This is a genomic window from Pseudomonas paraveronii (assembly GCF_963681955.1).
GTDB classification, from domain to species: Bacteria; Pseudomonadota; Gammaproteobacteria; order Pseudomonadales; family Pseudomonadaceae; genus Aquipseudomonas; species Aquipseudomonas paraveronii.
In genome coordinates this window covers 1878792-1936280 of sequence record NZ_OY817130.1, presented here as the reverse complement: position 1 = coordinate 1936280, position 57489 = coordinate 1878792, and the positions used below count along the sequence as shown (strand labels likewise).

The 57489-nt window shown below is 58.1% G+C and carries 54 protein-coding genes (1 of these 54 cut by a window edge); 25 read left to right on the top strand and 29 right to left on the bottom strand.

The window, feature by feature from the left end:
• Positions 1-309 precede the first annotated feature (309 nt).
• The 10 genes from wecB (at position 310) to U5A08_RS08785 (ending at position 12889) form a co-directional block, all read left to right on the top strand.
• Positions 310-1443, top strand: a complete 1134-nt coding sequence (wecB, locus tag U5A08_RS08830; protein ID WP_321851216.1) for a non-hydrolyzing UDP-N-acetylglucosamine 2-epimerase — start codon at positions 310-312, stop codon at positions 1441-1443.
• 3 nt (positions 1444-1446) lie between these two features.
• A complete protein-coding gene (gene wecC, locus U5A08_RS08825) occupies positions 1447-2712 on the top strand; it encodes a UDP-N-acetyl-D-mannosamine dehydrogenase (protein WP_321851214.1) in 1266 nt (421 codons plus the stop codon).
• Positions 2713-2844: 132 nt separating this feature from the next.
• Positions 2845-4089 carry a hypothetical protein gene (locus tag U5A08_RS08820; RefSeq protein ID WP_321851212.1) on the top strand — a complete coding sequence of 415 codons (1245 nt, stop codon included), beginning with the start codon at positions 2845-2847 and terminating at the stop codon, positions 4087-4089.
• Positions 4090-4091: 2 nt separating this feature from the next.
• Positions 4092-4553, top strand: a complete 462-nt coding sequence (locus U5A08_RS08815) for a serine O-acetyltransferase (RefSeq protein WP_158683860.1) — start codon at positions 4092-4094, stop codon at positions 4551-4553.
• A 21-nt stretch (positions 4554-4574) separates the two neighbouring features.
• Positions 4575-6194: an O-antigen ligase family protein gene (locus U5A08_RS08810; protein WP_321851209.1), complete on the top strand. Its 1620-nt coding sequence runs from the start codon at positions 4575-4577 to the stop codon at positions 6192-6194.
• On the top strand, positions 6194-8032 hold the full coding sequence (gene asnB / locus U5A08_RS08805; protein ID WP_321851207.1) for an asparagine synthase (glutamine-hydrolyzing): 1839 nt from the start codon (positions 6194-6196) through the stop codon (positions 8030-8032). Before U5A08_RS08810 ends, asnB begins: the two co-directional genes overlap by 1 nt.
• 49 nt (positions 8033-8081) lie before the next feature.
• Entirely contained in the window at positions 8082-9728 is a 1647-nt protein-coding gene (locus tag U5A08_RS08800; RefSeq protein WP_321851206.1) for a heparinase II/III family protein, read from the top strand.
• 7 nt (positions 9729-9735) lie between these two features.
• On the top strand, positions 9736-10914 hold the full coding sequence (locus U5A08_RS08795) for a glycosyltransferase family 4 protein (protein ID WP_321851205.1): 1179 nt from the start codon (positions 9736-9738) through the stop codon (positions 10912-10914).
• Between the two features lie 2 nt (positions 10915-10916).
• Complete coding sequence (locus U5A08_RS08790) at positions 10917-11876, top strand: UDP-glucose 4-epimerase family protein (RefSeq protein ID WP_321851203.1); 960 nt, start codon at positions 10917-10919, stop codon at positions 11874-11876.
• Entirely contained in the window at positions 11873-12889 is a 1017-nt protein-coding gene (locus tag U5A08_RS08785; RefSeq protein ID WP_321851202.1) for an MraY family glycosyltransferase, read from the top strand. The genes U5A08_RS08790 and U5A08_RS08785 overlap by 4 nt, the downstream gene beginning before the upstream one ends.
• Before the next feature lie 64 nt (positions 12890-12953).
• On the opposite strand, the gene U5A08_RS08780 is transcribed toward U5A08_RS08785, so the two are convergent.
• The 11 genes from U5A08_RS08780 to mtnA form a co-directional block, all read right to left on the bottom strand.
• Positions 12954-13196, bottom strand: coding sequence for a LapA family protein (locus U5A08_RS08780; RefSeq protein WP_201022037.1), 243 nt, complete (start codon positions 13194-13196; stop codon positions 12954-12956).
• Positions 13197-13217: 21 nt separating this feature from the next.
• Complete coding sequence (gene ihfB / locus U5A08_RS08775) at positions 13218-13511, bottom strand: integration host factor subunit beta (protein WP_104903666.1); 294 nt, start codon at positions 13509-13511, stop codon at positions 13218-13220.
• 131 nt (positions 13512-13642) lie between these two features.
• Positions 13643-13927, bottom strand: coding sequence for a hypothetical protein (locus U5A08_RS08770; protein ID WP_104903667.1), 285 nt, complete (start codon positions 13925-13927; stop codon positions 13643-13645).
• Between the two features lie 162 nt (positions 13928-14089).
• Complete coding sequence (gene rpsA, locus U5A08_RS08765) at positions 14090-15784, bottom strand: 30S ribosomal protein S1 (protein ID WP_253394215.1); 1695 nt, start codon at positions 15782-15784, stop codon at positions 14090-14092.
• A 119-nt stretch (positions 15785-15903) separates the two neighbouring features.
• Entirely contained in the window at positions 15904-16593 is a 690-nt protein-coding gene (gene cmk / locus U5A08_RS08760; RefSeq protein WP_253394214.1) for a (d)CMP kinase, read from the bottom strand.
• Complete coding sequence (locus tag U5A08_RS08755) at positions 16590-18800, bottom strand: bifunctional prephenate dehydrogenase/3-phosphoshikimate 1-carboxyvinyltransferase (RefSeq protein WP_321852195.1); 2211 nt, start codon at positions 18798-18800, stop codon at positions 16590-16592. Before U5A08_RS08755 ends, cmk begins: the two co-directional genes overlap by 4 nt.
• A 28-nt stretch (positions 18801-18828) precedes the next feature.
• Positions 18829-19941 (bottom strand): histidinol-phosphate transaminase, encoded by a 1113-nt coding sequence (gene hisC / locus U5A08_RS08750; protein ID WP_321851201.1) that lies wholly within the window; start codon positions 19939-19941, stop codon positions 18829-18831.
• 9 nt (positions 19942-19950) lie between these two features.
• Positions 19951-21045 (bottom strand): prephenate dehydratase, encoded by a 1095-nt coding sequence (pheA, locus tag U5A08_RS08745; RefSeq protein WP_253394211.1) that lies wholly within the window; start codon positions 21043-21045, stop codon positions 19951-19953.
• A complete protein-coding gene (gene serC, locus U5A08_RS08740) occupies positions 21045-22130 on the bottom strand; it encodes a 3-phosphoserine/phosphohydroxythreonine transaminase (protein ID WP_321851200.1) in 1086 nt (361 codons plus the stop codon). Before serC ends, pheA begins: the two co-directional genes overlap by 1 nt.
• Before the next feature lie 238 nt (positions 22131-22368).
• Positions 22369-25023, bottom strand: a complete 2655-nt coding sequence (gene gyrA, locus U5A08_RS08735; RefSeq protein ID WP_321851199.1) for a DNA gyrase subunit A — start codon at positions 25021-25023, stop codon at positions 22369-22371.
• Between the two features lie 424 nt (positions 25024-25447).
• Positions 25448-26524, bottom strand: a complete 1077-nt coding sequence (gene mtnA / locus U5A08_RS08730) for an S-methyl-5-thioribose-1-phosphate isomerase (RefSeq protein WP_321851198.1) — start codon at positions 26522-26524, stop codon at positions 25448-25450.
• A 109-nt stretch (positions 26525-26633) separates the two neighbouring features.
• Between mtnA and U5A08_RS08725 the strand changes: the two genes are divergently transcribed.
• The 4 genes from U5A08_RS08725 (at position 26634) to U5A08_RS08710 (ending at position 30330) form a co-directional block, all read left to right on the top strand.
• Positions 26634-27965: a TRZ/ATZ family hydrolase gene (locus U5A08_RS08725; protein ID WP_321851197.1), complete on the top strand. Its 1332-nt coding sequence runs from the start codon at positions 26634-26636 to the stop codon at positions 27963-27965.
• A gap of 62 nt (positions 27966-28027) precedes the next feature.
• Positions 28028-28726, top strand: coding sequence for a bifunctional 2-polyprenyl-6-hydroxyphenol methylase/3-demethylubiquinol 3-O-methyltransferase UbiG (gene ubiG, locus U5A08_RS08720; protein WP_321851196.1), 699 nt, complete (start codon positions 28028-28030; stop codon positions 28724-28726).
• 4 nt (positions 28727-28730) lie between these two features.
• Complete coding sequence (gene mupP, locus U5A08_RS08715) at positions 28731-29402, top strand: N-acetylmuramic acid 6-phosphate phosphatase MupP (RefSeq protein WP_253394199.1); 672 nt, start codon at positions 28731-28733, stop codon at positions 29400-29402.
• Between the two features lie 187 nt (positions 29403-29589).
• Positions 29590-30330, top strand: coding sequence for a YciK family oxidoreductase (locus U5A08_RS08710; RefSeq protein WP_247405686.1), 741 nt, complete (start codon positions 29590-29592; stop codon positions 30328-30330).
• A gap of 130 nt (positions 30331-30460) precedes the next feature.
• Here U5A08_RS08710 and U5A08_RS08705 read toward each other — a convergent pair whose 3' ends face one another.
• Genes U5A08_RS08705 through U5A08_RS08680 form a run of 6 tightly spaced genes read right to left on the bottom strand, consistent with a single transcriptional unit; the run spans position 30461 to position 36640 of the window.
• The gene (locus U5A08_RS08705; protein WP_321851194.1) at positions 30461-31975 is read right to left on the bottom strand and encodes an ABC transporter substrate-binding protein; all 1515 of its coding nucleotides are present in this window, start codon (positions 31973-31975) and stop codon (positions 30461-30463) included.
• 15 nt (positions 31976-31990) lie between these two features.
• The gene (locus U5A08_RS08700; RefSeq protein ID WP_321851193.1) at positions 31991-32998 is read right to left on the bottom strand and encodes an ABC transporter ATP-binding protein; all 1008 of its coding nucleotides are present in this window, start codon (positions 32996-32998) and stop codon (positions 31991-31993) included.
• Entirely contained in the window at positions 32995-33951 is a 957-nt protein-coding gene (locus U5A08_RS08695) for an ABC transporter ATP-binding protein (protein WP_253394193.1), read from the bottom strand. The genes U5A08_RS08700 and U5A08_RS08695 overlap by 4 nt, the downstream gene beginning before the upstream one ends.
• Positions 33948-34805, bottom strand: a complete 858-nt coding sequence (locus tag U5A08_RS08690; RefSeq protein ID WP_321851192.1) for an ABC transporter permease — start codon at positions 34803-34805, stop codon at positions 33948-33950. Before U5A08_RS08690 ends, U5A08_RS08695 begins: the two co-directional genes overlap by 4 nt.
• Positions 34802-35749 carry an ABC transporter permease gene (locus U5A08_RS08685; RefSeq protein WP_321851191.1) on the bottom strand — a complete coding sequence of 316 codons (948 nt, stop codon included), beginning with the start codon at positions 35747-35749 and terminating at the stop codon, positions 34802-34804. The genes U5A08_RS08690 and U5A08_RS08685 overlap by 4 nt, the downstream gene beginning before the upstream one ends.
• Before the next feature lie 3 nt (positions 35750-35752).
• A complete protein-coding gene (locus U5A08_RS08680) occupies positions 35753-36640 on the bottom strand; it encodes a proline iminopeptidase-family hydrolase (protein WP_321851190.1) in 888 nt (295 codons plus the stop codon).
• A gap of 184 nt (positions 36641-36824) precedes the next feature.
• On the opposite strand from U5A08_RS08680, the gene U5A08_RS08675 reads away from it, so the two are divergent.
• The gene (locus U5A08_RS08675) at positions 36825-37589 is read left to right on the top strand and encodes a LuxR family transcriptional regulator (RefSeq protein ID WP_253394185.1); all 765 of its coding nucleotides are present in this window, start codon (positions 36825-36827) and stop codon (positions 37587-37589) included.
• Between the two features lie 92 nt (positions 37590-37681).
• Complete coding sequence (locus U5A08_RS08670) at positions 37682-38614, top strand: proline iminopeptidase-family hydrolase (RefSeq protein WP_253394183.1); 933 nt, start codon at positions 37682-37684, stop codon at positions 38612-38614.
• A gap of 38 nt (positions 38615-38652) precedes the next feature.
• Here U5A08_RS08670 and U5A08_RS08665 read toward each other — a convergent pair whose 3' ends face one another.
• The 3 genes from U5A08_RS08665 to punC form a co-directional block, all read right to left on the bottom strand.
• Positions 38653-40155, bottom strand: coding sequence for a nucleobase:cation symporter-2 family protein (locus U5A08_RS08665; RefSeq protein ID WP_253394181.1), 1503 nt, complete (start codon positions 40153-40155; stop codon positions 38653-38655).
• Positions 40156-40261: 106 nt separating this feature from the next.
• The gene (locus U5A08_RS08660; RefSeq protein ID WP_321851187.1) at positions 40262-40393 is read right to left on the bottom strand and encodes a hypothetical protein; all 132 of its coding nucleotides are present in this window, start codon (positions 40391-40393) and stop codon (positions 40262-40264) included.
• A 65-nt stretch (positions 40394-40458) separates the two neighbouring features.
• Entirely contained in the window at positions 40459-41643 is a 1185-nt protein-coding gene (punC, locus tag U5A08_RS08655; protein WP_253394177.1) for a purine nucleoside transporter PunC, read from the bottom strand.
• A gap of 122 nt (positions 41644-41765) precedes the next feature.
• Between punC and punR the strand changes: the two genes are divergently transcribed.
• Positions 41766-42680, top strand: a complete 915-nt coding sequence (punR, locus tag U5A08_RS08650) for a DNA-binding transcriptional activator PunR (protein WP_247395832.1) — start codon at positions 41766-41768, stop codon at positions 42678-42680.
• A gap of 118 nt (positions 42681-42798) precedes the next feature.
• Here the strand turns inward: punR and U5A08_RS08645 are convergent, their stop codons facing one another.
• Positions 42799-43968, bottom strand: coding sequence for an aspartate aminotransferase family protein (locus U5A08_RS08645; RefSeq protein WP_321851185.1), 1170 nt, complete (start codon positions 43966-43968; stop codon positions 42799-42801).
• Between the two features lie 103 nt (positions 43969-44071).
• On the opposite strand from U5A08_RS08645, the gene U5A08_RS08640 reads away from it, so the two are divergent.
• Entirely contained in the window at positions 44072-44977 is a 906-nt protein-coding gene (locus tag U5A08_RS08640) for a LysR family transcriptional regulator (RefSeq protein ID WP_253394173.1), read from the top strand.
• On the opposite strand, the gene U5A08_RS08635 is transcribed toward U5A08_RS08640, so the two are convergent.
• Together U5A08_RS08635 and fabV are read right to left on the bottom strand one after the other, a co-directional pair.
• Positions 44974-45597 carry an HAD family hydrolase gene (locus U5A08_RS08635; RefSeq protein WP_321851183.1) on the bottom strand — a complete coding sequence of 208 codons (624 nt, stop codon included), beginning with the start codon at positions 45595-45597 and terminating at the stop codon, positions 44974-44976. The two genes, U5A08_RS08640 and U5A08_RS08635, sit on opposite strands and share 4 nt — an antisense overlap.
• A gap of 176 nt (positions 45598-45773) precedes the next feature.
• Positions 45774-46967: an enoyl-ACP reductase FabV gene (gene fabV / locus U5A08_RS08630; RefSeq protein WP_046384297.1), complete on the bottom strand. Its 1194-nt coding sequence runs from the start codon at positions 46965-46967 to the stop codon at positions 45774-45776.
• A 320-nt stretch (positions 46968-47287) separates the two neighbouring features.
• Here fabV and U5A08_RS08625 point away from each other — a divergent pair, with 320 nt between their 5' ends.
• The 4 genes from U5A08_RS08625 to U5A08_RS08610 all read left to right on the top strand — a co-directional run bounded on the left by U5A08_RS08625 (position 47288) and on the right by U5A08_RS08610 (position 50453).
• Entirely contained in the window at positions 47288-48112 is an 825-nt protein-coding gene (locus U5A08_RS08625) for an aspartyl/asparaginyl beta-hydroxylase domain-containing protein (RefSeq protein ID WP_253394170.1), read from the top strand.
• Positions 48113-48260: 148 nt separating this feature from the next.
• Positions 48261-49634 (top strand): nucleotide 5'-monophosphate nucleosidase PpnN, encoded by a 1374-nt coding sequence (ppnN, locus tag U5A08_RS08620; RefSeq protein WP_253394168.1) that lies wholly within the window; start codon positions 48261-48263, stop codon positions 49632-49634.
• A 112-nt stretch (positions 49635-49746) separates the two neighbouring features.
• Positions 49747-50061, top strand: coding sequence for an AbrB/MazE/SpoVT family DNA-binding domain-containing protein (locus U5A08_RS08615; protein WP_321851182.1), 315 nt, complete (start codon positions 49747-49749; stop codon positions 50059-50061).
• Complete coding sequence (locus U5A08_RS08610) at positions 50058-50453, top strand: type II toxin-antitoxin system VapC family toxin (protein WP_253394166.1); 396 nt, start codon at positions 50058-50060, stop codon at positions 50451-50453. The genes U5A08_RS08615 and U5A08_RS08610 overlap by 4 nt, the downstream gene beginning before the upstream one ends.
• A gap of 7 nt (positions 50454-50460) precedes the next feature.
• Here the strand turns inward: U5A08_RS08610 and U5A08_RS08605 are convergent, their stop codons facing one another.
• Positions 50461-50790: a hypothetical protein gene (locus tag U5A08_RS08605; protein ID WP_253394164.1), complete on the bottom strand. Its 330-nt coding sequence runs from the start codon at positions 50788-50790 to the stop codon at positions 50461-50463.
• Between the two features lie 176 nt (positions 50791-50966).
• The gene (locus U5A08_RS08600; RefSeq protein WP_253394162.1) at positions 50967-51863 is read right to left on the bottom strand and encodes a LysR family transcriptional regulator; all 897 of its coding nucleotides are present in this window, start codon (positions 51861-51863) and stop codon (positions 50967-50969) included.
• A gap of 99 nt (positions 51864-51962) precedes the next feature.
• Here U5A08_RS08600 and U5A08_RS08595 point away from each other — a divergent pair, with 99 nt between their 5' ends.
• Positions 51963-52634 carry an NADPH-dependent F420 reductase gene (locus U5A08_RS08595; protein WP_321851179.1) on the top strand — a complete coding sequence of 224 codons (672 nt, stop codon included), beginning with the start codon at positions 51963-51965 and terminating at the stop codon, positions 52632-52634.
• Between the two features lie 84 nt (positions 52635-52718).
• Here the strand turns inward: U5A08_RS08595 and mqo are convergent, their stop codons facing one another.
• The 4 genes from mqo to U5A08_RS08575 form a co-directional block, all read right to left on the bottom strand.
• Entirely contained in the window at positions 52719-54365 is a 1647-nt protein-coding gene (gene mqo, locus U5A08_RS08590; protein ID WP_321851178.1) for a malate dehydrogenase (quinone), read from the bottom strand.
• Between the two features lie 505 nt (positions 54366-54870).
• Positions 54871-55092, bottom strand: coding sequence for a hypothetical protein (locus U5A08_RS08585; protein WP_321851176.1), 222 nt, complete (start codon positions 55090-55092; stop codon positions 54871-54873).
• A gap of 139 nt (positions 55093-55231) precedes the next feature.
• A complete protein-coding gene (locus U5A08_RS08580; protein ID WP_321851175.1) occupies positions 55232-55597 on the bottom strand; it encodes a DUF6124 family protein in 366 nt (121 codons plus the stop codon).
• Positions 55566-55799 carry a hypothetical protein gene (locus U5A08_RS08575; RefSeq protein ID WP_128192164.1) on the bottom strand — a complete coding sequence of 78 codons (234 nt, stop codon included), beginning with the start codon at positions 55797-55799 and terminating at the stop codon, positions 55566-55568. The genes U5A08_RS08580 and U5A08_RS08575 overlap by 32 nt, the downstream gene beginning before the upstream one ends.
• 301 nt (positions 55800-56100) lie before the next feature.
• On the opposite strand from U5A08_RS08575, the gene U5A08_RS08570 reads away from it, so the two are divergent.
• Complete coding sequence (locus tag U5A08_RS08570; RefSeq protein WP_321851174.1) at positions 56101-56316, top strand: hypothetical protein; 216 nt, start codon at positions 56101-56103, stop codon at positions 56314-56316.
• A gap of 442 nt (positions 56317-56758) precedes the next feature.
• Positions 56759-57489, top strand: the 5' portion of a protein-coding gene (locus U5A08_RS08565; protein WP_321851173.1) for a DUF2971 domain-containing protein. Its footprint extends 70 nt past the window's final position; 731 of the gene's 801 nt are visible here — the first part of the coding sequence; it begins with the start codon at positions 56759-56761; its stop codon lies off the right edge, out of view.

Here is a 57489-nt window from a genome sequence, read left to right as displayed (position 1 = left end):
GCCAGTCCATGCGCAACGCAGCAAGGGTGCAACAAGAGGGCGCTGATTCAAATGCAATACCCAGCTGTAAGAAACCCCTTACAGCAACCCTGAGTCCAGCGTCGACTCACAAAACGGGCTCTAGATGGGCTTTTGAAAAAAATACAGGCAGGCGTTAGCCCCCTGTCATGTAAAAAGCAGCGAAGAGAAGTGAGTAAACACGTTATCAAAAAAGCTTAGACGTTCAAGGAACTATAAAAATTTACGACTCCCCCGCCGCATGATTAACAGAAGCGTGTGGTGAAATTCATTTTTAACACTGGTGTGGCAATGATCTTGAAAACCTTGTGTGTATTCGGCACGCGTCCTGAAGCAATTAAAATGGCCCCTTTGGCGCTGAGACTTGCTGCAGACGAGCGCTTCGATGCCAAGGTCTGCGTAACCGGACAACATCGCGAAATGCTGGATCAGGTGCTCAACCTGTTTGAGATCGCTCCGAACTTCGATCTCAATATCATGAAGTCGAGCCAGGATCTGACTGATGTCACCAGCAGCATTTTACAAGGGATGAAAGGTGTCTTCGCCAAGTTCAAACCCGATATCGTCTTGGTGCATGGGGATACAGCGACGACCTTCGCGACAACACTAGCGGCCTATTATCACCAGATCCCCGTCGCTCACGTCGAGGCAGGTCTGCGCACCGGCAATCTCTACTCACCGTGGCCAGAAGAAGCCAACCGCAAGTTGACCGGCGCGCTCGCGGCTGTACATTTCGCGCCTACAGAAACGTCCAGGCAGAACCTGCTGAGAGAAGGGGTTGATGCTGGATGCATCCATGTGACTGGCAATACCGTTATTGATGCGCTGCTTGAGGTTGTGGCAAGAATCAAAAACAGCCCCGCTCTGCAACAGAAGTTTCACCAACAGTTTTCATTCCTGGGTGAAGAAAAACGAATCATCCTCGTCACCGGCCACCGTCGCGAAAGCTTTGGCGACGGTTTCGAGAAAATTTGCCAGGCCCTGATCAAAACGGCCAAAGACTTTCCTGACGTCCAGATCGTCTATCCCGTTCACCTGAATCCAAACGTACGCGAGCCGGTCAATCGATTGTTGGCGGGCATTCAAAATGTTCATTTGATCGAGCCCCTGGATTATTTGCCATTCGTCTATTTGATGGAGCGTTCGCACCTGATTCTCAGCGACTCAGGCGGCATACAAGAGGAAGCTCCATCACTGGGCAAACCTGTGCTGGTCATGCGCGACACTACTGAGCGCCCGGAAGCCGTCGAAGCGGGTACCGTCAGGTTGGTCGGTACCGACATCGAGGTCATTACAAATAATCTGCGCAGTCTTCTGACGGACCCTGACGTTTATCACCAGATGAGCTTCGCGCACAACCCTTACGGCGACGGAAAGGCATCCGCTCGGATCCTTGAAGCTCTTTCCCAAATCAAAAAAGGCTAATCCATGAGCTTTGAAACTATTTCTGTAGTCGGCCTAGGCTACATCGGACTCCCTACTGCCGCCGTTTTCGCAGCAAGAAAGAAAAAAGTTATCGGCGTCGATGTCAACGCACAAGCGGTAGCCACGATCAACCGTGGTGATATCCATATTATCGAACCGGATTTGGACATCGTCGTACGCACCGCGGTAACTGAAGGTTATCTGAGGGCGACCACCATCGCCGAACCCGCCGATGCGTTCCTGATTGCAGTGCCGACCCCCTTCAAGGGCGACCACGAGCCTGATCTCTCTTATATTGAAGCGGCTAGTAAATCCATCGCCCCGGTACTGAAGAGAGGCGACCTGGTAATCCTCGAATCGACTTCTCCTGTGGGAGCCACTGAGCAAATGTCCGCGTGGCTGGCGCAAGCACGGCCAGACCTGAGCTTCCCGCAGACGCTGGGCGAAGCATCGGATATCCGTATTGCGCATTGTCCAGAACGCGTCCTACCTGGGCACGTGTTACGAGAGTTGATTGAGAATGATCGGATCATCGGCGGCCTGACCAGAAAATGCTCGGAAGCCGCAAAGCACTTATATCAAACATTCGTTAAGGGCGAATGCATCATTACCGACGCACGCACAGCCGAAATGTGCAAGCTCACTGAAAACAGTTTCCGCGATGTGAACATTGCTTTTGCCAATGAACTGTCGATGATTTGCAAAAAACTTGAGATTAGCGTATGGGAACTGATTCGCTTAGCCAACCACCACCCGCGAGTCAACATTCTGCAACCGGGCCCGGGTGTTGGCGGGCACTGCATTGCTGTCGATCCTTGGTTTATTGTCAGTAAGACGCCTGATGATGCGCGCCTGATCCGGACCGCTCGCGAAGTGAATGATAGTAAGCCAACATGGGTACTGGACCAAGTAAGGCTTGCGATTGGTAAGTTCCTGCAGGCGCATCCCTCCAAGACAGCCAAAGATGTGACAATCGCTTGCCTGGGCCTGGCATTCAAGCCAAACATCGACGACCTTCGTGAAAGCCCATCCCTGGAAATTGCGGTGCAAATCGCAAAAAACCACCCAGGTACCGTGCTGGCGGTGGAGCCCAACATCGAACAAATACCAGAACGCCTGAACGGTCTTGCAGCATTGAGCGACATTGATAACGCGCTGTCCTTGGCTGATGTCGTTGTTCTGCTTGTGGACCACAGTCCGTTCAAGAACATCTCAAAAGACCAATTGTCATCACGACAAGTCATTGATACCCGCGGCGTCTGGGCCTGAAGGCATCAGGCTCAAACATAATGGTCTGGCGGAAAACACAGGTTTCCGCCAGATCTTATGCGATGACGCAATAGCGGTCATCAGGTACTCGCGGAATAGCATTTGTCGTAATAAGTTTGACGAGGTCTTAGCATGTTCAATCTACTGATTCAGGCGCTGACACTGTTAAGTGGATTAGTTGTCAATTTTGTCATCCCAGGGCTGTATGGCCTGGAGGCTTATGGCGCCTTTATTAAGGCTAACGTACTGGTATTTCTATTTCAGAAGCTCCTAGACATCATCAACGAACAACTCATTGCCAGCGTGGAGGCCGAGTACATACTCGTCACCTCACTGTTTATGGCGGTGTTGATTTTTCTACTTTTCAGCGCGATGAATCTTATCGATAGCATCGGCAATCCTTTGTTATTAGGCGTGATGCTGCTCAGTTCAGCATGCTTGTTATCGCTCTTCGGCCTACGCCTTCAACGGTGGATTGTCGGCTATCTGATGATTTTCCTATGTGTGTTTTTCTCGGCGCTTCTCATCAGTTACCAAAAAATATTGCCATTGAACATCGTTGATGTGCTGATTCTGACGAACCTGCTACCCTGCTTGTTTGCGATTGCGGTACTGGTCTGTCATGGCGCACGGTTGCCCATGGGGAAACAGCTACTGTCTACTTGCAAAAACGTCGTGGTATTACTACCGAGAATGGTATCCATCACTCTGGTATTCAATCTATTTACCAATATCCTCCCTTTTATCCTTTCAAAAAGCCTTCCCGTCCGAGATCTCGGACTTTTCCGGGTGAGCGTATCAATCATTCAATCGGCGACAAGTTTATTTCCCATCAATGTCAGGGCAGTATTCGTCGCTTTCGTTTCTGGCGGCCAGCGCCAGGAGCAATATAAAATCATCATGTCAACGGCGCTACTGTACTTTGCTCTGGCAGGACTGACAGGTTACGCAGCCGGCTGGCTATTTCCCCAGTATTCCGCCTACTTAGCGATGCTACCCTGCTTACCTGTGCTTTACTGGTCCGTAGTGACAGAACGCTACCTCGTGGCCTGCGGACTTCATCGCAAGGTCATCGTCGTCAACCTGATCATTGCCCCCCTGGCAGTGGCCGGAATGATTCTCTTTGTTCACGGTCTTAAGCAGGCAGAGCTCTTTTACGCTATAGGATTCTCGGCGTACCTGTTATTTCTGCATGTTATGTGCCAACCCGGAATCCGGTTGTCAGTGGTTTTCTGGGTAGCACTACTTTCGCCAATCGCAGTAATCATGAAAGACATCAGCTTGATCTGGGGCGTACTTTATATGGGTTCGCTTACAATTATCGCAGCAGGAGTGCTTCGGCTTCGACTGGCTGATCTTCGCACATTGAGGTTTTGACAGTGAATGCAGTGAAACTATATCGAATAGGCCATTGGTTCTACCAGCGCCGAATCCCCGTCTTGCCGGGCTTTGTTCGCAACCTGATCTTTCTGTTGTTCAACTCGTACATCCCGGTTTCGGCAAACATCGGAAAGGGCACCATTTTCGCTTACGGTGCGATTGGGGTCGTGCTCCATGCGAATGCCAAAGTGGGGGACGGATGTGTACTGGGTCAGGGAATCACAATTGGCGCTGCCGAAGGTTATGTAACAAGTGAGATCAATCGATGCCCGGTCATTGGGCATAACTGCTATATCGGAGCGGGCGCCAAGATCATTGGCGATATAAAAATCGGTGACAACTGTCAAATTGGCGCGTCAGCTGTAGTACTAAAGGATATCCCTGACAACTCAATCGTTGTAGGAGTTCCGGCCAGAATTGTCGGACAAACGTCCGCAGACTACAAGGCAATACGCCCCTGATATGGCAATTGGAGCATCGCGATGAATGGCAGTGACTACTTTAAAAGCAGCCTGATGATTGCAATATCAGCCTGCGTTGCTATTCTACTTACGCAGAATGCCGGTGTGCTTTTTTATATCGGCATACTAGGAGGCCTGTTCCTAGTGCTGGCCGCCGTCGCTTCGCCATGGCACGGTTTATTGGCATTATTCCCGCTGGTATTTGCGCTGCGCCCCGCGCCGCCATCCGTAGGTACCCAAGAGTTAATATTTGCCGCACTCACGGCAACGGTGTTCGTCAGCACCTTTATCAGACTTCTTCGTATCCGAAGCATAAAATCCATTTTTCGTTTCTTTGCCTGGCCACTTTTGATCGGCACTGGGTTACTGTGCCTCAACTTATTGATTGCGATGAAACACCATGTCCCTGTACAAGATTGGATCAGGGGCGTTACACCCTTTTTATTTATATTTGCGCTCATGCCCGTATGCGTACTTATCAACGGTGAGCAAAAAAACATTTATTGGATTGGCGCCTCGATCGGCGCACTGGTCTTATTGAGCGCAGGCCATATCGTTTTGTACTATTTCCAATATGATATATGGCAACCGTACTGGACCGTGTTGGTGGATGGAGAACAGATAAAGTTGTCACGGGAAGCCGCACTGAATATGGCAAATACCGTAGGCCCCCTGCGGGACCGGATAACCATGCTGTTACCGCAGGCGACAGATGCACTGCTGCCTTCTGGAATGGCCGCAGGTTTTGTTATCAACACATTAACGCGAAACCGATATATCGCACTGGTGAGTGCCTTCATATCATTGCTTTGCCTGACAGCGGTGCTGATCACGTTAACGAGAAGCATGTTGATCAGTGGCGTCGCTACCATTGCTCTATTCTCAATCTATATTTTTATCACTCACAAAAATCTCCGTGTAAAAATTTCTGCCAACATTACCACTCAACTGGTATTAGGCTTGGTATTCATCTTCTCCACCGGTATGGATCAATCTTGGCTGGGGCGCTTGAACTCCCTGTCCGACGTAGCACTGCCAATGACTACCGCCCCCATCTCGTCAAATACCCCAGAGAACACGGAAATAATCGTTTTAAATACCATCACGAAAAAGAAAGAGGATTTCAACGTAGCATCTAGAGTCAAAGAATACGAAATTGCATGGGACATGTTTTTGAGCAGCCCCGTATTCGGTAATGGAATAGGTGTAAAGCATGAAATGCACTGGGAAAAACCTGACGGCTCATCACTTATAGAACTTGTTGGATACATACACAACTGGCCTTTGTATATGCTAATGGTGAGTGGAGTACTAGGACTCCTGACCTACACACTAATTATCGTGGGCCCCGCCCTGTACAAACTGGCCACTCTAAAATCCGAGCCCAACTATTTGACAGTTATTCGCATGACCGTCATGACCATGGCTATATATGGATTATTTTTTGCGGTCTTTCGATTGATCTCTTTCAACATACTGCTCGCCACAGCATGGGGATTAATTTATGCGCAAAAATGGCCTATGCAAAAAATCAGTGACAGCGTAAAAAACACGGAATTGAACACCCCCCAATGCTCAGCAACCGAACACGCCATAAAAAACAAAGTTACTGACCAACAAAATAGGGAGCAACCAGTTTAATGTGCGGTTTAAGTTTTTTTGCGGTCAAACGCGATACTCCTGCGCCACGAGACCAATTGCAAGCGAGTCTCGCGGCCACCAAGCATCGTGGCCCAGACGCTTCCGGCACCTATTTCGCCGAAATTGCCAACCACCAAGTTGGACTTGGTCATAATAGACTCAGCATTTTGGATCTTTCGGCAACTGGCAGCCAGCCGATGTTTACTGGCAATGGAATTAGCATCGTATTCAATGGAGAAATCTTTAATCATCATGAACTACGTAACCAGTTGATCGAACAAGGCTACACATTCAATGGCACCTCCGACACCGAGGTAATCCTTCAATTGTATGTAGCATACGGGGACCACGCCTTCAAACGTCTGCAAGGAATGTATACATTTGTCATTCTGGACAAACCGCGCCAGAAAACATTCTTGGTAAGGGATGTGATCGGGATAAAGCCGGTATATTGCTACACTGGCGAATATGGCATCTATGCCTGCTCCGAAATCCGTGGCCTCAAGTGTTATTCGGACGTCGTGACTGAGATCGACAATGACGACGTTTTTGAGTTCTTCAACAACGGCTTCCTCTACGAGCCGAACACCGGCTACAAAGCTATCAAAAAGCTAATGCCGGGGACTTACCTTGAGTTCGATCTATTGACCGGCGACTGCAGGACGCAGCGGCACCAGACCATAACGAGCTACACATCAGAACAGAGCCTTGCAGAAAATGTACGCTCAGCTGTCACGCGGCAATTGGAAGCAGACGTTCCAGTGGGTGTATTTTTCAGTGGTGGCGCTGATTCGAGCATACTGGCAAGTTTCACAGGTGCAGCAGATCTTTTTTTTGCAAAGTACGAAGCAACGGTTGACTCCGTCATCGACATGAGGTTTTCAGCTGAAATCGCCGATTACCTGCACAAAAATCTGGTCGTCACAGAGATTCTTGATTCAAAAGATGATGTTTTCGAGTCGATCGATTTTGTCGCCGCGAATACAGAAGAGCTGGTATCCGATTACACCTTCTGGGCCACCTACCGCTTATCGGCTGAAGCCAGGAAGAGCGGATACACAGTGATGCTCAGTGGAATGGGCGGAGACGAAGCATTTGCTGGATACCCACGCTACAAGGTCCTGAAGCATCACCGGTTGATCCGTCTGCTCTACCCGGTCTTGAACGCGCTGCTGAAACTGAAGCTATTCCCCAAGCAACTTGACAAGAAATTTGAGCGGCTGGTTTCCTATGCCGAAGAAAGCTATTGGCCTCTGGCCTATTCTCGAATGCTGGGATATTTTTCGCGCCAAGAACTCAAGGGCTTTTTCCGCGATTTTGCGGGGCTGGAATGCCACTACAAACAACGCTTGAACGCTGTACTCCTTGATTACAGTGGTGATCCGGCAGACAAGGTAAAATGTGCACAACACTTTGACCTGACAGGTTTTCTCAGTCATAACCTCAGCGTCTCTGACAAAGCCAGCATGCTCGCCAGTATTGAGCTGCGCGTTCCACTGCTGGATGAACGAATTGTTGCGAAAGGCTTGGCGACCTCCAGTGCCGATTTGTTGAAAGGCGGCAATCCCAAGGCGCCACTTAAGACTCTATTAAAAAGCCTGCTACCCGCCTCACTTGTCGATCGTCCAAAAACCGGATTCAACCCCCCTCTCGATGGCATTATCCGTCGCATTGGCTCAGAACGCCTGCTGTCAGAGTTCGAACGTATTTATGCTTACCTGCGACCTGAAGAAGTAGAGAAACTGGTCAAAAACCATTTCATGGGTACCGCCAATAACACCTACAAGCTATGGCAGGTGTTGTACTTCGAACGCTGGCTAAAACATAACTTTCCATGAGCATCACTAAAATCAACCAATCTGACTTTTCACTATTCAAGTGTTTCTCATGGGCAATACGTTAATGCATCGACTACTAAAGCTCTACCATACGGTAAAACTGTTGCGGATGAAGCAGATTTTCTATCGACTGTATTATCGTTACGCTAAAATCAGTTCTTTTACTGCCCCCACACCTGTCAAACGGATGAGTTTCGGCTTAGCGAATCCACCGCACTGGAGTTCTTCGCACTTTACAGCTGACGAACAGTTCGAATTTATGGGCCTTAAAGCACCGATTGAGTGGAGCAATCAACAGCGCCCGAAGATCTGGCAGTACAACCTGCACTACCTTGATCACCTCGTGTCATCAGACCGCACACGACCTGATTTTGATAGAACCTTGGTAAACAGCTGGATTGCCGGCAACCCACCCTATGCAGGTTGCGGCTGGGAGCCTTATACACTTTCACTGCGCATTGTGAACCTCATTAAATGGTTCAATCAGCAGCCCACCCTTGAGCCGAAGTGGCTGGATAGCCTAGCCATACAATGCCATGCACTCTCAGAGCAGGTTGAGCACCACATCCTCGCCAACCATATATTTGTGAATGGTAAGGCGCTGCTATTTGGCGGCTGCTTCTTAGATGGTGCAGATGCTGAACGTTGGCAATCTGCCGGATTGAAGATACTGGACACAGAGGTCAAAGAGCAGTTTTTGGCTGATGGCGCGCATTTTGAACTATCCCCCATGTACCACGCGTCCTTGCTTTGGGACATGTGTGACTTAGTGAATTTAGCCACTCATACTGCAATACCAACACTAAGAACACGCCTTCCCGAGTGGAAAAAAATTATTAAAAAGGGCATCGTCTGGCTGCGCAGCCTCCAGCACCCGGATGGAGATATACCATTTTTTAACGACTCGGCATTGGGTATTGCCCCAACATTAGGCAATATTGAAATATATGCCAGCGAACTGGGGTGTTTACCAGCAAACAACAAGCCAAAGCCCTTGGCTGTTTACGCAGAACACCATATCGAAAGTGGTTACGTGGCGGTTAATTTCAGTGACGCCAGCAAGGCGCTTTTGAACCTGACACAAGTAGCCCCCGACTATCAACCCGGACATACCCACGCGGACACCTTGAGCTTCGAACTCAGTTTGTTTGGGCATCGAGTGTTCGTTAACTCCGGAACCTCGCAATACGGTGAAGACTCCGAACGTCATCGCCAACGCAGTACTGCGGCACACAATACAGTCGACGTTAATGATGAAAACTCATCTGAAGTATGGGCAGGCTTCAGGGTCGCACGCCGAGCACGAACGACACTGAGTTTGATCGAACAAAATGAAAACGCCGTGCATATTCGCAGCAGTCACGATGGCTACCAGCGATTGAAAGGCAAAAATCTGCACACGCGTGAATGGATAGCTACACCGGGCGAATTACAAATCCGCGATTCGGTCACAGGCGATTTCAACCGAGCATTAGCCAGGCTCTACGTACACCCCGAAGTCAAGATTATTCAAAATGGCGACACCTTTACGTTAACGCTCCCAAGAGGTCAGGTCGCCGTCGCTACCGTACAAGGCGCGAAAAGTGTCAGCTTGATTTCTGCTACGTGGCATCCAGTATTCGGTGAATCAATTCCAAACCAATGCATCATTGCTGAACTGTCATCCACCGTGCTGAGCACTCGTATAACCTGGTGAGGTTTATTTGAAACTTTTAATTTTGAGCTTCTATTACCAACCTGACCTTTCGGCGGGTTCCTTTCGCTCAACCGCGTTGGTAGACGCGCTGCTCAAGCGACTGCCAGTGGATGCTCATATCGAATTGATTACAACCCTGCCAAACCGCTATAGCACCTTCACTAGCGCAGCGCCGGAACTGGAAGAGCATCCTCGCCTGACGGTGCGAAGAGTCGCCCTGCCCGCCCACAAAAGCGGAATGATTGATCAAGCCAAGGCTTTTCTGGTTTACGCAAATACTGTGCGCAAAATAATAAAAGACAAGCGCCATGACCTTGTCTATGCCACCTCTTCACGCCTTATGACGGCAGTGCTGGGCGCCCTCATCGCACGCAAACAAAAAGCTCCGCTTTATTTAGACATTCGCGATATTTTTGTTGATACGATCAAAGATGTTTTACCGAAGAAACTGGTTTGGCTAATGAAGCCAATACTTTCGCTACTCGAAAGATTTGCCATCACCTCAGCGAAAAAGGTGAATCTGGTTTCTGAAGGATTTTATCCGTACTTCAAATCACGCTATCCAGACCAGAGCTATTCATTTTTTACAAACGGCATCGACAGCGAGTTCTTGAGCGCCCAGCCGTTGGAAATCACAGTTAGCTCGCCGAAGGTGATGGACGTCGTCTATGCCGGGAACATTGGTGAAGGCCAGGGCCTACATCATATCGTCCCGTTTTTAGCAAAACAGCTCGAAGGCGTGTTGCGATTTCGGGTAATCGGTGACGGAGGCCGGCTGGCGCTTCTAAGAGAAGCCATTACGGCGCAAGGATGTACTAATGTTGAATTATTAACCCCCGTCAAGCGCGATGAGTTGATTCAGATTTATCAGTCTGCGGATGTGCTCTTTCTACACTTGAACGACTATGATGCGTTTCGCAAAGTTTTACCGTCGAAACTGTTCGAATACGCTGCGCTGGGCAAGCCGATCTGGGCCGGCATATCCGGTTATGCGGCGAATTTTGTTTCCATGCATATCGAAAACGCGGCTGTCTTTGAGCCTTGCGATGTCGCCGCCGGGGTAAAGGCCCTCGAAACCTTGACTATCGCGACCAGCCCCCGCCATGCCTTCGTAGAACATTTCGATCGCATTAGTATCATGCGTGAAATGTCAGAAGACGTTCTTTCACTCCTAGAGACTACTTGATCATGCAAATCCTCCTGACAGGAGCGAGCGGTTTCGTTGGTCGTGGTCTAGTTCCCCCATTATTGGCACGACGACACAACATCACCGCTGCCATGCGCAACCTGAATGCAGAGTTTGATCAGCACATTGACCAGGTTCAGATAAGCGGGCTGTCCGCAGATCAGAAGTGGCAGCCATTGCTGGCTGGCAAAGATCTAGTGATCCATTTGGCGGCTCGTGTACACGTCATGAGTGACAACTCAGCCGACCCGCTAGTCGAATACCGCCGGGTCAATGTTGATGGAACCCTCCATTTGGCGCGGCAAGCCGCCGATGCCGGCGTCAAACGCTTCATCTTCATCAGCTCAATCAAAGTTAACGGAGAAAGCACCACGGGGGGCATGGCTTACACGGCTGATGGTCCGACGGCGCCAACCGACCCTTATGGTATCTCCAAGATGGAGGCCGAACGCGGTCTACGTGCCTTAGCAGACGAAACAGGGATGGAGGTTGTGATAATCCGTCCCGTTCTTGTGTATGGCCCCGGCGTGCAGGCGAACTTTCTCAGCATGATGTGCTGGCTGCATAAGGGCCTGCCATTGCCGCTTGGCGCTATCCATAACCAACGCAGCCTGGTCGCTCTGGATAACCTCGTTGACTTGATAGTGACCTGTGTCGAACACCCTGCTGCAGCAAACCAAACTTTTTTAGTGAGTGATGGCGAGGATCTCTCGACTACAACGTTGTTACGCCGTATGGCCAAGGCTATCGGGAAGCCCGCACACCTACTGCCCTTACCCGCCTGGATGCTCGAAGCCGGAGCCGCCATATTGGGGCGACGGGCTCTCGCACAACGATTATGTGGCTCTCTACAAGTAGATATCTCCAAGACTCGCGAACTCTTGGGATGGACACCACCGTGCAGCGTGGATGACGCACTGCGTAAAACAGGCAAACATTTTTTGGAACTACACGCTAAATGAATATGTGGTGGCTGTTACCGGCTGCGACCCTTGTCGCACTTATTCTGACAGGTGCCTTGCGCCATTACGCACTCGCCAGAAGCCTGATCGATATACCCAACGCGCGCAGTTCGCATGTCGTACCGACCCCCAGAGGCGGCGGAGTATCGATCGTTATAAGCTTTTTGCTTGCCCTGGTACTGACTGCAAACCTGGGTGCCGTCGCCTGGTCTTTTGCCTGGGCGCTTTTGGGCGCCGGTGCCGGTATCGCAGTATTGGGGTTTCTTGACGACCATGGCCATATTGGTGCTCGCTGGCGCCTACTCGGGCATTTCATTGCGGCTGCTTGGGCACTTTTCTGGGTTGGCGGACTTCCGCCGCTGGAACTACTAGGGTTTTCAATCGACCTTGGCTGGGTCGGTCATGTGTTGGCGGCTGTTTATTTAGTCTGGCTGTTAAACCTATACAATTTCATGGACGGAATTGATGGCATAGCCAGCGTCGAAGCAATTTGTGTCGGTCTCAGCAGTGCTCTGCTGTATTGGCTTGCCGGATATGATCGTTTGGCGCTGCTGCCGCTGCTATTAGCATTTGCGGTTGCGGGCTTCCTGTATTGGAACTTTCCTAGAGCGCGCATCTTCATGGGCGATGCCGGCAGTGGCTTTTTGGGAGTCACGCTGGGGATACTGTCATTACAGGCAGCCTGGACTGCGCCGCAGCTCCTTTGGAGCTGGCTAATCCTGCTCGGCGTGTTTATTACCGATGCCACTTGGACCCTGCTGCACCGCTTGTTGAGGGGGGAAAAAGTTTATGAAGCACATCGCAGCCACGCTTACCAATTTGCTTCACGCCAGTTTGGCAAACACTTGCCGGTAACCCTGACGGTGGCGGCAATCAATATTGGTTGGCTGCTCCCCATGGCACTGCTGGTCAGCGGTAACATATTGGATGGGGTAATTGGGCTACTTCTGGCCTATCTACCGTTAGTTGCGTTAGCGGTAAAGCTCAAGGCAGGAGCTAAAGAGATTTGCTGATCGACTCCGGGATGGCAGCCGCCTTCCCGTCTCTATATGAGCAGAGCGACGTCACTTTACGCAGTCAAGCCAAATGCTTGCGGCGTCGCGCTCTTATAGTACGGCTTGCAATCCAACCAACCAGAGGGCCCACCGTCATACCGAGAAGTAAGGCAGCCACGATAAAGACAGATACTGGAAACTGTGGCACGACCCACCCAAAAAACCGTAGAGAAACCACCTGTTGGTTCTCCAGCACGAACGCCAGAATGCAGAGCAAAACCAAAAGTATCACCAAAATACCAAGCACGCGCTTGAAGCTACTCATGACTTACTCCCTGAACGAGTTTCAAACCTCGTCCTCTTCCTCGTTGACCCGGTCTCGCAACTCTTTACCTGGTTTGAAATGCGGAACGAACTTACCATCCAGGCTGACGGACTGTCCGGTTTTAGGGTTACGGCCTACGCGCGGGGCACGGTAGTGCAGCGAGAAGCTACCGAACCCTCGGATCTCAATGCGATCGCCTGTGGCCAGGCATTGGGACATTTGTTCAAGCATGGTCTTGATGGCCAGCTCCACATCCTTGGATGAGAGCAGCCCTTGATGGGTGACAATTCGTTCGATCAACTCCGACTTCGTCATATTTTTCCCTTCTTTTTCAAGCAGCTAGGAAAAGCGCTTCAAAGGTTTTAGCATGACTTGATGAATTTGAACAGCCCATGCAATAACTTATCTACCCGCCAGATCGACTTCACTATCAAGCGCTTACACGCTCAATTGCAGATCACCAGCATCGTGCGGGTAACGGCGCCTGCCGGGTTCCAGCCGAACAAATAATCTCCTTCCTCGTCCTTGGCATCGCTGGACCTGGTGACGACCTTGTACCCCTGCATCTTGCACTCTCGAGCCGCGCGCTTCTCGCACTTCTCCCAGTTGGAGCCCAAGCCTGAGCAGTCGATCTCGATGCCACTGACGCCATGCCGGGCGTGAGTCTTGGCATTGGTGGCGGCGCAACCTGCAAGCATGGCCATTGCGAACACTAAGATGAGCCTGTTCATTGAAAATCCTTACTGAATCAGCAACACGTGAATAGCTTATCCAAAGACTATAATCAGTTCTGACACCGATCAGCTCTACGTGGTTCTAAGTTGTTGATTCAACAAATTTCAGGCACAAAAAAGGGCGACCGAAGTCGCCCTTTTTCTATGGTCTGACAGAACTTAGTTCTGTTTTTCCATTTGTGCACGCAGCAGGTCGCCCAGAGTGGTCGGACCCGAAGCGATGTCAGAGGTAGCTGGCTTGTCGCGCAGGCTCTGGATAGCTTCTTTCTCTTCGATCTCGTCCTTGGACTTGATGGAGAGTTGGATCACGCGGCTCTTGCGGTCAACGCTGATGATCTTGGCTTCTACTTCCTGGCCTTCTTTCAGAACGTTGCGCGCGTCTTCAACGCGGTCACGGCTGATTTCGGAGGCTTTCAGAGTCGCTTCGATATCGTCGGCGAGAGTGATGATGGCGCCTTTAGCGTCAACTTCTTTCACGATGCCTTTAACGATTGCGCCTTTGTCGTTCTCTTGAACGTACTCGGAGAACGGATCGCTTTCCAGTTGCTTGATACCCAGGGAGATGCGCTCGCGCTCTGGGTCAACCGACAGGATAACGGTGTCCAGCTCGTCGCCCTTCTTGAAGCGACGAACAGCTTCTTCGCCCACTTCGTTCCAGGAGATGTCGGACAGGTGAACCAGGCCGTCGATGCCGCCGTCCAGACCAATGAAGATACCGAAATCGGTGATCGACTTGATGGTGCCGGAGATTTTATCGCCCTTGTTGAACTGGCCAGAGAAATCTTCCCATGGGTTAGATTTGCACTGCTTGATGCCCAGGGAGATACGACGACGCTCTTCGTCGATGTCCAGAACCATAACTTCCACTTCGTCGCCGACTTGTACGACTTTCGAAGGGTGGATGTTTTTGTTGGTCCAGTCCATTTCGGAAACGTGTACCAGGCCTTCAACGCCTTCTTCCAGCTCAGCGAAGCAGCCGTAGTCAGTCAGGTTGGTAACACGCGCGGTGACGCGGGTGCTTTCTGGGTAACGGGCTTTGATAGCGACCCATGGATCTTCACCCAGTTGCTTCAGGCCCAGGGAAACACGGTTGCGTTCGCGATCGTATTTCAGAACCTTGACATCGATCTCGTCGCCAACGTTGACGATTTCGGAAGGATGCTTGATACGCTTCCAAGCCATGTCGGTAATGTGCAGCAGGCCATCGACGCCACCCAGATCGACGAATGCGCCGTAATCGGTGAGGTTTTTGACGATACCTTTGACTTGTTGGCCTTCCTGCAGGGATTCCAGCAGAGCTTCACGCTCGGCGGAGTTCTCTGCTTCCAGGACGCTGCGACGGGAAACGACAACGTTGTTGCGTTTCTGATCGAGCTTGATGACCTTGAATTCGAGTTCCTTGCCTTCCAGGTGCGTGGTGTCGCGCACTGGACGGACGTCGACCAAAGAACCTGGCAGGAACGCACGGATGCCGTTAACGTCGACAGTGAAGCCGCCTTTAACCTTACCGTTGATAACGCCCTTGACCACTTCTTCAGCTGCGAAGGCTGCTTCGAGAACAATCCAGCATTCAGCGCGCTTGGCTTTTTCACGGGACAGCTTGGTTTCACCGAAACCGTCTTCAACCGAGTCCAGAGCAACGTGAACTTCGTCACCGACATTGATAGTCAGATCGCCAGCGTCGTTGTAGAACTGCTCAAGCGGGATGAGTGCTTCAGACTTCAGACCAGCGTGAACGGTTACCCAGCGAGCTTGGTAATCGATATCAACGATAACACCGGTGATGATGGAGCCTGCCTGAAGGTTCAGGGTTTTTAGGCTTTCTTCAAAGAGTTCCGCAAAGCTTTCGCTCATTTTAATTCCTGTTGATAAGGGCGAAGAATACGCCCATCTCCACGCCCCAGACGGTGTGGGTTAGTTTCAATTAAAAGAAGCACCGCAGGACTATGACTGGTCCCCTGCAGACTTCTTGGTCACCCGGTGATATCGCGAAGGGCGATTTCACTCAAGATGCGTTCCAGCACCTGCTCGATGGACAACTCCGTGGAATCCAGCTGTATGGCATCAGCCGCCGGCTTGAGCGGGGCTACTGCGCGCTGGGTATCACGCTCATCGCGTGCACGAATCTCATCTAGCAGACTCGACAGACTAACACCATCGACTTTGCCCTTCAACTGCAAGTAGCGGCGACGCGCGCGTTCCTCGGCACTGGCGGTCAGGAAAATCTTCAGCGGCGCCTCGGGAAACACCACCGTGCCCATGTCGCGGCCATCGGCCACCAGGCCCGGCGGCTCCTGAAACGCCCGCTGGCGCTGCAGCAGCGCATCACGCACGGCGGGCAGCGCGGCAACTTGGGAAGCCCAGGAACCGACTTGCTCATTACGCAGGTCATCGGTCACATCATCCCCTTCCAGGATGATGCGCTGGGGATGACCTTCTGTCGCACCGACGAACTGCACGTCAAGGTGCGCCGCCAGCAGCTTCAGGGATTCTTCGTTGGTCAGGTCGACGCCGTGGTTGCGGGCAGCAAACGCCAGCAGACGGTACAGCGCGCCGGAATCCAGCAGGCACCAGCCCAGGCGCTTGGCCAGGATGCCGGCGATCGTGCCCTTGCCCGAGCCGCTTGGCCCGTCGATGGTAATCACCGGTGCTTTGATATTCACAATTGAGCCTCTTGGGCAACACGAATGCCGACTTGGGCACACAGTGTAAGAAAATTCGGAAAAGACGTAGCGACATTGGCGCAGTCACGGATACGAATCGGCGCCGTTGCTCGCAGCGAAGCCACGCTGAACGCCATCGCAATCCGGTGATCGCCATGGGCATGGACCTCACCACCGCCCATCAGGCCACCGTCAATGATAATCCCATCAGGGGTGGGTTCACACTTCACGCCCAGCGCCAACAGACCGTCGGCCATGACCTGGATACGGTCGGACTCCTTGACGCGCAACTCTTGCGCGCCGCGTAAGACGGTTCGCCCTTGGGCGCAGGCAGCGGCAACAAACAGCACGGGAAACTCATCGATCGCCAGCGGCACCAGCGCTTCGGGGATCTCGATCCCTTTCAGCGCGGCAGCACGCACCCGCAGGTCGGCCACCGGCTCGCCGCCCACTTCACGCGGGTTTTCCAGGGTGATATCCGCGCCCATCAGCCGCAGGATGTCGATTACCCCGGTGCGCGTCGGATTGATCCCAACATGTTCCAGCAACAGCTCGGAACCTTCGGCAATCGAAGCCGCCACCAGGAAAAACGCCGACGAGGAAATATCCCCCGGCACTTCAATATGGGTGGCCGTCAGCGCATGGCCCGACTCGACCGTCGCCGTTGCACCTACCACCTCCACCGGATAACCAAAACCGCGCAACATGCGCTCGGTATGGTCGCGGGTCGGGGCCGGCTCGGTGACGGAGGTCTTGCCCTCGGCATACAGGCCCGCCAGCAGCAGGCAGGATTTGACCTGCGCACTGGCCATCGGCAGCGTATAGGTCAGGCCTTTCAACTTTTGGCCACCACGAATGGTCAGCGGCGGACGCCCTTGCGGGCCGGTCTCGATCACTGCGCCCATTTCCCGCAGCGGCTCAGCCACGCGATTCATCGGGCGCTTGGACAGCGACGCATCGCCGGTCAGCACGCTGTCGAAGCGCTGCGCGGCGAGCAAGCCGGACAACAGGCGCATGGACGTGCCGGAGTTGCCGAGATAGATTGGCCCCGGCGCCGGCTTCAAGCCGTGCAACCCGACACCATAAATGATCACGCGCCCATGGTGCGGCCCCTCGATCACCACGCCCATGTCGCGAAACGCCTGCAAGGTCGCCAGGGCATCTTCACCCTCAAGGAAACCCTCGACTTCGGTCACGCCCTCAGCCAACGAACCAAGCATGATCGACCGATGGGAGATCGACTTGTCGCCCGGCACCCGAATACGCCCGCTCAAGCGGCCGCCCGGGTTGGCGAGGAAAGTCAGGTCATCGGCGTTCACAGCGGTTTCCATGTAGGCCCGGCGCGCCAGGATCTTGCTGAAATGTTCACGCGCCACCCGCGCACGGGTAAACACGCCCAATAACTGGTGGCCATCCCCGGCATCGACCGCGTCGCGCAAGGCGTCAAGGTCGCTGCGGAAGGTGTCCAGGGTGCGCAACACAGCCTCGCGGTTGGCGAGGAAGATGTCATGCCACATCACCGGGTCGCTGCCGGCGATCCGCGTGAAATCGCGAAAGCCACCGGCGGCATAGCGGAAAATCTCGAGGTTTTCGTTGCGCTTGGCCAACGAGTCCACCAGGCCGAACGCCAGCAGATGGGGCAGATGACTGGTCGCCGCCAGCACTTCATCGTGGCGCTCGACCTGCATATGTTCCACATCCGCGCCCAGCTCGCGCCACAGACGGTCGACCACGGCCAAGGCCGCCGGATCGGTTTGCGCCAGTGGCGTCAGAATCACTTTATGCCGACGGAACAACTGCGCATTGGACGCCTCCACCCCGCTCTGCTCGGAACCGGCAATCGGGTGGCCCGGCACAAAACGCGCGGGCATCTCGCCAAACGCCAGCTGCGCCGCACGCACCACATTGCCCTTGGCACTGCCGACGTCGGTGAGGATCGCCTGGCCAAGGTCCATGCCGGCCAGTACCGCCAGCAACTTCTCCATGGCCAGGATCGGCACGGCGAGCTGAATCACATCGGCGCCCTGGCACGCGAGCGCCAGGTCGGCTTCACAGCGATCGACGACCCCCAACTCAACCGCCAACTTGCGCGATTGCGGGTCCAGGTCCACGCCGACCACTTCGCCACACAACCCGCTCTCGCGCAGGCCTTTGGCGAAGGAACCACCGATCAAGCCCAGACCGACCACCACCAGGCGACCGATCATAGGCACAGCAGGTTGCAATGCAGTGACATCAACCACGAGCCAGAACCTTGGCCAGCGCCTCCAGGAAGCGACTGTTCTCAGCCGGCAGGCCGACGGTGATGCGCAGGTGGTTCGGCATGCCGTAGTTGGCCACCGGACGCACGATCACGCCTTCGCGCAGCAAGCCCTGGAATACCGGGGCCGCCACCTGACCGAGATCGACGCAGATAAAGTTGCCCTTGGACGGAATCCAGCCCAGACCCAGCTCACGAAAGCCGGCCTGCAACTGCAACATGCCGCTTTCGTTGATGCGCCGCCCTTCTTCCAGGTACTCGGCATCCTGCAACGTTGCGCAGGCCGCCGCGAGGGCGAGGCTGTTGACGTTGAACGGTTGGCGCACACGGTTGAGCACATCAGCCACCACCGCCGTCGACAGGCCGTAGCCGACGCGCAGCGATGCCAGGCCATAAGCCTTGGAGAACGTGCGCGAAACCAGCAGGTTCGGGTAGGCCGCGAGGAAATCCAGGCCATCGGGCAGGTCGCTGCCTTCGGCGTACTCGATGTAGGCCTCGTCCAGCACCACCAGCACATGTTCCGGCACATCCTGTAGGAAGTCGTTCAGTGCCTGCGCATCGAACCAGGTGCCGGTCGGGTTGTTCGGGTTGGCGATAAACACGACGCGGGTCTGCGCATCGATCGCCGCCAGCATGGCCGGCAGGTCGTGGCCCCAGTCCTTGGCAGGAATCACCCGCGCTTCGGCACCGACGGCCTGGGTGACGATCGGGTAGACCGCAAACGCGTGTTCGCTGAACACGGCGTTCAGGCCCGGCGCCAGATAGGCGCGACCGACCAGTTCAAGAATGTCGTTGGAACCGTTGCCCAGGGTCACCTGATTCAGCTCGACCCGGCACTTTTGCGCCAGCAGGGACTTGAGGGCAAAACCGTTGCCATCCGGATAACGGGTCAGCTCGGCCAGCTCTTCACGAATCGCTGCCAGGACCTTGGGGCTCGGGCCCAGCGGGTTCTCGTTACTGGCCAGCTTGACGATCTTCGCCGGGTCCAGGTTCAACTCACGCGCCAGCTCGTCCACAGGCTTGCCTGGAACGTAAGGCGACAGTTGCTGCACGCCCGGCTGCGCCAGGGCGAGGAAGTTGCCACTCATGTTAACGCCTCACAAAACCGCTTTCGGGTAAGAGCCCAGCACCTTGAGTGCCACGGCTTCCTGACTGATTTTCTCGAGCACGCTTTTGACCAGCGGGTCGCGGTGATGGCCGACGAAGTCGATAAAAAACACGTAGGTCCATTTACCGCTGCGCGAAGGACGAGTCTCGATGCGCGTCAGGTCGATCCCGTTGTCGTGGAACGGCACCAGCAGTTCATGCAGCGCGCCGGGCTTGTTGCTCATGGAGACGATGATCGAGGTCTTGTCGTCGCCGGTGGGCGGCACTTCCTGGCTGCCGATCATCAAAAAGCGCGTGGAGTTGTCCGGGCGGTCTTCGATTTTCTCGGCCAGGCGCGTCAGACCATACAGGCTCGCGGCCATATCCCCGGCAATCGCCGCCGAATTCCACTCGCCCTTGACCCGCTTGGCCGCCTCGGCGTTGCTGGACACCGCCACGCGCTCGACATTCGGGTAGTGCGCATCCAGCCACTTGCGGCACTGGGCCAGGGACTGGGCGTGGGAGTAGATGCGGCTGATGCTGTCGGTCTTGGTGTTTTCACCCACCAACAGGTGGTGGTGGATGCGCAGCTCGACTTCGCCGCAGATCACCATGTCGTGCTCAAGGAAGCTGTCCAGGGTGTGGTTGACCGCGCCTTCGGTGGAGTTTTCCACCGGCACCACGCCAAAATTCACCGCGCCGGCCGCCACTTCACGGAACACTTCGTCGATCGCCGCCATCGGCTTGCTGATCACCGCGTGACCGAAGTGCTTCATCGCCGCCGCCTGGGTGAAGGTGCCTTCCGGGCCGAGGTAAGCCACTTTCAGCGGCTGCTCAAGCGCCAGGCAGGAAGACATGATTTCACGGAACAACCGCGCCATCTCTTCGTTGCCCAACGGCCCCTTGTTGCGCTCCATCACACGTTTGAGCACCTGGGCTTCACGCTCCGGACGATAGAACACCGGCACTTCGCCTTCCGCCAGGGACGCCATCTTCACCCGCGCCACTTCCTGGGCGCAGCGCGCGCGCTCACTGATCAGCTCCAGGACTTTCTCGTCCAGGCTGTCAATGCGCACGCGCAGGGCCTTGAGTTCTTGCTCAGACATTAGCCGTGTTCCTTTTCGAACTCTGCCATGTAGGCCACCAACGCGTTGATGGCATTGATATCGACAGCGTTGTAGATGGAGGCGCGCATACCGCCCACCGAACGGTGACCCTTGAGGTTCAGCAGGCCACGCGCCTCGGCACCGACCAGGAACGGCTTGTCCAGGCGGTCGTCGGCCAGACGGAACGGCACGTTCATCCATGAGCGATCGGTCAGGTTGATCGGGTTGCTGTACAGGCCGCTGGCGTCGATGAAGTCGTACAGGGTGCGCTTCTTCACTTCGTTGAGCTTGCCCATGGCGGCAACACCGCCCTGCTCCTTGAGCCACTCGAACACCAGGCCCGAGAGGTACCAGGCAAAGGCCGGCGGCGTGTTGTACATCGAGCCGTTGTCGGCCGCGACCTTGTAGTTGAGCATGGTCGGGCACATCGAACGGGCGCGACCGAGCAGGTCTTCACGGACGATGTTGACCACGATGCCGCTCGGGCCGATGTTCTTCTGCGCGCCGGCGTAGATCATGCCGTACTTGGACACGTCGATAGGCCGCGAGAGGATATCCGAAGACATGTCGCACACCAGCGGCACATCACCCACTTGCGGCACCCAGTCGAATTCCAGGCCGCCGATGGTTTCGTTGGCCACGTAGTGTACGTAGGCCGCGTCCTTCGACAGCTTCCACTCGTTCTGACCTGGAATCGCGAAGTAATCGTAAGGCTTGGCGGTACCGGCGACGTTGACGTTGCCGTAGCGCGCAGCTTCTTCGATGGCTTTCTGCGACCAGATACCGGTGTCGATGTAATCGGCCGTGCCGTCTTCGGGCAGCAGGTTCAGCGGCACCTGGGCGAACTGCTGGCTCGCGCCGCCCTGCAGGAACAGCACTTTGTAGTCGGAGGGAATGTCCAGCAAGTCGCGCAGGTCCTGCTCGGCCTTGGTGGCGATGGACACGAACTCATCACTGCGATGGCTCATTTCCATCACAGAGAGGCCTTTTCCATGCCAATCGAGGAGTTCACCCTGCGCGCGCTGCAGGACTGCTTCAGGAAGCGCCGCGGGACCGGCACAGAAGTTATAGGCTCTCTTGCTCACATCCAATCTCACTCTGATCTGGTGGGGGTGGTGCAATAAATCGAATATTAACTGCTAACGCTGCCTGTAGGAGCGGGCTTGCCCGCGAAAAACGCAAGATCACAGCGTTTATCCAGGATGCACGCGTTATCGTTGACGATTTTCGCGGGCAAGCCCGCTCCTACAGGGGGAGCATTGATATTTCAAAGGTGACAAACAACAAGGGGCGAATCTTCATCCGCCCCCCTTGCTTGTCCGCTTATTCCTGCGGTTCTTCTTCGTCTGCGGCAGCGTCGAGGGTCGGTTCGTCGACGTTGTCATCGCCGGTTGCGATCACCTCGCCGTCAAATGCCTCGCCTTCCAGTTCTTCGCCTTCGACTTCCGACGGTTCCTGAACGCGCTCCAAGCCTACCAGCGTCTCGTCGCTGGCCAGCTTGATCAGCGTCACGCCCTGGGTGTTACGACCCAGGCTCGACACTTCGGCAACACGGGTACGCACCAGGGTGCCCTGGTCGGAAATCAGCATGATCTCCTCGCCATCGAGCACCTGGACCGCGCCGACCAGACGGCCGTTGCGATCGTTGCTGACCATGGCGATAACACCCTGGCCGCCACGCTTGTACTCCGGGAACTCGCTGATGGCAGTACGCTTGCCATAACCACGCGCCGAAGCGGTAAGGATCTGGCTGCCTTCTTCCGGGATCAACATGGAAATCAGCTTCTGCCCTTCCGGCAGACGCATGCCGCGCACACCGCGGGCGGTACGGCCCATGGCTCGCACGTCGGACTCTTTGAAGCGCGTCACTTTGCCGCCATCGGAGAACAGCATGACTTCACGCTCGCCATCGGTGATGGCTGCGGAGATCAGTACGTCGCCTTCATCCAGCTCCAGGGCGATCAGGCCCACGCTGCGTTGACGGCTGAAGGATTCCAGCGGGGTCTTCTTCACGGTGCCCTTGGCGGTGGCCATGAAGATGAAGTGACCTTCGGTGTATTCATCGACCGGCAGCATGGTGGTGATGTATTCATCACTGTCCAGCGGCAGCAGGTTGACCAACGGACGACCACGGGCGGCGCGGGAGGCTTCCGGGATTTCGTAGGTTTTCAGCCAGTACACCTTGCCTTTGCTGGAGAACAGCAGCAGCGTGGTGTGGCTGTTGGCGACCAGCAGGTGAGCAATGTAGTCCTCATCCTTCACGCCGGTAGCCGATTTACCTTTACCGCCACGACGCTGGGCCTGGTACGCAGCCAATGGCTGGGTCTTGGCGTAGCCACCGTGGGAAATGGTCACGACGCGCTCTTCTTCCGGGATCATGTCACCCAGGGTCAGGTCCAGACGGGCATCGAGGATTTCGGTGCGGCGCACGTCGCCGTATTCGGCGCGGATCACTTCCAGTTCTTCGCGGATCACTTCCATCAGGCGCACGGCGCTGTTGAGGATGCGGATCAGCTCGCCGATCTGGTTGAGGATCTCCTGGTACTCGGCCAGCAGCTTCTCGTGCTCCAGACCGGTCAGGCGGTGCAGGCGCAGTTCCAGGATGGCCTGGGCCTGTTCCGGCGACAGGAAATACTTGCCCTCGCGCAGACCGTATTGCGGGTCGAGGGTCTCGGGACGGCAGGAATCGGCGCCGGCACGTTCAACCATCGCCACGACGGCGCTGGATTCCCACGGCATCTTGATCAGCGCTTCCTTGGCTTCCGACGGGGTCGGCGAAGCCTTGATCAGAGCGATGACCGGGTCGATGTTCGACAGCGCAACTGCCTGGCCTTCCAGGATGTGGCCGCGCTCGCGGGCCTTGCGCAGTTCGAATACGGTACGGCGGGTCACGACTTCGCGACGGTGACGGACGAAGGCTTCCAGCAGATCCTTGAGGTTCAGGATGCGCGGGCGACCGTCGATCAGGGCCACGACGTTGATACCAAACACGCTTTGCAGCTGGGTCTGGGCGTAGAGGTTGTTGAGGATCACCTCAGGCACTTCGCCACGACGCAGCTCGATCACGACGCGCATACCGTCCTTGTCGGACTCGTCGCGCAGCTCGGTGATGCCTTCGAGCTTCTTCTCCTTGACCAGCTCGGCGATCTTCTCGATCAGACGCGCCTTGTTCAACTGGTAAGGCAGCTCGGTGATGACGATCTGCTGACGGCCACCGACCTTGTCGATGTCTTCGATCATCGAGCGGGCGCGCATGTAAATGCGGCCACGGCCGGTGCGATAGGCTTCGATGATGCCGGCGCGACCGTTGATGATCGCGGCAGTCGGGAAGTCCGGACCGGGGATGTATTGCATCAGCTCATCGACGGTCAGCTCAGGGTTGTCGATGAGGGCCAGGCAACCGTCGATGACTTCACCGAGGTTGTGCGGCGGAATGTTGGTGGCCATGCCCACGGCGATACCGCTGGAGCCGTTGACCAGCAGGTTGGGAATCCGGGTCGGCATGACCGCCGGGATCATTTCGGTGCCGTCGTAGTTCGGCACCCAGTCCACGGTTTCTTTGTGCAGGTCGGCCAGCAGCTCGTGCGCCAGCTTGGTCATGCGCACTTCGGTGTATCGCATGGCCGCGGCGTTGTCGCCGTCGACCGAACCGAAGTTGCCCTGGCCGTCTACCAGCAGGTAGCGCAGGGAAAACGGCTGGGCCATCCGAACGATGGTGTCGTACACCGCAGTGTCGCCGTGAGGGTGATACTTACCGATCACGTCACCGACAACACGGGCAGATTTCTTGTACGGCTTGTTCCAGTCGTTACCCAGCTCGCTCATCGCGAACAGCACACGCCGGTGCACGGGCTTCAAGCCATCGCGCGCATCAGGCAGTGCCCGACCGACAATTACGCTCATCGCGTAGTCGAGGTAGGACTGTTTCAGCTCGTCTTCGATATTGACCGGGAGGATTTCTTTGGCCAGTTCGCCCATGAGAAGCCTGATTCCTTTTTCGGGTGAAACCTCGTCACATCCATATGGGACGAACGAAGCTCGCCGCTGCCGGCATGGTGCCTGGCAACGACTTACGACAAATCAACGAGTTATGACACGGATCTGCACGTTAAGGGCAGCCCCTCGGGGCGGCCCTGGAAACCGCCGGATGTTATCACAATCGCCGCCACGCACCTATCCCCCTGACGGGCATGGAGCGTAGTAAGTTGACGGATGACAGGCTTGAGGACGACGAGAGGGCCTCAGAGCCGGGGTGGGGCTGTTTTTACCCGGCAGATCCGAAGAATCTATGGCCTTTTAAGGCTGATCGGGGGCAAGCCCCCTCCCACATTTTGACTGTGTTCACAGGTCGAGTGTGGGAGGAGGCTTGCCCCCGATAGCAATCTGGCAGGCACCAACGCCCTCAATGCAGCCGCTTACGGCACATCAACTGGGCGATTTTGGAGGCGTCCGGCCGTTCGACAATGCCCTTTTCAGTCACGATCACGTCGATCAAGTCGGCCGGGGTCACGTCAAATACCGGGTTGAAGGCTTTCACATCGGCGGCGAAGCGCTGGCCGGCGACTTCCAGCAACTCGCCCGCATCGCGCTCTTCCAGGGCCACGTCGTCGCCCGCAGCCATCATCAGGTCCAGGGTCGAACTCGGCGCCACCACCATGAAACGCACACCATGGTGCATGGCGCACACCGCCAATTGATAGGTGCCGATCTTGCCGATCACATCACCATTGGCCGCAATGCAGTCGGCGCCGACGATCACCCAGGTCACGCCCTTGGTCTTGAGGATGTGCGCGCCCGCCGAGTCGGCGTTGACCGTGACGGGGATGCCGTCGCCCGCCAGCTCCCAGGCGGTCAGCCGCGAACCTTGCAGCCAGGGCCGGGTTTCGTTGGCGTAGACCTGCTCGACCAATCCCTCCAGAAAGGCAGCTCGAATCACCCCGAGGGCCGTACCGAACCCTCCCGTCGCCAGGGCGCCTGCGTTGCCGTGGGTCAGGATCGCCTGAGCATTGCCCTGGTGCTTGCGAATCCGCTCGACGCCCAACTGGGCCATGACGAGGTTGGCTTCGCGGTCGCTTTCATGGATCGCAATCGCTTCGGCTTCCAGCACAGCCAGCGGATTGGCGTGTTTCTTGAGGCGGTCCAGGCGGTCGCGCATGCGTTTGAGGGCCCAGAACAGGTTCGCAGCGGTCGGGCGAGTATCGGCCAGAAGTGCGTAGTCTTCTTCCCATGCGGCCTGCCAGTCGCCGCCTTCGGCGATCCGCTCGCGGGCAGCGAGTACCAGGCCGTAGGCGGCGCTGATGCCGATGGCCGAGGCGCCGCGCACGACCATCGAACGAATCGCCGTGGCCACCTCATCGGCCGTGGTGCAGGTCACCCAGCTTTCCCGGGACGGCAAAACACGCTGGTCGAGCAGGTGCAGTGCGCCATCGCGCCAATCGATGGCCTTCACTTTCTCCGCAGCCAACAGTCGATCGCGCATCCCTCACCCCGCACTCATGAACAAAAGCCGCCGATTATAGCGATCCGCCAGCCAGGACGCTCGGGTATACTTCGCCCTTCTTTTATAGCTGCCCGGGAAGAAGCCTGCGATGACCTCCACTGCCGCCCCGCTCGACTTATTGCTACTGCCGACGTGGCTGGTACCTGTCGAACCCGCCGGCGTGGTGCTCAAGGAGCATGGCCTGGGCATCCGCGATGGGCGCATTGCCTTTATCGGCCCACGGGCCGCGGCATTGAAACTTTCCGCCGGCGAAGTGCGCGAGCTGCCGGGCATGCTGCTCAGCCCCGGCCTGATCAACGCCCATGGCCACGCGGCGATGAGCCTGTTTCGCGGAATGGCCGATGACCTGCCGCTGATGACCTGGCTGGAAAAGCACATCTGGCCCGCGGAGGCCAAGTGGGTCGATGAAGCCTTCGTGCGCGACGGCACCGACCTGGCCATCGCCGAACAGCTCAAGGGTGGCATTACCTGCTTCTCGGACATGTACTTCTACCCCAAGATTGCCAGTGACTGCGTCCACAACAGCGGGATGCGCGCGCAGATCGCGATTCCGATCCTCGACTTCCCGATTCCCGGCGCCGGCACCGCCGATGAGGCGATTCGCCAGGGCATCGAGCTGTTCGGCGACCTCAAGCATCACCCGCGCATCAAGATCACCTTCGGCCCCCACGCGCCCTACACCGTGAGCGATGCCAACCTGGAAAAGATCCGGGTGATCGCCGAGGAGCTGGACGCCGCGATCCATATGCATGTGCACGAAACCGCGCTTGAGGTACAACAGGCTGTCGAGCGGACCGGCGAACGCCCGCTGGCGCGCCTCGGTCGCCTCGGCCTGCTGGGTCCACGCTTCCAGGCCGTTCACATGACCCAAATCAGCGAGGACGACCTGGCTTTGCTGGTAGAAAGCAACACCAGCGTCATCCATTGCCCGGAATCGAACCTGAAACTGGCTTGTGGCTTCTGCCCGGTGGAGCGTCTGTGGCAGGCTGGCGTCAATGTGGCCATCGGCACCGACGGCGCCGCCAGCAATAATGACCTCGACCTGCTGGGCGAAACCCGCACCGCGGCGATGCTGGCCAAGGCCGTCGCCGGCTCGGCTACCGCCCTGGATGCCCACCGCGCCTTGCGCATGGCGACCCTCAACGGTGCCCGTGCCATGGGCCAGGAAAGCGAGATTGGCTCGTTGGAGGTCGGTAAAGCGGCCGATATCGTCGCCTTTGATCTTTCAGGGTTGGCGCAACAACCGATCTACGATCCGGTCTCACAGCTTATATATGCCACCGGACGCGATTGCGTGAAACACCTTTGGGTCGCCGGCAAGCAGTTGCTCGACAACCGGCAATTGACCCGCATGGATGAACCACAGTTGACCGCCATGGCCATTGCCTGGGGCCAGCGCATCAGCGGGCACCGCGAATAACGCCGGTCCTGAACCCGTGTTCAGGGCCGACAAACCGATTTATCAGATTTAGAGGAACCACCATGAGCAACGTCGACCACGCCGAAATCGCCAAATTCGAAGCCCTGGCCCACCGCTGGTGGGACCGCGAAAGCGAGTTCAAACCCCTGCACGACATCAACCCGCTGCGGGTCAACTGGATTGACGAGCGCATCAACCTGGCCGGCAAGAAGGTGCTGGACGTCGGTTGCGGCGGCGGTATTCTCAGCGAAGCCATGGCTCAGCGCGGCGCTACCGTGATGGGCATCGACATGGGCGAAGCGCCGTTGGCCGTGGCCCAGTTGCATCAGCTGGAATCCGGGGTGAATGTCGAATACCGCCAGATCACCGCCGAAGCCCTGGCCGAGGAAATGCCCGAGCAGTTCGACGTGATCACCTGCCTGGAAATGCTCGAACACGTGCCGGACCCGTCCTCGGTGATCCGCGCTTGCTTCCGCATGGTCAAGCCCGGCGGCCAGGTGTTCTTCTCCACCATCAACCGCAACCCCAAGGCCTACCTGTTCGCGATCATCGGCGCCGAATACATCATGAAGCTGCTGCCGCGCGGCACCCACGACTTCAAGAAATTCATCCGCCCTTCCGAGCTGGGCGCCTGGAGCCGTCAGGCTGGGCTGAGCGTCAAGGACATCATCGGCCTGACCTACAACCCGCTGACCAAGCACTACAAGCTAGCCAGCGACGTCGACGTCAACTACATGATCCAGACCCTGCGCGAGGAGTAAGCCTGTGAAGTTGCGAGCGGTTCTCTTCGACATGGACGGTACCCTGCTGGACACCGCGCCGGACTTTATCGCCATCTGCCAGGCCATGCGCGCCGACCGCAACCTGGCACCGATCAACGACCAGCATATCCGCGATGAAATCTCCGGCGGCGCACGGGCGATGGTCGCTGTGACGTTCTCGATGGACCCCGAATCCCCAGGTTTTGAAGAACTGCGACTGGAGTTCCTAGAACGCTACCTCAAGGGCTGCGCGATCCACAGCACGTTGTTCGACGGCATGGCCGAGCTGCTGGAAGACATCGAAAAGTCCAAGCTGATCTGGGGCGTGGTCACCAACAAACCGCTGCGCTTTGCCGAGCCGATCATGCAGCAGTTAGGCCTGGCCGAGCGCTCGGCACTGCTGATCTGCCCGGACCATGTGACACACAGCAAGCCGCACCCGGAGCCGCTGATCCTGGCGTGCCAGATGCTCAACCTGGACCCGGCCAGCGTGCTGTTCGTCGGCGATGACCTGCGCGACATCGAGTCCGGCCGCGACGCCGGCACCCGCACGGCGGCGGTCACCTATGGCTACATCCACCCGGACGACAACCCGCGTCACTGGGGCGCGGATGTGGTGGTGGACCACCCGCTGGAATTGCGCAAGGTGCTGGATAACGCGCTGTGCAGTTGCTGATGGTTTACCGGTTTTGCTGACCTATGAAGATCCAATGTGGGAGGGAGCTTGCTCCCGATTGCGGTGGTTCAGTCAATGAATGTGTTGAATGACACACCGCAATCGGGGGCAAGCCCCCTCCCACATTGGATCTTCACTGCGCTCAAGATTGGGGTTTGCAACCTACTGAATTTTGTCGAGGCTATTTATGTTTGATTACTCTGCACGTCCCGAACTGCTCAAAGACCGCGTCATCCTGGTGACCGGTGCCGGTCGCGGGATTGGCGCGGCGGCGGCGAAAACCTATGCCGCCCATGGCGCAACCGTGCTGTTGCTGGGCAAGACCGAAGCCAACCTGGCCCAGGTGTACGACGAGATCGAAGCCGCCGGCCACCCGCAACCGGTGGTGATCCCGTTCAACCTGGAGACTGCCCTGCCCCATCAGTACGATGAGCTGGCGGCGATGATCGAAAAGGAATTCGGCCACCTCGACGGCCTGCTGCACAACGCCTCGATCATCGGCCCACGCACGCCGATCGAGCAGTTGTCCGGTGAGAACTTCATGCGGGTGATGCACATCAACGTCAACGCGATGTTCATGCTGACCAGCACGCTGTTGCCGCTGCTCAAGCTGTCCCAGGACGCCTCGGTGGTGTTCACTTCCAGCAGCGTCGGGCGCAAGGGCCGGGCGTATTGGGGGGCCTATGGCGTGTCGAAATTCGCCACCGAAGGCCTGATGCAAACCCTGGCCGACGAGCTCGACACCGTTGCGCCGGTACGGGCCAACAGCATCAACCCCGGCGCCACGCGCACCAGCATGCGGGCCCAGGCCTATCCGGGGGAAAACCCGGCCGACAACCCGGCGCCGGAAGACATCATGCCGGTGTACTTGTACCTGATGGGGCCGGACAGTACCGGGATCAATGGACAGGCGTTTGACGCGCAGTAACCGCTGACACAACCTGAACAAAATGTGGGAGGGGGCTTGCCCCCGATAGCAGGGTGTCAGTCACTGTATGTGTGACTGACCCACCGCTATCGGGGGCAAGCCCCCTCCCACATTTATTTAGCAGTGTTCTTTAGTTTTTCACCACTTCCTCGAGGGTGAAACGGCCCAGTGGGTTTTGCAGGAAGTTGCTCACATTCTTGCGTGAGATGTTGATGTATGGGCTGTAGTACAGGTCGATCCAGTTCACATCCTGTTTCGCCAGTTTCTGCAGTTCGACATACATCTGCTCACGCTTGGCCGGGTCGGCCTCGATGCGCGCCGCCGTCACCAACGCCTTGACCTTGTCGTTCTTGTAGCGGGTCATGTAGTTCTGGTTGGTGTCGTGGCCCAGTACGAAGGTGGTCTTCTGGTCCGGGTCGAGGATGTCGTTGGTCCAGTACATCACCGAAATATCGTACTCACCGTCCACCAGCATCTGCCAGCTTTGGGTCGGGTCGACTTTCTGCAGGTTGGCCGTCACGCCGACCTTGGCCAACTGGTCCTTGATGATCACCGCGATCTGCTCGTCGGCTTCGTTGCCAGCGTTGACCACGTAGTTCAGCTTCAAGTCCTTGGCACCGGCATCGGCCAGCAGTTTCTTCGCGGCGGTCGGGTCATACGGGCGTTGCAGGTTGTTGGCGTAGTGGTACAGCGAGCCTTTGGGGATGTAGGAATAGGCCACGGTGCCTTGACCGTAAGTGGCCGTCTTCACCAGCGATTGTTTATCGATGGCCATGTCCAGCGCCTGGCGAACTTCCGGTTTGGCCAGCAGGCCGTGCCCATGGTTGATCAGCAGGTGATCTTCGCGGGTGGACGGGTCGGAATGGATCACCACGTTTTTGTCTTTTTTCAGCTCTTCAACCCGTGAGAACGGTACGAAGATCGCCGTATCCAGTTCGTTGTTCTGCACCATGCGCATGCGCGTGTTGTCGTCGGTCACCGAGACCCACTCCACGCCATCCAGGCTGACGTTTTTGGCCTGCCAGAAGTTCGGGTTTTTCTTCAGGATCACCCGATCGCCCTTGCGCCATTCGTCCACGGTGAACGCCCCGGAGGTCACCGGGTTTTGCGCGTAGGCGTCTTCGCCCATTTTGGTCATGGCTTTTTCCGACAGGATCGACACCGTCGGCGACGCCAGTTGCGAGAGGAAGGCGACCGCCGGGGTCTTCAGCGTCACCACCAGGGTTTGCGGATCGGCGGCCTTGGCCGTGTCGATCAGGCTGAATGGGTCGCTCCACAGCGAGGCCTTGTTGTCGCGGATGCGCAACAGGCTGAACGCCGCATCCTCTGCCGTGATCGGCGTGCCATCCGAGAACTTCGCCGCACGTAGCTTGAAGGTGTAGGTCAGGCCGTCCTTGGAAATCTCCCAGTTTTCTGCCAGCCCCGGTTCCATCTTGGTGCCCAGGTTATCCACGCGTACCAGGGTGTCGTAGACGTTGGCGAATACCCAGGTGTCGCGGTTTTGCGCGCTTTTGATCGGGTCGAACGTGGTGCTGTCTTCACGGCAACCGATGGTGAGGACACCGGCGGCCTGGGCAAGACCGGCGGTCAGCGACCAGGCGGTCAATGTCGCGGCGGCGAGCAACTTCAAGTGGCGTGATTGCATGTCATAACTCCTTGTTTATAACGGCGGTTGTTCAAGAATGGCAGGGGTGGGCTGAAGCAAAGGTTCTTCAAGCACGCAACTGTACCGATGCTCGTGCAGGAAACGAGTAGGCGGCAATACCACGGAACACATGGCTTGGGCATACCGGCAACGCGGGTGAAACGCACAGCCTGTAGGCAAGTTCAGCGGGCTCGGTGGCTCGCCGGGTAACGGCTCTGTGGGCAACGGCCGATGCGGATCGATCTCGGGAATCGCCTGGATCAGCGCCGCCGTATACGGATGACGCGGTGAGGTGAAGACCGCTTCCACCGGCCCCTCCTCGACGATCTTGCCCAGGTACATCACCGCTACCCGGTCGCACAGGCGGCGCACGATGGCCAGGTCATGGGCGATAAACAGGATCGCCAGGTTCATGCGCTGTTGCAGTTCCAGCAACAGGTTGATGATCTGGCCCTGGATCGATACATCCAGGGCCGCCACGCACTCATCGGCAATGATCAAGCGCGGTTCCACCGCCAGCGCCCGGGCGATACCGACCCGCTGGCACTGGCCGCCGCTGAGGGAGCCGGGCTTGCGAGCGGCCAATTCAGGGCGCAGGCCGACCAGCTCGAGTAACTCGTCGACACGCCGCGCGATCTGCTGCGGCGCGACTTTGCGCTGTACCCGTAACACTTCGGCAAGGGTTTCGCCGACCGTGTGGCGTGGGTTCAGCGCGGCATACGGGTCCTGGAAGATCATCGCGGTTTCATGGCGCAGGCGGGCGATGTCGATGGCGCTGCCGTGTGCCATGTCGATGCCGTCGAACAGCACCTGCCCGGCGCTGATCGGGTTGAGGTGCAGAATCGCCCGGCCAAGGCTGCTTTTGCCGCTGCCGGATTCGCCCACCAGGCCCAGGGTCTCGCCCGCCGCGAGGTTCAGCGACACTCCGTTGACCGCCCTCACCCACTGCTTGTTGAGGCCGAACATGCCGCTGCCGGACGCGGCAAACCGCACTTCCAGGTCCTTGATCTGCAACAGGCTCATGGGCGACCTCCCAACGGATAGTGACAGGCCACCCGCGCACCTTGCGGCAACACTTCGGTACATAGGCTGCCGACCTGCGGACAACGCGGGTGGAAGCGGCACCCGGCGGGCAACGCATCCAGCAATGGCGGCTGACCCGCGATGGTGCGCAGCAAAGCGTGGCCGGTGCTGTGGGCCGGCTGGCAGTCGATCAGGCCCGCGGTGTACGGGTGCCGGGGATGGGCGAGCAGCTCGTATTTACTGGCGTGCTCGCACAGGCGCCCGGCGTACATCACCGCGATGGTGTCGCAGGTTTGCGCCACCACGCCGAGGTCGTGGGTGATCATGATGATCGACAGGCCGCGCTGGTCGCGCAGATCGAGCAACAGCCGCAGGATTTGCGCCTGCACAGTCACATCGAGGGCCGTGGTGGGTTCGTCGGCAATCAGCACCCTCGGGTTGCAGCCCAATGCCACGGCGATCATGGCGCGCTGGCGCATGCCGCCGGAAAACTCGTGGGGGTAGTTGTCGACCCGTGCCTGGGGATCGGGAATACCCACTTGGCGCAACACCTCGATGGCTTGCCGGCGCGCGTCTTTTTTCGACGCGCCTTGATGCAGGCGGATGCCCTCGGCGATCTGCTCGCCGATGCGCATCAGCGGGTCGAGGTGGCTGCTGGGGTTCTGGAAAATCATGCCCAATTGCCCGCCGCGTACCGCGCGCATGCCCGCGTCGTCCAGTTGCAGCAAGTCCTGGCCGGCCAGGCACACCGCACCGCCCTGCACGCGCAGGTTGGGCGACGGCAATAGACGTATCAGCCCGCGACAGGCCATGGTCTTGCCCGAACCGCTTTCGCCCACCAGGCCGAGGATTTCGCCTTCGGCCAAGTCGAAGGAGACGCGGTCGACCAGGGTCACCTCGCGCCCGGCATTGTTGGCAATCACGCTCAGGTCGCGCACTTGAAGCAGGCTCATGCGCGCTCTCCCAGCACTTGCGCCACGCCATCGGCGAGCAGGCTGAAGCCCATCGCCAAGGTCACGATGGCCAGGCCCGGGAAAGTGCAGATCCACCAGGCGGTGGTAATAAAGGCTTGCCCTTCGGCGACCATCGTCCCCCACTCGGCGGTCGGCGGTTGCACGCCCAGGCCCAGGTAACTCACGGCCGCGCCATTGAGCAGCACCAGCACCGCGTCAGACATGGAAAACACAATCGAGCCAAACATCGCATTCGGCAACAAATGCCGAAACAGAATGCGCCCGTGACCAAAGCCGAGGCTTTTCGCCGCCAGGGCGAAGTCACTTTCCTTGAGCACCAGGATCTGCGAGCGGATCAACCGCGCATACGACACCCAGCCCACCAGCGCCATGGCGATATAGAAACTCTTCAAGCCCGGACCGAGGATGGCCATGATTGCCAGCATCAACACCAGGAACGGGAACGCCAGGATCACGTCGATGATGCGCATGCAGACGCTGTCGAAACGCCCGCCGATATAGCCGGAGACCGCGCCGATAACGGTGCCGAGCATGAACGGGAAGATCACCCCGATAATCGCCAATTGCAGGTCGATGCGTGCGCCCCAGATCACCCGCGAGAGAATGTCGCGACCGTAATTATCCGTACCGAAGGGATGGCCCAGGCTCGGCCCGAGCAAACTGATATCGGTGTTCTGCGCAATCGGGTCGAACGGCGCGATCCATGGCGCAAACAGAGCCAGGCCTAGCCACGTCAACAGAATCAGCAAGCCCCACGCGGCGGTCAGCCGACCGTCGCGAAAGCCAAAGCGCAGACGCAGACGCCATGGGGCGATCAATGGACGGCTGCTCATTGCATCTTCACCCGCGGGTCGAGGGCGACGGTCACCACATCCGCCACAAAGTTGACCAGCACCGTCGCACAGGCCAGCACCATGGCCACGCCCTGCACCACCATGTAGTCGCGGGTAAAGATGCCGCGCACCAGCAACTGGCCGATGCCGGGAATGGCAAACAGGCTTTCGATGACCACCGTGCCGCTGATCAGCCAACCGATATTCACCGCCAGCAGGTTGACCGCCGGCACCAGGGCATTGGGCAGCACATGCCGACGAAACACCGCCGCTTCCGACAACCCGCGCGCCCGGGCGGCGGTGACAGGGTCCGCCTGCAACTCCATCAACATGCTCGCCCGCAGGTTGCGCACCAGCACCGCCGACAGGGCCAGGGCGATGGTCAGGCACGGCAGGACCATATGGTGCGCCTTGTCCAGCCAAGTGCGACCGTAACCGGACACCGGAAACAGGCCCCATTGCACACTGAACAGCAGGATCAGCATCAACCCCAGCCAAAATGCCGGCATGCCCAGGCCGACGGTGGTGAACACGCGGATCAGGTTGTCCGCCCAACCGCCTTTGCGACGCGCCGCGACGGTGGCCAGCGGCACTGCAATCAGCAGCGCCAACAGCACACTGCCGAGCACCAGCACCAGGGTCGGCTCGATACGGGTGACGATCAGCTTCAACGCATCGACCTTGTACAGCAGCGATTGGCCGAGGTCGCCCTTGAGCAGGTTTTTCAGGAAGTAAAAATATTGCAGCCACAGGGGCTGGTCGAGCCCGAACTGTGCGCGGATCTTCAGTAACGCATCCGGCGTGCTGCGCGAGCCGAGCAGCGCGCGCGCCGGGTCACCGGGAATCGAGCGCACCAGCACGAAGGTGATCAGGCTGATGCCAAACAGCACCGGCAGCAATTGCAGCGGCCGGGACAGCACGAAACGGTAGCGCGCCAGGTTCATCCGTCAGCCTCGGTGACGCGCGAGGAAGTCCAGCAGTACCGGGAAGTACGCCTGGGGCTCTTCATAAAATGGCATATGACTGCTGTTGGGGAACACCTGCAATTCGGCGTGCCGGGCGGCCAGTTTCATGCGCAGGGCGCAGGCTGGGGTGAGTTCGTCGTGCTGGCCGGTGGTGATCAGCATCGGCATCTTGAACTCAGCCATCTCGGCGATGCGGTTCCAGTCCTTGAGGTTGCCGATATACAGAAATTCGTTGGGGCCCTGCATGGTTGCGTAGGGGCCCATGTTCCAGTCGTCGAGGGAGCGCCGGAGCGGCGCCGGCCATTCGTCCAGGCGGCACACATGGCGATAGGTGAGCAAGGTGATCGCGGCCTGGTACTGCGGGTGATCCAGGGTGCCCATGGCTTCATGGCGCTGCATCATCGCCACGGTTTCGCTGCCGAGGGCGCCGCGCAGGCGTTCGAGTTCCCGGGAGAGGTGCGGAATGTCGCCGACGGTGTTTTCCAGGATCAGGCTTTTCAGCGCATCGGGGTAATGGATGGCGTATTCGATGCCCAGCCAGCCGCCCCAGGAATGCCCGAGCAAATGCACGCGGCCCAGGCCCAGGGTTTGGCGCACGGTTTCGACTTCTTCGACATAACGGCCGATTTCCCACAGGGAAACATCGGTCGGTCTGGCTGAAGCACCGGTGCCAAGCTGGTCGAATGCAACCACTCGCAGGTCATGCTCTTTGAGCCAGCCATGGGCGTCGCGCAAGTAGTCACACGGCAGCCCCGGCCCGCCGTTGAGGCACAACAGCACCTCATCGCCTTCGCCAAAGCTGTAGACCACGAGGTCATGGCCATCGACTTGCACGGTGTACTGCTGGTCGGGGGCTATTTCACGCCACATGCATACGTTCCTTGTGTGGTATCGGCCTGGCGGGTTGCGGCCGCTTATGAGGCCATAAGCTACCGAGGATGCCGTGCATCCATAACCTAGTATTTCTTATAGGTTTGGCCTGGCAGTCCTTCGCCGGGGCGTGGCATTCTACTTGCAGCAAGTCGAGATTCATATGAATTCGGGAGCAGAACGGATGCTGGCCAAGCTAACTGCCTTCAATCACCGTCTCATGCCGGGCAGGAGCCTGGATGAGCAGATGGACAATACGTTTATCCTCGCCCAACAGCTGGGTTTCGATGCGCTGGTGTATGACTATTCGCCGGTGCCCATCGACCTCAACGGTGCGTTGATCACACCTTCTGTGCTGCAACTGCGCAACACCCCTTCCGATTGGCACGCCTTATGGTGCAGCGAAGGGTTTTACCAGATCGATCCGGTGCAGCACCTGGCCTTGAGCACGGTGTCGCCGTTTGTCTGGTCCTACGAGGCCAAGGCGCAAACCGCGCTGCAGAAGATCATGGACCCGTGCCACGCCCCCGTCTCGTCTTACCTGCATGATCAGCAACTGACCTGCGGCGTCAGCGTGCCGATTCACCTGCCCCGGGGCGGCTTCGCATCGTTGACCGGCTTGCGCACCGGCAAGGCGCACACGGTGCTGGAGGATGCGCAGCAAACCTTGTCGGATTTCAACCTGATTTCCCATGCATTGCAGGAAGCGGCCTACCCGTTGTTCAGCAATGAACTACGCACCTACCCGCATATCCGTCTGACCAAACGCGAGCGCGAGTGCCTGAAATGGGCCGCCGACGGCCTGACCGCCGCCGAAATCGCCACGCAGTTGAGCCGCTCACTGGCGGTAGTCACCCTGCATCTCGCCTCAGCGATGCACAAACTGGGGGCGAAAAATCGCGTACAGGCCGTGGTGCGCGCCACCCATTATCGCTTGCTGGAGGGTTGACCCTCGGCAAAACCTAGCTGTTTTGCTAGTTACCTAAACGTTCTGTGCCGATTATCGTGTCCCTGATCCTTTTTTTCAAAGCAGGGTACGAAATGGAATTCATCGAGAAAATCCGCGAAGGGTACGCGCCCTTCGGCCCCTATCAGACCTGGTACCGCATCACCGGCGACCTGACCTCCGGCCGTACACCGTTGGTAATCATCCACGGCGGTCCCGGCTGCACCCATGACTATGTCGACGCCTTCAAGGACGTTGCCGCCAGTGGCCATGCTGTCATCCACTACGACCAACTGGGCAACGGCCGCTCCACGCACTTGCCCGACAAAGACCCGTCCTTCTGGACTGTCAGCCTGTTCCTCGACGAACTGAACAACCTGCTGGACCACCTGCAAATCAGCCAGAACTACGCAATTCTCGGGCAATCCTGGGGCGGCATGCTCGGCAGCGAACATGCGATTCTGCAACCCAAGGGCCTGCGTGCGTTTATCCCGGCCAACTCGCCCACCTGCATGCGCACCTGGGTCAGCGAAGCCAACCGCCTGCGTCAGCTGTTGCCCGAAGGCGTGCATGAAACCCTGCTCAAACATGAAGCCGCCGGCACCTACCAAGACCCGGAATATCTCGCCGCCTCGCGAATTTTCTACGACCAGCACGTCTGCCGGGTCAACCCATGGCCAGACGAGGTCGCGCGCACTTTCGCCCAGGTCGATGCAGACCCGACCGTGTACCACGCCATGAGCGGCCCGACCGAGTTCCATGTGATCGGCAGTTTGAAGGACTGGAACGTGATTGGCCGTCTGTCGGCGATCAAGGTGCCGACCCTGGTGATCTCCGGCCGGCATGACGAAGCCACACCGTTGGTGGTCAAGCCGTTCCTGGATGAAATCGCGGATGTGCGCTGGGCGCTGTTTGAAGACTCCAGCCACATGCCCCATGTGGAAGAACGCCAGGCGTGCATGGGGACCGTGGTGAAGTTTTTGGACGAGGCGTGTTCTGTGCCGCACAAAGCCCTTAAGGCTGGCTGAGGTCCACTGTGGGAGCGGGTTTGCTCGCTCCCACCCATTCAGGCTTCGCTGGTCTCGGCCTTCGGCGCTTTTTTCGACACCTCGGCCAGCAGCGGAATCTCCTTCCCTTCGGCATCAAACAGCTTGCCACCCCTGAAGTAATCGCCTTCGCGCAAGACTGCCACGTCCTGGAAACACAGGCTGCGCTCAGTCCCCGCCACAAACACCGACTGCTGGTCCGAGTTGCCGGCAGTGAAGTGATTGAACGTCAGGTTCAGCAGAATCGCCATGATCGCCGAGGAACTGATGCCCGAATGAAAAATGGTCGCGAACCAGCCAGGAAAGTGATCATAGAAATTCGGCGCGGCAATGGGGATCATGCCGAAACCGATCGAGGTGGCAACGATGATCAGGTTCATGTTGTTGCGGTAATCCACCTTGGACAAGGTGCGAATACCGCTGGCCGCCACGGTGCCGAACAATACAATCCCGGCACCGCCCAATACCGAGGTCGGCACTGCCGCAATCACCCGCCCCATAAACGGCAGCAGGCCGAGGATGACCAGGAACACCCCGCCCGTCGCGACCACAAACCGACTTTTCACCCCGGTAACCGCGACCAGGCCGACGTTCTGGGCGAACGCGCTCTGGGTAAACGAACCAAAAATCGGCGCAAACATGCTCGACAGCATGTCGGCACGCAAGCCGTTACCCAGGCGTTTGGAGTCGACTTTGGTGTCGATGATCTCGCCCACGGCCAGGATGTCCGCCGAGGTCTCCACCAGCGTCACCATCACCACAATGCACATGGAAATGATCGCCGCCACATGGAAGGTCGGCACGCCGAAATGAAAGGGCGCAGGGAAGCCGAACATCGGCCCCTGGCTCACGCCGGAAAAGTCCGCCATGCCGAGGAACACCGCAATCACGGTGCCGATCACCATCGCCAACAGGATTGATAACCGCGAGATCGCCGCGCTGCCGATTTTGCTCAGCAACAACACCAGCACCAGCGTCAGCGCGGCCAGGCCGACATTCGCCATGCTGCCGAAATCCGCCGCGTGGCTGTTGCCGCCCATGGCCCAGCGCGCGGCCACCGGCATCAGGGTCAGGCCGATGGTCGTGATCACAATGCCGGTCACCAACGGCGGGAAAAACCGGGTGATCCGCGAGAACACCGGCGTGATCAGTAGCCCGATAAACGACGCAGCCATCACCGCCCCGAGAATCGCCGGCACCCCACCGGCGCCATCACTGCCGACAATCGCCACCATCGTCGCCACTCCGGAAAACGACACGCCCTGCACCAGCGGCAACTGACAGCCAAAGAACGGCAGGCCAAGGGTTTGCAACAGCGTGGCCAGACCACCGGCAAACAGCGACGCGGCGATCAACAGGCCAATATCCGCCGGCGACAACCCGGCCGCCTGGCCAATAATCAACGGCACGGCAACGATGCCGCCATACATAGTGAGCACATGCTGCAGGCCGTAAGCCATGTTGGCGGCGACGCCGAGATTCTCATCTTCGGGCCGTTGCGGTGACGCCTTCGGGATAGTCATGGTGAGCGGGTCTCTGTTTTTGTTGTGGGGCCACTGTATGCAATACCTGGACTATATGTCCATAGAGCTGTATACAATCACCCGAACAAGATCCCATCCCACGGTGTTACAAAATCGCCAATCGCACGTCGACGACCACGCTGAATAGGGCAGTGACGTTCCAGGGCGTATCGCTCAAGACGCGGAAGAAACCGCAATCACGCGTTGGCGTGCCTGCGATGCAGACAACGCGGCGCATCAGGTTCACCGAGCCGATACCAGCGCAGGCAAGCCAGTTCCCACATGTTGGAATGCATTGCCAACTCAAGCGTTTTCCAGCTGCGAATGATCGGTTTTCGGCCGCGCCAGCCAATACCCCAGCACCGCCAGCGGTGCGGTCGCCAGCATCACAATCACGGTGATCAGCAGCGGCTGCTCGAGCATCGACGACACCAACAGGCTGCTGAGAAAACACAGGCCCAGTTGCAGGGTGTTTTGCAGCGCCGCCGCCTTGCCGGAGTTTTCCGCAAACGGCATCAGCGCATTCGCCACCACGATGGGGTAACTGGCACCGTTGACCAGGGCCATCAGGCAGAACGGAATCAGCAAGGTGGTCAGGGTCGGCACGCTCAAGGTGGCGACCAGGTACAACGCAAGCATGCTGATGCAGTAGGCCACCAGCAGCCAGGGCAACAACGTCTTGCCCTGGAACCGCTGCAAAGCGCTGCGGCAACTGTAGCCACCGATCAGGAACGCGAGGGTCGGCAGCACATAACTCAGGCCAATGTCATTCGGGCTGTAGCCCATGTCGCCAAGGATGAACGGCGAGGCGGTCAACCAGGCGAAGAAACTGGCGGAGCAGGCGGCAAAGATCATGACGTTGCCGGTGAACACGCGCGAGCCGAGCAACTGCCCATAACCGAGGCGCGTAGGTTCGCCCTCCTCCGCCAGCCGTTTCGGCGCAGTGCGCAGGAATAGAGTCGGCAGCAGCAACAGCAGCGACACGCCCAGCAACACCGCGAAAATCGCCTGCCAACCAAAGTGATTCAACACCATGGCCCCCAGCAGCGGCGCCAGGGCCGGCGATAACGACATCAGCGGCATGATGCTGGCAAACACGCGGTGAGCCTTATCGGCCGGGTAACGGTCAATCACCAGCGCCTGCCAGCTCACAGCGGCGGAACACACGCCAATCGCCTGGATAAAGCGCAGTGCCAGCAACTGCGCTGCGGTCTCGACCCAGAACATGCCGATGCAACCCAGCACGAACAGGCTCAGGCCCGTGAGCAGGATCGGTTTGCGCCCCAGTCGGTCAGACAACGGCCCCCACAACAACTGCCCCACGGCAAAGCCGGCGAGGAAAATACTCAAGCTGGCGCCCACTGCACCCGCGCCGATGTGTAATTGCTCGCCCATGGCGCCGAACGCCGGCAAGTACATGTCCATGGCGAGATAACCAAGCATGCTCAGCCCCGCCAGGTACCAGGTGAAACCAAAAGAATTTTTCATTGAAGCCTTGTAGATCTTGCCATCAAACAATTTGCTGACTACTGCCCATTATGAAGCTGACAATTTCTCTGTGAAGCGATAATAATTGGACACTTCTATCAATTAATTTGAAGGCAGCCGCCATGTGGTCCGAATACTCCCTGGATGTGGTCGATGCGGTCGCACGCCATGGCAGCTTCAGCGCCGCCGCCCAGGAATTGCACCGAGTACCGTCAGCCATCAGCTACACGGTGCGTCAGCTGGAAGAATGGCTGGCCGTGCCCCTATTTGTGCGGCGCCATCGTGACGTAGAGCTCACTCCCGCCGGCCGTCTATTTATAGACGAAGCCCGCAGTGTGATGAAAACCATGCTCGGCACACGGCGCCTGTGCCAGCAAGTGGCCAATGGCTGGAGCGGCCAGTTGAAGGTCGCAGTGGACTCCATCGTCAAGCCGCAGCGCTGCCGGCAGTTGGTGCTGGATTTCTATCGGCAGTTCCCTGACGTGGAATTGCTGCTGGAGTACGAGGTGTACAACGGCGTGTGGGACGCCCTCGCCGATGAGCGCACCGACATCGTGATCGGCGCCACCAGCGCGGTGCCGGTGGCGAGTCACTTCACGTTTCGCGATATGGGCCTGTTGAACTGGTTGTGTGTGGTCAGCGCGAAACACCCGCTGGCGGCGCTGGACGGTTTGCTCAGTGACGATCAACTGCGCCCGTTCGCGTCCCTGTGCATGACCGACACCTCGCGCAACCTGCCCAAGCGCGATACCTGGACCCTGGATAACCAGCGCCGGCTGGTGGTGCCGAACTGGGCTTCGGCCATTGACTGCCTGCGCGACGGTCTGTGCGTCGGCATGGCGCCGGCGCATCAGGTGTTGCCGTGGATCGAACGCGGTGAGCTGGTCGCGCTGCAACTGCGCCGGCCGTTCCCGGCCAGCCCGTCATGCGTGGCCTGGGCGCAGAACAAACTGTCCCCGGCGATGAGTTGGTTGCTGGAATACCTGGGGGATAGCGAGACGATGAACCAAGAGTGGTTGAATGGGAGTGACCTCTGAAGATCAGCGGAATCCCCTGTAGGAGGGTGCTTACCCCCGATGGCGGTGTGTCAGTTGCAGATTGCTCGACTGATACACCGCCATCGGGGGCAAGCACCCTCCCACAAGGGATCTCATTTCAATCCAGCAAGCGGGTGATGGCCCGCACGATCATCTCCACTTCCTTGGCCTCCAGGGTCAGCGGTGGCAGCAGGCGGATCACCTTGCCCCGGGTCACGTTGATCAGCAGCCCATGCTCCTGGGCGGCGCGCAGGGCCAGGTCGCGACACGGGCTTGCCAGTTCGATGCCGATCATCAAGCCTTTGCCGCGAATCGCCAGGACCTGCGGGTGCTCCTCCAACTCCACCCGTAAGCGCGCCAACAAGCGCTCGCCCTGTTGCGCGGCGTTCTGCAGCAGGCCTTGCTCTTCAATGATCTCCAGCACGGTGCAACCCACCCGGCAGGCCAATGGGTTACCGCCGAACGTGCTGCCGTGGCTGCCCGGAGTGAACAAGTCGGCCGCCACGTTCCTGGCCAGGCAGGCGCCGATGGGCACGCCGTTGCCGAGGCCTTTGGCCAGGGTCATCACGTCCGGCACGATGCCCTCGTGCTGGAAGGCAAACCAGGCGCCGGTGCGGCCGATGCCGGTCTGGATTTCATCGAGCATCATCAGCCAACCGTGGCGCGTGCAGTGAGCGCGCAGGGCTTTCAGGTAGCCGGCTGGCGCCATCTGCACCCCGCTTTCGCCCTGGATCGGTTCCAGCAAGACCGCCGCGATGCGCGTGCCGAACGCATGCGTGATCGCCTCCAGCGCCGCCAGGTCGCCAAAGCCGACCTTGAGAAAATCCCCCGGCAAGCGCTGGAACCCCAAGCGGACCGAAGGCCCGTCGCTGGCCGCCATGGTGCCCAATGTGCGGCCGTGGAAAGCGTTCTCCATCACCACCACCAACGGCGCCTCGATGCCCTTTTTCCAGCCGTGCAACCGCGCCAGTTTTAGCGCGGTCTCGTTGGCCTCGGCGCCGGAGTTGTTGAAGAACGCGCGATCCAGCCCGGACAGTTGGGTCAGACGCTGGGCCAAGCGTTGTTGCCAATCGATGCTGTAGAGGTTGGAGGTGTGCAACAGCAACCCGGCTTGTTCGCTGATGGCTGTCACCAGTTTCGGATGGGAGTGTCCGACATTGGTCACGGCCACGCCTGCCACGGCGTCCAGGTATTCGCGGCCCTGCTGGTCCCACAAGCGCGTGCCCAGGCCACGCACAAAGCTCAAGGCCAAGGGTTGGTAAGTGCTCATCAGGCAAGCGGCGGTCATGGTGGCAAGCTCCAGTGCTGGGTTGGGATGGGTCCAGTATCGTTAGCCACCCAAGCTGGATAAACTGTGCTTTCCTGCAATGACTTTAAACCAGGGCTTGATAATGGATCTGTTCCAGGCGATGTCGGTGTATGTGAAAGTGGTCGAGACCGGCAGCATGACAGCCGCGGCCCATGCCAGTGGGATGTCGACCACCATGGTCGGCAACCATTTGCGCGCCCTGGAGCAACGCCTGGGGGTCAGCCTGCTCAAGCGCACCACGCGCAAGCAAAGCCTCACCGAATTCGGCGGGCAGTATTACCAGCGCTGCCTGGAAGTGCTGGGGCTGGTGGCTGACTCCGAGCAATTGGCCGAACAGGCCCACAGCGACGTGCCCAAGGGCACCCTGCGCATCACCGCCCCGCCCGCCTTCGGCACCGAACGCCTGGCGCCGGCCTTGAGCGAATTTTCCCAACGTTACCCGCTGATCAAGTTGTACGTGGTGCTCAGCAATCAACGCATGGACCTGGTCGACAGCGGCTTCGACGTGGCCATCCGCCTGGGCGAGCTGGAACCCTCAAGCCTGATCGCCCGGCCCCTGCAGGACTACACCATCACCCTGTGCGCCGCGCCGGACTACCTGGCGCGACGCGGCACGCCGCAAACGCCGGAAGATCTGCAACAACACGACTGCCTGGCATTCGCCTACCCCTCCAGCGACGATTGGCGTAACGCCGACAAACTGTGGCGCATGAGCGGCGCGGACGGCGAAGTGGAGATCCCCGTGTCCGGCTCGCTGACCATCAACAGCTCGCAAGCCCTGCGCCAGGCGGCGGTGCAAGGCATGGGCATCGTCATGCTGCCCGATGCCCTGGTGCAGCCCGACCTGCAGAGCGGAAAGCTGGAGGCATTACTGACCCGTTATCAACTGCCCAGCCGCCCCATGCATCTGCTGTACGGCCAGGATCGTTACCGCCTGCCTAAACTGCGGGCTTTCGTGGATTTTGCCCTGGAGAAATGGGCGCGCTAAAAGCCCACGCCCAATTCACGCAGTCGCTCAGCGGTACGCTCGGCACAAACGTGGTGAATGCCTTGCCAGCCCAGGGCAATGGCCGCGTCGATGTTGCCCGCGACATCATCGATAAACACCACTTCGCCAGGCTGGATATCCGGCAGGTGAGCGCGCACCTGGCCGAGGCTGGCGTGATAAATCGCTGCGTCGGGCTTGATCAGCTTCAACTCGCCGGAAACCACAATGTCGCGAAAACACTGCAGGAACGGGTAGTTGGCCCGCGCATAAGGGAACGTCTCGGCCGACCAGTTGGTGAGCCCGAACAGCGGCATGTCGGCTTGATGCAGCGCCTTGAGAATAGTCACGCCCTCCGGCAATGGCCCGCGCAGCATTTCATGCCAGCGGTCGTAGTAGGCCGTGATCAAGGTTTCGTGATGGGGGTATTGCGCGATGAGGCTGCGCGTCGCCTCGGCCAGGGTGCGCCCGGCGTCCTGCTCGGTGTTCCAGGCCTGGGTGCAGATGTTGTCGAGGAACCATTGCCGCTCCTCTTCATCGGCGATCAGCTTGCGGTACAGGTGCTGCGGGCTCCAATCGAACAGAACACCGCCAAAATCAAAAACGACTGCACGAATCGTCATCAGATCCTCCGTTAGCGTGAGTTGATAGCGGATGGAGTCTGGCAGATCGCGATGGCTTTACACACAACGAATGTGGGAGCGGGCCTGCTCGCGATGGCGGTTTGTCAGTGCCGGAAGTTTCGGCTGACCCACTGCAATCGCGGGCAAGCCCGCCCCCACATGTTTTTCGAACGTATTTAGGCTTGGACCAGACCGTTGATCTTCACGGTCGGATTCACGTCAGCCTCGTAGTCCACGCCGTCGATCTCAAAGCCGAACAAGCGCAGGAACTCAGCCTTGTAGCCGGCAAAATCGCTGATCTCGTTGACGTTGTCGTCGGTGACCTGGTTCCACAGCGCAGCCACGGCGTCCTGGACTTTCGGTTGCAGCTCGGCCAGGTCGGCACGCAGGCGGCCGTCGGCGTCGAGCTTCGGCTCGCGGCCGTACAGGCTGTCCTTGAACAGGCCATAGACCTGCTCGATGCAACCTTCGTGGGTGCCCTGCTCTTTCATCACTTTGAACAGCAACGACAGGTACAGCGGCATGATCGGGATCGCGGAGCTGGCCTGGGTGACCACAGCCTTGAGCACCGACACGCGGGCGTCGCCCTTCAGTGCGGCCAGGTTGTCGCGCAGGGTCAGGACTTTCTTGTCCAGGTCCTTCTTGGCTTCGCCGATGGAGCCGTTCCAGTAGATATCCTGGGTCAGCTTCTCGCCGAGGTAGGTGAACGCCGTGGTCTTGGCGCCTTCGGCCAACACGTCCGCCTCACGCAGGGCGTCGATCCACAGCTGCCAGTCTTCGCCGCCCATGACTTTCACGGTGCCGTCGATTTCTTCCTGGGTGGCCGGCTCAAGGGTGGTGTCGACGACAACGCCCTTGTCGGTGTTGATCCCGCGCAGGGTCACGGCCTTGCCGATCGGCTTGAGGGTGGAGTTATGCACCACGCCCTGCGGGTCGGTGCGGCGTGGCGCGGCCAGGCTGTAGACCACCAGGTCGATCTTGCCCAGGTCTTTCTTGATGGTCTCGATGGTCAGGCGCTTGATCTCGTCGGAGAACGCGTCGCCATTGATGCTCTTGGCGTACAGGCCTTTTTCGACGGCAAACTTCTCGAACGCGGCGCTGTTGTACCAGCCGGCGGAGCTCAGCTTGCCTTCTTCGCCTTCTTTCTCAAAAAACACGCCCAGGGTATCGGCGCCGCAGCCAAACGCGGCACTGATGCGCGCGGCCAGGCCATAACCGGTGGAAGCACCGAGGACCAGCACCTTTTTCGGGCCGCCTTCGATGACGCCGTGTTGAGTCACGTAGTCGATCTGTTCCTTGACGTTCGCTTCACAGCCAACAGGGTGAGCGGTCACACAGATAAAGCCACGAACCCGCGGTTTGATGATCATAAAATTTCTGCCTCTTCCAAGGTGCCGAAGGCCAATGGTGGCCATTCAACTTAATCGTACCGGTCTATGACGTCCAAAAAACCGAAGCGTCACGATAGTCGCAAATCTTCTGTTTACAAAATCCAATCCAACACTCGCTGCGCAAGCCGGGCCGTGGGTTAAAAACTGTGCCATCTCTTCACAATTTCGTAATATTTAAAGCGCCGATCCACCTGAGAACGCCTTATCATGATGGGATTGTTTCAATATGTTTCATAATCCCACCACTCGCAGCCACGGACCTGGACTTGTCGAATGGCGCCCAGCTGGAGCTGAGTTTCATGAACAAATCTGCCTTACGCAAAAAAGCCGTGTCGATCGCCTGGGCATTCGGCGTCCTGCTGATTATTTGCCTCTTCCCCCTGACCACTGCGGTGTTCCTCGGCCTGGTGCTGGTCTGCGGTGTCTATGACTTCCTGCGCAACGGTCTGTATGACGGCGACACGTTCAAGAAATATTTCATCGGCAGCGGCCGCAATACCTGGCTGCTGGCACCGTTCAACACCCTGTTCGACCTGTTGAGCAGCCGCAACCGCCACGTCTACACGATGCGCGACCTGCCGCCCGCCTGGCGTGAAGACCTGCAACAGGTGATCGACGACGCCATGGCCCACAAGGACGAGATCATCGGCTACCTGGACGAGCGCATGGCCGAGAAGAAACGCGGCATGTTGTTTTTCCAATGGTACGGCCGGCCGACCGAAACCACCCTGGATATCCCGGAGCTGCGCAAGAAGTTGCCGTTCGTGAAGACCATCGGCGTGTCGGTGTTCAACGAAAACCGCTCGACGTCCTTTCACTTCGGCCCTCTGCGCATGATGTTCCGGGTGCTCTACAACATGGCGCCGGCGCCCCACCACGAGGGTGTGTACATCCAAGTGGGCAAGCACAAGCATTACTGGCACGACGACCCGCTGTTTATCTTCGATGACACGCTGATGCATGCATCCTTCAACAAGAACGACGCCAAACGCTACTGCCTGTTCATTGATATCGTGCGGCCGACCATGTTGCCCTCCGTCCTCAATGCCGTGATCGCAGGTTTTGCCGGCGCGGTGTTCGCCCTGCGGCGGTTTTTCTACAAAAACTGGAAGCTGATTCAGTAGGTTCTGCGGCATGATGGTGCTGGACGGTGTTTGCGCCCTGCCCGCGAGGCGGCCAGAATAACCGTCTCGTGCGACCGAATTCGGCGCCCACCATTCTCAAGCCATCGCCCCCTGAAGGGCGCGGTGGCTGCGCTTTCAAGGAATCAGAATGCCCCAACGTCAAGTCATCAATGCCTCCGTCAGCCCCAAGGGCAGCCTCGAAACACTCTCCCAGCGTGAAGTCCAGCAACTGAGCGAAGCCGGCTCCGGCAGCATCTATACCCTGTTCCGCCAGTGCGCCCTGGCCATCCTCAACACGGGCGCGCACATCGACAACGCCAAGACCATCCTCGACGCCTATAAAGACTTTGAAGTGCGTATCCACCAGCAGGATCGCGGCGTGCGCCTGGAACTGCTGAACGCGCCGGCCGACGCCTTCGTCGATGGCGAAATGATCGCCAGTACCCGTGAAATGCTGTTCAGCGCGCTGCGCGACATCGTCTACACCGAGAACGAACTGGACAGCCAACGCATCGACCTGAGCAACTCCCAGGGCATCACCGACTACGTGTTCCATCTGTTGCGCAACGCCCGCACGCTGCGCCCGGGTGTCGAGCCGAAAATCGTGGTGTGCTGGGGTGGGCACTCGATCAACACTGAAGAATACAAATACACCAAGAAAGTCGGCCACGAACTGGGCCTGCGCAGCCTCGACGTCTGCACAGGCTGCGGCCCCGGCGTGATGAAAGGCCCGATGAAGGGCGCGACCATTTCCCACGCCAAGCAACGCATCAGCGGCGGGCGCTACCTGGGCCTGACCGAGCCGGGCATCATCGCCGCCGAAGCGCCGAACCCGATCGTCAATGAACTGGTGATCCTGCCGGACATCGAGAAGCGCCTGGAAGCCTTCGTGCGCGTCGGCCACGGCGTCATCATCTTCCCGGGCGGCGCCGGCACGGCGGAAGAGTTCCTCTACCTGCTCGGCATCCTGATGCACCCGGACAACCGCGACGTGCCCTTCCCGGTCATCCTCACCGGGCCAAAACACGCCGCGCCGTACCTGCAACAATTGCACGCATTCGTCGGCGCCACGCTGGGCGAAGCGGCGCAGGCGCACTACCAGATCATCATCGACGATCCGGCCGAAGTGGCCCGCCAGATGACCGCCGGGCTCAAGGCCGTGAAGCAGTTCCGCCGCGAGCGCAACGATGCGTTCCACTTCAACTGGCTGTTGAAGATCGATGAAGGCTTCCAGCGCCCGTTCGACCCGACCCACGAAAACATGGCCAGTCTGCAACTGAGTCACGCGCTGCCGCCCCATGAACTGGCGGCCAACCTGCGTCGCGCGTTCTCGGGGATCGTGGCGGGCAACGTCAAGGACAAGGGCATTCGCCTGATCGAACAGAACGGCCCTTACGAGATCCATGGCGACCCGGCCATCATGAAGCCACTGGATGAACTGCTCCAGGCGTTCGTCGCGCAGCACCGCATGAAGTTGCCGGGCGGCGCGGCGTATGTGCCGTGCTACCGCGTGGTGCAGTAAGTCAGCCCACACATGCTGTAGCGCTTTAACCTTGTGTTCAGGCTTGTCGGCGGGAAGCGTCGGGCTATCGTTTTTTACGAAGCCCGACTGACCCACACCCGAGGAGCGACCTATGGACCAACGGATCTTGTTCTCCCACACTCCTTACCCTAAGGTAAGGAGCATCACGCTGGAGACCTTCAACATGGCGACAGCCACGCTTACCTCAAAAGGACAAATCACCATCCCCGTCCAAGTCAGGACCGCCCTGGGCCTGGAAACGGGAGACCGGGTCGAATTCGTCGAAATGGAAGACGGCAAATTTTCCATTATTGCCGCGAGCAAAACCGTTCACGACCTCAAGGGCTTGATCCGCAAGCCTGCCCAGGCCATCTCCATCGAGGACATGAACCGCGCCATTGCGGCACAGGGAGCAAAAGCCCAATGATCGGCCTGGATACCAATGTGCTGGTGCGCTATGTCACCCAGGACGATCCGGTCCAATCCGCCAAGGCGTCCGAGCTGATCGAATCCCTCACCACCCTGTCGCCAGGCTTTGTCAGCCTGGTGTCGGTGGTGGAGTTGGTGTGGGTTTTACAAAGTTGCTATCAGTCAGCCAAGAGCGACGTGGTGACAGTGCTGGAAACGCTGCTGCGTACCCGTGAATTGATCATCGAGCATGCCGAGATCATCTGGCAGGCACTCCGGCGGTTCTCGGCAAACAAAGCCGATTTCGCCGACTGTTTGATCGCGCGCTGCGCCCACGCAGCCGGCTGCGAATACACCGCCACCTTTGACCTCGACGCAGCCAAGGCTGCGGGCATGAAGCGATTGGTCTGAGAGGGGTTCAGCGAACCCAGCCACCATGCTGCCAGTGGTAACCGTCATTTCGTTGCACCCAGTGCGGATGCACATAACGGTAGCCCTCGCGCACCGGCTCCCAATGGCCGTGTACGGCCACATAGCGTCCACCTTCCCAGCGCCAGTAACCGCGCGACCAAACATAACCTTCGCGCACCGCCGGCTCGACTTCGATCACTTGCATCGGCGGCGGTTGTGGCGCGACCACCTCCACATACTCACGCTCTAACGGTCGACGCGCATGCACGACGCGCTCTTGCACACACCCGGACGCCGCGACGACCATGACCACCAATGCTGCATAACGGAGCAACATACAAACCCCTCGGGCGCTAACGCCCAACACCTGTATCAGTAAAAAATCCCCCCTTGTTCCAGCCGCGCTCCTGCAAGGCCTGGGTACTTTTTAACAGGTGGTGTCTGTCGGGTTGCTGAACCTGCCGACAGTGCATCCCAAGGAACAGACGGAAGGCCGGGTCGTGATTTGAACGCTCAAATCGGGCCAAAGCGCTCCAGCACAGCCTCGACAAAACGCCGCAACTTGGCGGTACGCTGGCGGTTGGCGGTGTAGACCAAATGCATGGGCCGGCTCGGCGCGTCAAAGTCCGGCAGCACCCGCACCAACTCGCCCCTGGCCAGGGCCGGGCGCAGAAAATCTTCAGCTCCGAGCACAATGCCAAACCCGTCCAGTGCAGCCGACATCAAGGCCTTGCTTTCGTTGATCTGCAAACGGCTGGCAACCTGCACGGTGTGCGGGACCGAGCCCTGGTAGAACACCCACTCGCGATCCGCCGGACGTGACCAGAAGGCGTAACCCAAGCATTCATGCTGCTGAAGGTCCGCCGGCCGCAGCGGTGTGCCCCGTGCTGCCAAGTAGGCAGGCGCCGCGCAGGCCACCAGACGATACGGCGCCAGGGGTCTGGCGGTTAACCCCGTGATCGCTGGGGGGCCAATGCGGAAGGCGGCTTCGTAGCCTTCTTCTACTAGATCGACGAAACGATCGGTGAGATGCAGGTCGATGCTTACCTCGGGGTTGTCACGCAAAAACGCGGTCACCAGAGGCATCAGACTGTAGGAGCCGAAGGTCACCGGGGCGGTAATTTTCAGCTTGCCGCGTGGGGTGTCATTCATGATCTGCGCCAGGGAATCGGCGGCCTCGGCCTCCGTCAGGATATGTTTGCAACGCTCGTAGTAAGCGCTACCCAACTCCGTCAGGCTTTGCCGGCGCGTGGTGCGATTGAGCAAGCGCGCGCCCAGGCGCTGTTCCAGCGCGGCGACGTGTTTGGCCACCATCTGCGCTGACATGTTCAAACGCACCGCGGCTCGTGCGTAAGAGCCCAACTCGGCGGCGGTCACAAAGGCATTCATGCTCGAAAGACGGTCCATCATTCCCCACTCCCAGTAATAACAGCCTCGTCACAACGCTCATTTATCACCCATTGGCTACCAATCATCATAACCGCTCCCCTACTTTGCAGGAGCTAGGTCATGAAGATTGGCGTGATTGGAGCAGGTTTCATCGGGCGCGCGGTGGCCCAACTGGCGCTGGCGGCCGGGCATGAAGTGATGTTGAGCAACTCCCGTGGCCCCCAGACCATGAGCAGCGTACTCAGCGGCATTTGGGGCGTTCAAGTGGGCAGCGCGCAGGACGCGGCACAATTTGGTGACGTGGTGCTTGTGGCGATCCCCCTGGAACATTACCGCAGCGTGCCCGCGCAGTGGCTGGAAGGCAAAACAGTGATGGACGCCAACAATTACTACCCCGATCGCGACGGGCACATCCCTGAGCTGGACCGTTTCGAAACCACCACCAGCCGGCTGCTCGCCGAGCATTTGCCGCATTCGCATGTGGTGAAGGTGTTCAACGCAATCTTTGCCCCAGACCTGACGCAGGATGCCCGCCCTCACGGCGCCCCCGACCGCCGCGCACTGCCGGTGGCTGCGGATGACGCTGCGGCAAAAGCGCAAGTGATCCAGTTGCTCGATGAGCTCGGTTTTGACGCCGTGGATGCCGGTGGGCTGGATGAAAGCTGGCGGTTTGAGCGGGCCAAACCGGCCTATTGCGTTGTGCTGGACCGAGCCGGCTTGACGGCGGCGCTGGCGGCAGCCGAACGAACAGTTGAACTGCCTGCGGTGGAGCGCACCCACCCCCGCGCATAAACACGCGCCCACAAAAAGCCCGCTGAGCGTTATCGGCTCAGCGGGCTTTTTTTGACCGATCGGCCCCAGTCTCAGGGCCAGGTCTTACAGCGCCAGATCAGACGCCGGCTTGCTCGGCTCAGCCGCAGGCTTGGCAGCCTCGGCGGCCTTGGGAGCGGTCATCTGCGGAATCGCAGGTGGTGGGGTCAGTTGCAAGATACCGGCGGTGTAGGCCCATTCTTTGGCAACAGCCTCAGGACTGTCGTTCAGCTTGGTGCCATAGCTTGGCACGATCTGATGCAGTTTTTCCTGCCAGGCCGGGGTCGCCACCTTGTCCTTGAACACTTTCTGCAGCACGGTCAGCATGATCGGCGCCGCGGTCGACGCGCCTGGCGATGCGCCCAACAGGCCGGCGATGGTGTTGTCAGCGGAGCTGACCACTTCGGTGCCGAGTTTCAGCACGCCGCCCTGCTCTTCGTCACGCTTGATGATCTGCACGCGCTGACCGGCTTGCCACAGGCGCCAGTCGGATTGCTTGGCGTTCGGGAAGTACTCTTTCAGGGCGTTGTAGCGGTCGTCATCCGACAGCATCAACTGGCCAGCAAGGTACTCGACCAGCGGATATTCACGAATACCGACTTTGGTCATTGGCCAGATGTTGTGGGTGGTAGTGCTGGTCAGCAGGTCCAGGTACGAGCCTTCTTTCAGGAACTTGGTCGAGAAGGTCGCGAATGGGCCAAACAGAATCACGCGCTTGCCATCCAGCACACGGGTGTCCAGGTGCGGCACCGACATCGGTGGCGCGCCAACCGAAGCCTTACCGTAGGCCTTGGCCAGGTGCTGCTCGGCGATGGTTGGGTTATCGGTCACCAGGAACGAACCGCCAACCGGGAAGGCAGCGTAGTCCTTGGCTTCAGGAATGCCCGACTTTTGCAGCAGGTGCAGTGCACCGCCGCCCGCGCCGATGAACACGAACTTGGCGTCGGTTTCGGTCTTGCTGCCGTCTTTCAGGTTTTTGTAGCTCACACGCCACGAACCGTCGGCGTTACGGGTGATGTCCTGCACTTCGCTCGACAGTTTCAGGTCGAACTTCGGCGTGGTTTGCAGGTGAGCGACGAACTGGCGGGTGATCTCGCCGAAGTTCATGTCCGTCCCCAGCGGGCTCCAGGTGGCCGCGATTTTCTGGTTCGGGTCACGCCCTTCCATCATCAACGGAACCCACTTGGCGATCTGCGCCGGGTCTTCGGAGTACTGCATGCCGGCGAACAGCGGGCTCGCTTGCAAGGCTTCGTAACGCTTTTTCAGGAACTTGATGTTGTCATCGCCCCACACAAAGCTCATGTGCGGTGTGGAGTTGATGAACGAACGCGGGTTCTTCAGCACGCCCTGCTGGACCTGCCAGGACCAGAACTGACGGGAGATCTGGAACGCTTCGTTGATTTCGACCGCTTTCGGGATCTCAACGTTGCCGTTCTTGTCTTCCGGGGTGTAGTTCAGCTCAGCCAGGGCCGAGTGACCGGTACCGGCGTTGTTCCAGCCGTTGGAGCTTTCTTCGGCGACGCCATCGAGGCGCTCGACCATTTCCATCGACCAGCTAGGTTCCAGCTCGTTAAGCCAGACACCCAGGGTCGCACTCATGATGCCGCCGCCGATCAGCAGCACATCGACTTTCTTTGCCTCTTGCGCGTGAACGGACGTGATCCCCATCGACAAAGCCAACCCCAGCAGGGCAGTGTTTACTTTCTTAAACATCAGTAGCACCTATGATAAAACGCCATCCGCCCCACTGCCCCTGAGCCTGGCGAACCCTCGATCACACTGCGCCAGGCAACGCACCGTGGGGTTTGCACATTCATTCAAGGACCGCAGGGTGGGCACACAAGGCCGACGTATCGACCTCACTTTTATGTCCCTTCTGCGCTGACTTCTTATCATTATTGGCTTCAGCTACCTGGGCGACAGCCAGCCGCCGGGACGTATACGGGTGTACGTTCCGGAGAAAGACTAGACCAGGATGGCGCGCAGAATATCACGCCAACCGGCGCTCATGCGCTGTTTGGCTAATTGACAGCTCTAAAATAGGCGTTTTGGCAGGGCTGACCGGGGTGAGTGTCAAGCCTGACAGACGCGACCTGAAGTCACAGGCATAGCTATTTGATAGCATGCAGCTTCACGCGCCGGGGCCCTCATGTGGGAGGAGGCTTGCTCCCGATAGCGGCGGTTCAATCAACACATCCCTGACTGCCCCACCACCTCATCAGTCATCCTGCAACAACCCCGAACCGTACTCACCATAACGACTCCCCAGCCCACTGCCGCCAAAATTCATCTTGGCGGCCTTGTTCGGGCTGTGGTCACCAAACGCCTGGCATCCGCCTGAAAAGCAAGGGTCGCGACTCACGCCCGACGAATCCGACGAACAAGCGCTCAACAGCAACGCGCCGGCGATCATCACGACTTTGACAAGCTTCGAGATCATTTTTTCAGTTCCCTGTGGGTTCGGGGGTTTCCCATAGAGATGATCGTAGGCCTCAACGGCACAGGGAATGATGAAACTTCGCCGGAAGACAGAATGGGTTCAGGTTGCCGCCTTGGGGTAAGGCGGCGGAGGTCGATTGTCAGGCTGTAGCCGGGCTGATGACACGGGCGACTTGGTCCTGGGCTCGGTCAACGAGTAGCGCGCTCAGGTCGATCAGTTGCTGAATACCCAAGACAATGGCGCGCTGGGAGCCGTCGAGGTTAAAAGCCACGGTAGCGGCCATTTCGCTGGCGGACGCGAGGTTTTCGGAGGCGTTGGCCAGGAGGGTTTCGGTGTCTATGTCGGGGCTGACGAGGAATAGGTTGTGGGTTGGGTGTTCGTCAGGCGCATTGTCGGTGGATTGAGGCAAGTCACGAGCAATGGCACATTGAGCTGTGGCGTGAAGCTTGGTATCGACGGGCGAAGGGTCGCGATCAATAGAGCGACTGGGCGTGTTGCTGTGCATGGGCGAAGCTCCAAATAGTGACGGGAGTTAAAACGCCTTTAGCGATACGGACTTCCACCTCCGGCCGCTGGATTGGCAGCGGCTTGAGGAGGTTAGCGGCGGGAGGTTTGAGGAGCAAGTCGAGAAGAATGCGGGATATTTCACCGATATTCCTGGCATATTCCACACATGGCAACGCCCCGCTCGAAGTGGTGAAGAGCACGGTATACACCTCCCCGACACCTAAGAAACATCCCCGATAAACTACGCCATTCGCCTCGTTGACTCAGATTGCCAATGTCCCTACAGACAGGTCCACTTTCCCGCAGTTTCTCTGTCGCGCCGATGATGGATTGGACCTGCTAATTCCACAGACCTTTCAGTACGTGCCTTGTAGCGCACCATAAAAAACCCAGTACCACTTTTTTACCACTGCCCCTGCCAAGCACGACAGCTCTTCCCACCTATCAGCTCCGCGCATATCCGCTGCTATGCTTCAAGCTTTACGAACCAGGGCGATATTGATGGCGAACGAATACTCACTGGCGGATGTGCTGGAAAGGATGTATGAGAACCAACTGGCATTAGAGGCGGCAATAATGGAGCTTGTGTTGTGGACAGAGGAGCGTGGTGAATTGACGACTGGTGGGAACGTCCGCGGCTCTCTTCACACGCTTGGTGAGAATGCAGGTCACATCAAACAAGGGTTAGCCAGGCTGAAGAAGCAGGATCTCCCATAAATAAATTTACCGACAAGGCAGATAGAGCTATCAGACGTATCGTGCGTTCGAATCTCTCCTTCACCGCCAAATTAATAAAACGCAAGCCACTGATTTTACTAGAGAAATTCTAGTGCTTACGGTTTTTTGCGTCAAAAAAAACAGCCCCATGGGACCACCATGGGACTGGCGCTCTATTCTGGTGCGGAAGCTAAGTCTGAATCATGATCCTGGGAACCCAGTTTCACCTGGCCGCCGACGACCTTACCGATGGAGGTGTATCTCCAACCAACAGTGGCGAAGTCGCGTCTCTTTTAAATTGCGACATGCATCAATGAACATACGCCCGGTAGTGCTTGTAGAATCACCACAAGGCAACAAGCTAAAGGAAAATATTTCGATAGCAATGTCCTGACAAGGCTAATATTACGAAAGCGATTGATATTTTTTATAAGGAGGGCAAATGCCAGCGACTTTAGTGGGGGACCTAGCAGGCGAAGAGGTTATTTGGCGATACATAACGCTTGATAGACTCATTAATATTTTAGATGATAAAGCGCTATTTATGGCTAGTTTAGGAACATATAGCGCAAGCGATCCTTATGAAGGGTATCCTCCACCTGACGTTCTTAAACTCGTCAAAGATAACTGCCCGCCTTCCATGAATTGTTCAAATGCCGATAGCGGGCCTCAAGATCTAAGCAATTTTAGGGTCTTTGCGAAAAGATTGTTTCAGTCGAGAGTAGTGTCCTGCTGGTATCAAGGTGATGATGAATCTGAAGCAATGTGGAAGCTCTATGGCGATACTGGAAAAGCAGTAGCAATCCGCACAACGGTTGGGAAACTTGCAAATGCACTTGGTGCTGAATTCGACGGTAAGATTGCGAGGGTTCGATACATCAGTTATACGCACACGACGCAAACGGAATTCGATGCAGTGATGAGCGCGTATGACCAGAAAGCGTTTCTTGATCCTATTTATAAGAGAAAGTCCTATGCTCATGAAAGGGAAGTGAGGGCATATATGCAAATTAAAGGGGCTAAGCTAGATGATCTTGAAACATTTAAGCCGCACACAGCTCCGATTGATTGTGTCTCTCTGATTGATGAAATCGTAGTTTCGCCATTTTGCAGTGCTTCATATGTTAGAGCAGCTAAGGCTGTTGCTAGACAATTTGGATTCGAAGACAGGGT

Excerpts from the sequence above, each read along its gene's own strand:
- U5A08_RS08665 (WP_253394181.1), bottom strand. The coding sequence starts at position 40,155 with ATGACTATCCCGAAGGCGTCACCGCAACGGCCCGAAGATGAGAATCTC.
- gyrA (WP_321851199.1), bottom strand. The coding sequence starts at position 25,023 with ATGGGCGAACTGGCCAAAGAAATCCTCCCGGTCAATATCGAAGACGAG.
- U5A08_RS08645 (WP_321851185.1), bottom strand. The coding sequence starts at position 43,968 with ATGACCGCCGCTTGCCTGATGAGCACTTACCAACCCTTGGCCTTGAGC.
- U5A08_RS08610 (WP_253394166.1), top strand. The coding sequence starts at position 50,058 with ATGATCGGCCTGGATACCAATGTGCTGGTGCGCTATGTCACCCAGGAC.
- U5A08_RS08700 (WP_321851193.1), bottom strand. The coding sequence starts at position 32,998 with ATGAGCCTGTTGCAGATCAAGGACCTGGAAGTGCGGTTTGCCGCGTCC.
- U5A08_RS08785 (WP_321851202.1), top strand. The coding sequence starts at position 11,873 with ATGAATATGTGGTGGCTGTTACCGGCTGCGACCCTTGTCGCACTTATT.
- U5A08_RS08820 (WP_321851212.1), top strand. The coding sequence starts at position 2,845 with ATGTTCAATCTACTGATTCAGGCGCTGACACTGTTAAGTGGATTAGTT.
- asnB (WP_321851207.1), top strand. The coding sequence starts at position 6,194 with ATGTGCGGTTTAAGTTTTTTTGCGGTCAAACGCGATACTCCTGCGCCA.
- U5A08_RS08580 (WP_321851175.1), bottom strand. The coding sequence starts at position 55,597 with ATGCACAGCAACACGCCCAGTCGCTCTATTGATCGCGACCCTTCGCCC.
- U5A08_RS08755 (WP_321852195.1), bottom strand. The coding sequence starts at position 18,800 with ATGATCGGTCGCCTGGTGGTGGTCGGTCTGGGCTTGATCGGTGGTTCC.
- U5A08_RS08570 (WP_321851174.1), top strand. The coding sequence starts at position 56,101 with ATGGCGAACGAATACTCACTGGCGGATGTGCTGGAAAGGATGTATGAG.
- U5A08_RS08660 (WP_321851187.1), bottom strand. The coding sequence starts at position 40,393 with ATGCGCCGCGTTGTCTGCATCGCAGGCACGCCAACGCGTGATTGCGGT.
- U5A08_RS08640 (WP_253394173.1), top strand. The coding sequence starts at position 44,072 with ATGGATCTGTTCCAGGCGATGTCGGTGTATGTGAAAGTGGTCGAGACC.
- U5A08_RS08725 (WP_321851197.1), top strand. The coding sequence starts at position 26,634 with ATGACCTCCACTGCCGCCCCGCTCGACTTATTGCTACTGCCGACGTGG.
- U5A08_RS08790 (WP_321851203.1), top strand. The coding sequence starts at position 10,917 with ATGCAAATCCTCCTGACAGGAGCGAGCGGTTTCGTTGGTCGTGGTCTA.
- U5A08_RS08605 (WP_253394164.1), bottom strand. The coding sequence starts at position 50,790 with ATGTTGCTCCGTTATGCAGCATTGGTGGTCATGGTCGTCGCGGCGTCC.
- U5A08_RS08695 (WP_253394193.1), bottom strand. The coding sequence starts at position 33,951 with ATGAGCCTGCTTCAAGTGCGCGACCTGAGCGTGATTGCCAACAATGCC.
- U5A08_RS08675 (WP_253394185.1), top strand. The coding sequence starts at position 36,825 with ATGCTGGCCAAGCTAACTGCCTTCAATCACCGTCTCATGCCGGGCAGG.
- wecC (WP_321851214.1), top strand. The coding sequence starts at position 1,447 with ATGAGCTTTGAAACTATTTCTGTAGTCGGCCTAGGCTACATCGGACTC.
- U5A08_RS08585 (WP_321851176.1), bottom strand. The coding sequence starts at position 55,092 with ATGATCTCGAAGCTTGTCAAAGTCGTGATGATCGCCGGCGCGTTGCTG.
- U5A08_RS08635 (WP_321851183.1), bottom strand. The coding sequence starts at position 45,597 with ATGACGATTCGTGCAGTCGTTTTTGATTTTGGCGGTGTTCTGTTCGAT.
- U5A08_RS08800 (WP_321851206.1), top strand. The coding sequence starts at position 8,082 with ATGGGCAATACGTTAATGCATCGACTACTAAAGCTCTACCATACGGTA.
- U5A08_RS08595 (WP_321851179.1), top strand. The coding sequence starts at position 51,963 with ATGAAGATTGGCGTGATTGGAGCAGGTTTCATCGGGCGCGCGGTGGCC.
- U5A08_RS08780 (WP_201022037.1), bottom strand. The coding sequence starts at position 13,196 with ATGAGTAGCTTCAAGCGCGTGCTTGGTATTTTGGTGATACTTTTGGTT.
- ppnN (WP_253394168.1), top strand. The coding sequence starts at position 48,261 with ATGCCCCAACGTCAAGTCATCAATGCCTCCGTCAGCCCCAAGGGCAGC.
- punC (WP_253394177.1), bottom strand. The coding sequence starts at position 41,643 with ATGAAAAATTCTTTTGGTTTCACCTGGTACCTGGCGGGGCTGAGCATG.
- U5A08_RS08625 (WP_253394170.1), top strand. The coding sequence starts at position 47,288 with ATGAACAAATCTGCCTTACGCAAAAAAGCCGTGTCGATCGCCTGGGCA.
- rpsA (WP_253394215.1), bottom strand. The coding sequence starts at position 15,784 with ATGAGCGAAAGCTTTGCGGAACTCTTTGAAGAAAGCCTAAAAACCCTG.
- U5A08_RS08600 (WP_253394162.1), bottom strand. The coding sequence starts at position 51,863 with ATGATGGACCGTCTTTCGAGCATGAATGCCTTTGTGACCGCCGCCGAG.
- ihfB (WP_104903666.1), bottom strand. The coding sequence starts at position 13,511 with ATGACGAAGTCGGAGTTGATCGAACGAATTGTCACCCATCAAGGGCTG.
- U5A08_RS08670 (WP_253394183.1), top strand. The coding sequence starts at position 37,682 with ATGGAATTCATCGAGAAAATCCGCGAAGGGTACGCGCCCTTCGGCCCC.
- mtnA (WP_321851198.1), bottom strand. The coding sequence starts at position 26,524 with ATGCGCGATCGACTGTTGGCTGCGGAGAAAGTGAAGGCCATCGATTGG.
- hisC (WP_321851201.1), bottom strand. The coding sequence starts at position 19,941 with ATGAGTGGCAACTTCCTCGCCCTGGCGCAGCCGGGCGTGCAGCAACTG.
- U5A08_RS08710 (WP_247405686.1), top strand. The coding sequence starts at position 29,590 with ATGTTTGATTACTCTGCACGTCCCGAACTGCTCAAAGACCGCGTCATC.
- U5A08_RS08705 (WP_321851194.1), bottom strand. The coding sequence starts at position 31,975 with ATGCAATCACGCCACTTGAAGTTGCTCGCCGCCGCGACATTGACCGCC.
- U5A08_RS08770 (WP_104903667.1), bottom strand. The coding sequence starts at position 13,927 with ATGAACAGGCTCATCTTAGTGTTCGCAATGGCCATGCTTGCAGGTTGC.
- U5A08_RS08685 (WP_321851191.1), bottom strand. The coding sequence starts at position 35,749 with ATGAACCTGGCGCGCTACCGTTTCGTGCTGTCCCGGCCGCTGCAATTG.
- U5A08_RS08690 (WP_321851192.1), bottom strand. The coding sequence starts at position 34,805 with ATGAGCAGCCGTCCATTGATCGCCCCATGGCGTCTGCGTCTGCGCTTT.
- ubiG (WP_321851196.1), top strand. The coding sequence starts at position 28,028 with ATGAGCAACGTCGACCACGCCGAAATCGCCAAATTCGAAGCCCTGGCC.
- punR (WP_247395832.1), top strand. The coding sequence starts at position 41,766 with ATGTGGTCCGAATACTCCCTGGATGTGGTCGATGCGGTCGCACGCCAT.
- U5A08_RS08810 (WP_321851209.1), top strand. The coding sequence starts at position 4,575 with ATGAATGGCAGTGACTACTTTAAAAGCAGCCTGATGATTGCAATATCA.
- U5A08_RS08680 (WP_321851190.1), bottom strand. The coding sequence starts at position 36,640 with ATGTGGCGTGAAATAGCCCCCGACCAGCAGTACACCGTGCAAGTCGAT.
- mqo (WP_321851178.1), bottom strand. The coding sequence starts at position 54,365 with ATGTTTAAGAAAGTAAACACTGCCCTGCTGGGGTTGGCTTTGTCGATG.
- pheA (WP_253394211.1), bottom strand. The coding sequence starts at position 21,045 with ATGTCTGAGCAAGAACTCAAGGCCCTGCGCGTGCGCATTGACAGCCTG.
- wecB (WP_321851216.1), top strand. The coding sequence starts at position 310 with ATGATCTTGAAAACCTTGTGTGTATTCGGCACGCGTCCTGAAGCAATT.
- U5A08_RS08615 (WP_321851182.1), top strand. The coding sequence starts at position 49,747 with ATGGACCAACGGATCTTGTTCTCCCACACTCCTTACCCTAAGGTAAGG.
- fabV (WP_046384297.1), bottom strand. The coding sequence starts at position 46,967 with ATGATCATCAAACCGCGGGTTCGTGGCTTTATCTGTGTGACCGCTCAC.